This is a genomic window from Pseudomonas parafulva, assembly GCF_002021815.1.
GTDB classification, from domain to species: domain Bacteria; phylum Pseudomonadota; class Gammaproteobacteria; order Pseudomonadales; family Pseudomonadaceae; genus Aquipseudomonas; species Aquipseudomonas parafulva_B.
In genome coordinates this window covers 4618974-4675213 of sequence record NZ_CP019952.1, presented here as the reverse complement: position 1 = coordinate 4675213, position 56240 = coordinate 4618974, and the positions used below count along the sequence as shown (strand labels likewise).

Genomic DNA, 56240 nt, shown 5'->3' with positions numbered 1-56240 from the left:
ATCGCTGGCAACGACGGGCGCACGTCGTTGCGGGTAGGTATGGGCCTGTCTCAGATTGGCGAGTTTTCCTTCATCATTGCGGCCTTGGGGATGACCCTGCAGGTGACCAGCGACTTTCTCTACCCGGTGGCAGTCGCCGTCTCGGCCATCACCACGCTACTGACGCCCTATCTGATTCGCGCCGCTGATCCGCTGTCGATAAAACTGGGCAACGTAGTGCCTGGGCGGCTGGCTCGTGTGCTGTCCTTGTACGGGGAATGGCTGCGCAATATCCAACCCCAGGGCCAGAGTGCCATGGTAGCGGCGATGATACGGCGCATACTGTTGCAGGTAGGTGTAAACCTGGCATTGGTCATCGCCATATTCTTCAGCGGCGGTTACTTCGCAGGGCGGCTTGGCACTTGGCTCAGTCAGTGGGTGAGCGATGTGAGCCAGCAGAAGGCGGTGATCTGGGGGGCTGCGCTACTGCTCTCGCTACCATTTCTGATTGCGGCTTACCGCAAACTCAAGGCCCTATCGATGCTGCTGGCTGAGATGGGCGTCAAACCGGAAATGGCCGGGCGCCATACTCAGCGCGTACGGCGCGTGATTGCAGAAGTCATTCCGCTGATTTCGCTGCTGGTGATCTTTTTGCTGCTGTCGGCGTTGTCGGCGAGCATTCTTCCCACTAATGAACTGCTGCTGATCATTGCCATAGTGGCAGCGGTGGTGGTCGCCTTGCTGTGGCGTTGGTTCATCCGGGTGCATACACGCATGCAGATTGCGTTGCTGGAAACGCTGGAGAACAACCGGGACAACGGCCACTGACCCTGTGGCGAACGCTGCAGGCGGGCCGTGCTCACGGCCCGCAAGGTCCTTAGACCGAGGTGAGGGTGAGCCTGATCAGCTCTCTAGCCAGACGTCCCGTGCCCAATGCCAAACCGATTCCCAGCTGTCCTCACCGACAAGTTCCTCATCGGCATCCCACAGCACCACGGTGCCATCTTCCTCGACGCAATAGTAGTTGTCGCCGTCCTGGCACAGCGGAATCAGTTCCCGAGGCACCCCGGCGTCCCAGGCATTTGCTGCAACGTCCGGAAGGTAGGTGTGCGACTGCGGGTCAGTCACTGTGACAGGTTCCAGCGAGCCATAGACGACGTCGCTGACGTTCAGCAGAAATTCCTTGAACACGAACGGAATGTTGATGAACAGCTGCTCTTCGATTTCAACCAACTGATCCTCGTCTGGAAGCTCAAGGGGGACCGGTACTGGCTCGTTGGCTTCACGGAGTTGTTCGATCACTTCTTCCACGATTCACTTCCTCTGACCTAGATGACAACGCTGCGGGTTATACCCTAGTAGTGCGCTATGGCAAAAGCAAAAACCCCGGGGAGGCCCGGAACACTGTTCACTTGTAATCGTTGGGCCGCAGGGCAGCGCCAAGTGAGCAGCATCACGGGGCAAACCCGAGGTTTTTTTTGGACAGCAGGACAGGGTTAACTGTTTTGAAGAATACTTGCGGCGAGCCAGAATTGTTGGGGCCGCGAAGCGGCCCCACGTAACAACTGCTTTGAATAGCAGAGCTGGATTACCCGTTCTGACGGATACCCGCGACCAGCCAAGGCTGGTTCTCGCCCTTGGCGCGTACCATGTGCCAGCTCTCGCTGAACTGTTCACCTTGGTCGAAGCGCGAGTTCTTCGATACGCCACGGAAGGTGAGGGTAGCGTCAGTACGGTCGTCACGCTCATCCACGCCGTCCAGCTGTACATCAAGGTTGTCGATGTAAGTGGACTGGAAGCCATCACCCAGCTCGGCACGCTCGCGCTTAAGGAACTCGAGCATCTGCGGGGTAACGAACTCGGCGATCTTGTCCATTTCATTGGCGTCCCAGTGCTGCTGCAGCGACTGGAAGTGGTTACGGGCAGCTGCCAGGAAGCTTTGTTCGTTGAACCAGGCTGGCGCGTTGATGACAGGCGATGGCGCTGCCGCCGGTGCAGCCGAACCGCCGAAGATGTTTGGCTGTGCGGCCTGACCATGCACTTCACGTTGCATGGGGGCATTGCCAGGCATGGCCATGTGCGGCTGCTGCTGACGTCGCCGTGCGGCGATGAAGCGGAACACCAGGAAGGCGATGAGCGCGATGATCAGGAAGTCCATGATCTGGAAGCCTTCGAAGCCGTCACCCATGAACATGGATGCCAGCAGACCACCGGCGGCCAAGCCCGCCAGGGGGCCCAGCCAGCGCGAAGCACCACTGGCGGCGGCCGGTGCGCGGCCAGGAGCGGTCGGCGCGGCGGCAGGCGTGTTCGGCGTAGCTTGACGGGTCTGGTGAATAGGCGCGGAGCCAGCGCTCTTGCCGCCGCCAAATCGCTTGGCGTTGGCGTCCAGGCTCAGCGTCAGGCCGACGCAGAGCGCCAGTGCGATGCTAAGAAAACGTTGCATAAATGGGATATCCCCTGTTGTGGATTGCACGCGCGTCATGGTGCACATGTTCCAAGGCATATGACCAGCGACATAATGTTTCGAGCTTTTGCTTGATATGACTTATTTGAGCAGGCAACGACGCAGGCGTTCCTACTTGAGTTCGCCCCTGGACTGACGGCCTGTCCTCAGATTGCTTCAAGCTTGGCGTAGCCCACCATCAACCATTTGCTGCCTTCGGCAAAGTTGACCTGTACACGAGCCTGGGCCCCGGAGCCTTCGAAGTTCAGGATGACCCCTTCACCGAAAACGGAGTGCTGCACGCGCTGGCCGAGGTTGAATGCGGTTTCGGGGATATCCGCATTGGCAAACAGGTGGCTGTTGAGGGCTGTCTTCGGAGTGCCGAACGGGCGGCTGACACTGTTCGACAAACGTACTTCCTGCACCAGACCAGCCGGAATCTCGCGTACGAAGCGAGACACCTTGTTGTAGGTCTCACTACCGTAGAGCCGTCTTGTCTCGGCATACGTCATGACCAACTGACGCATGGCGCGGGTAATGCCCACGTAGGCCAGGCGGCGTTCTTCCTCAAGACGACCTGGCTCCTCCAGGCTCATCTTGTGCGGGAACAGTCCTTCCTCCATGCCCACCAGGAACACGTAGGGGAACTCCAGACCTTTGGCACTGTGCAAGGTCATCAGCTGCACACTGTCCTCGTGCTCGTCAGCTTGCGTGTCGCCGGCTTCGAGCGAGGCGTGACCAAGGAAGGCGGACAGTGGGGAGAGGTCGGCGTCCTCTTCGGTCGATTCGAAGTTGCGCGCTGCGCTAACCAGTTCCTCAAGGTTTTCCACCCGTGCCTGACCCTTTTCACCTTTTTCTTCCTGGTGATAGATGATCAGCCCGGACTGTTCGATGGTGGTCTGCGTCATGGTATGCAGCGGCATGTCTTCGACCTTGGCCGCAAGCCCGTCAATCAGCTCGATGAACGCACCCAGCGCGCTGGCAGCCCGGCCCTTGAGCGCTTTTGCGGCGATGAGCTGGCACATCGCCTGCCACATCGATACCTGGCTGTGACGTGCATGCTCGCGAATGGCCTCGACGGTTTTCTCGCCAATGCCGCGCGGCGGCACGTTGATCACGCGTTCCAGCGCCGCATCGTTGCCGCGACCTTCAATCAGGCGCAGGTAGGCCATTGCATTCTTGATCTCTGCACGCTCGAAGAAGCGCTGGCCACCATAGATACGGTAGGGAATCCGCTCGCGCAGCAAGGCTTCCTCGAGCACCCGTGACTGGGCGTTCGAGCGATACAGAATAGCGATTTCGTCACGCGCGTTGCCTTGCTTGATCAGGCTTTCAATGGTCTCGACCACATAGCGTGCTTCGTCGTGTTCGTTGTAGGCGGCGTACAGCGTAATGGGTTCACCTTCACCCATGTCAGTCCACAATTCCTTGCCCAGGCGCCCGCTGTTATTGGCAATCAGGGCGTTGGCAGCCTTGAGGATGCCCCCGGTGGAGCGGTAGTTCTGCTCCAGGCGGATCAACTCGGCATCTGGGAAGTCGGCCGTGTACTGGTGGATGTTCTCGATCTTGGCGCCGCGCCAGCCGTAAATCGACTGATCGTCGTCCCCCACCGCCATCAGGCTGTCGCCACCACGGGCCAGCAGACGCAGCCAGGCGTACTGCACGGCGTTGGTATCCTGGAACTCATCGACCAGCACGTGACGGAAGCGGCGTTGGTAGTGGGCCAACAGGCCTGGGTGATCGCGCCACAAATCCAGGGCGCGCAGCAGCAACTCGGAAAAATCGATGACACCGGCGCGCTCGCAGGCCTGCTCGTACGCGGTGTAGACATCGCGCATGGTGGTCAGGAACAGGTCGCCACCTGGCTGAATGTGCTGCGGGCGCAGGCCTTCGTCTTTCTGGCCGTTGATGAACCATTGGGCCTGGCGTGCCGGCCACTTCTGTTCGTCCAGCCCCAGCTCGCGCATCACCCGTTTAACCAGGCGCTGCTGATCGTCGCTGTCGAGAATCTGGAAGTTCTGCACTAGCCCCGCTTCCTGCCAGTGGGCACGCAACAGCCGATGCGCCAGACCGTGGAATGTCCCCACCCACATCCCTGCAGGGTTGATGCCCAACAATTGCTCGATCCGGTGGCGCATTTCAGCAGCAGCCTTGTTGGTGAAGGTCACCGACAGGATCGAGTGCGGGGATGCCTGCTCCACCTGGATTAGCCAGGCGATGCGATGCACCAGCACACGGGTTTTACCGGAACCGGCGCCAGCAAGCACCAGTTGACGCCCGACCGAAGCCGCTACAGCCTGGCGTTGGGCATCATTGAGGGAATTCAGCAGGAGGGAAAGGTCATCTGTGCTCATCTCGCCATTCTAGGGGGACGCTGAGCCAGGGGCAAACATCTACTGTATGAATATTCACCTTGGGCCCCTGCCGTTCATCGCGACAAGGGCGCCTGGGTCACACCAGGGCGCCATCTTTGGCGCACTGGCTGGCTACATCAGTCGAGCGCCTGGAGGTCTTCGATTGCGATGCGCAGGCTGCCATCTGCATGGATGATCTCCAGCATCTTGAAAACACACGGCCCTTCACGCAGGTATTCGACAGTCTTCTCGGTCAATACAGCATTGGCGATGACCCCAGTGTCCACCAGCTTGAGTTGCAGAACCTCCCAGCCGCCCCGGTGGCGAATTGCCGGCTCGACTAGTACCGGCTCGAACGCCGGACTTGGCACGGTGACGACACCGTGAACCCGGAAGGATTTCTGACCGCCTGCGGTCTGGTTGTAAGCAACGAAGTCTTTGAGTGTGCTCATGGGAGCCTCCTTGATGGTGAAAGTAGCGCATATGCGCATCGCTACTGTCTCCGTATCAAAGCTGGGCTACGATTGGGCAACGCTTCACCCGTGCCAGTTTCTGCCATGGCGGGCGAGCAGGCTGTTGGCCTGCTCAGGACCATTACTCCCGGCAGGGTACGAGCGCGGAGTCTGGAAATGCGCTTCCCAGCCCTTGATGATGGGATCCACCCACGCCCAGGCGGCTTCGACCTCATCGCGTCGCATGAACAGGGTCGAGTCGCCTTCCAGCACGTCCAGCAACAAACGTTCGTAGGCTTCCCAGCGACGTGTCTTGCTGAAGACCTGGGCCAGGTTCAGGTCCAGGTCGACCGGCTCCAGGCGCATGCCCTTGCCGGGGATCTTGGTCATCATGCGCAGGCTGATGCGCTCGTCTGGCTGTAACTGAATCAACAGCTGGTTGACCTGGCCACCCTCGAACAGCGCATGCGGTACAGGTTTGAACTGGATGACGATCTGCGAGGAGCGCCGGGCCATGCGCTTGCCCGTGCGCAAGTAGAAGGGCACGCCAGCCCAGCGCCAGTTGTCGATGTGCACTTCGATGGCGACGAAGGTTTCGGTATCACTGTCGTTATCGACGTCCTTTTCAAAGTAATACGCGCCTACCTCCTGACCGCCGATATATCCGGCCCCGTACTGGCCACGAACAGTTTTCTCCTGGACGTCTTGTCCGGTAATCGGCTGAAGCGCTCGGAGAATTCGCACTTTCTCATCACGCACGGCCTCGGCTTCGAACTGCGCAGGCGGCTCCATGGCCACCAGGCAGAGCAGCTGGAGCAGATGGTTCTGCAGCATGTCGCGCATGGCCCCTGCTCGGTCGTAGTAGCCACCACGGTTCTCCACGCCCAAGGTCTCACCGACACTGATCTGCACGTGATCGACCTGCCCATTGCGCCACACCGGCTCAAGGAGTGCGTTGGCAAAGCGCAAGGCCATAAGGTTCTGGACGGCTTCCTTGCCCAAGTAGTGATCGATACGGAACACCTGCCGCTCTTCGAACACCGCTCCGATCGCTTCATTGATGGCAGTGGCCGACAACAAGGAGTGCCCGATCGGTTTCTCGAGCACAATACGCGCTTCGCTGTCGGCCAGCCCTGCGGTATGCAAATGGCTGGCAATGGGCGCGAACAGCGAAGGCGCGGTGGCGAGATAGAACACGCGCATCAAGCCCCCGGGCTCGCCCAGGTAGCGTGCCAGCCGAACGAAATCAGCACTCTGGGTCGCATCCATCGCGAAGTAATCGACCCGGGCACAAAAGCGTCGCCAGATGTCTTCGTCAAAGTCGCGAAGAGCGATCTGTGCCCGGCAATGCCGCTCTGCAAGCTTGAGGTAGTCACTGCGCGGCAGAGGGCGCCGAGCCAGGGCGATTACCCGCACGGCAGGGTCGAGGCGATTGTCACGAAACAAGTGGTAGAGCGCGGGCAGCAACTTGTGCAGGGCCAGGTCGCCCGTGCCGCCAAAGACCAGAATGTCGCAAGGAATAGTCAAACCACCACGCTCCACGTTCGTTTAACTGGGCGGGTTGCCGTCCATGTAGTATAACTACAAGAAAGCTACAACCCGGCCAGCCGATCATAACCGAGTCCAGCCCGTGAATCTGTTGCAACACATCGCCCAATCGCGCCACCTGCTGCGCAAATCGGAACTGAAAGTGGCCGATCACGTGCTGCTGGACCCGGCCGCCGTCATGCACAGTTCGATGGCTGACCTGGCACATAGCGTCGGTATCAGTGAACCGACCATCGTTCGTTTCTGCAGGGCTATCGGGTGCTCGGGGTTTCAAGACCTGAAGTTGAAACTGGCGCAGAGCCTGGCCGCCGGGGCTAGTTTTGGTCAGTTTGCTATTCATGAAGACGACTCCGTCGCCGATTACAGCCTCAAGATCTTCGACACGACCCTGCATACCTTGATGGAGGTGCGCGAGCACCTTGACCCACAGGCGCTTCAGCAGGCCGTCAGCGCCATGGCGCAGGCGCAGCGTGTGGAGTTCTATGGTTTCGGCGCGTCCGGGGCCGTGGCAGCCGATGCCCAGCACAAGTTCTTCCGTTTGCTGCTCAGCGCGGCGGCGTACTCTGACCCGCACATGCAGGCGATGTCCGCCGTGACGCTCAAGCCTGGCGACGTAGCGGTGTGCATTTCGCAATCAGGCCGCTCGAAGGACTTGCTGATCACGGCCAACCTGGTCCGTGAAAGCGGCGCCAACCTGATCACGTTGTGCCCCAGCCAGACCCCGCTGGCCGAGCTGTCCACGGTCAACCTGGCCATCGACGTTCATGAAGACACCGAGATCTATACGCCTCTGACCTCGCGCATTGCTCACCTGGTGGTCATCGACGTGCTGGCCATGGGCGTTGCCATGGCGCGCGGTCCAAGCTTGGTCAATCACCTCAAGAGCGTCAAGCGCAGCCTGCGTAGCCTGCGACTGTCGCCCAAGTCGATCAAAGCCCATGACGACTGAAGCCTGCTTCGGTTCCACGGGACGGCGCCATCATCGTTCACGACGCTGTCATCATCGCGCCTTCAAACGGTAAAACCATCGGGTCATTCTGAGCCTTCCGCATCCTTCCCGGGAATCAGGCAATGGCTCGTGACCACGACGGCATCTACCAACCCAACGCCAAGGCTCGCAAACAGCAGGAAAAGGACCAGCGACGCATGGAGTACCGCCGCGCTATCGAAAGTTACTGTGACCAACGGCAACTCTTGCGTGATGTCGCTGATTATCCTGACTTCGAAGGGCTCACTGCCTGGCAGGCAGCAGCGACGACTGACCCGAAAAACGCTCGACCAATGCGCTGATCAATGACCGCTCGCTGCGTATGAAGGCCTGAAAGGCGAGTGCGACCGGCGATTGTCGCTTGGCCTTGGATTGAACCACGCACCAGCTGCGGTACAGCGGCAACTCCTCGACAGGCAGTTCTACCAGGTTTTCCGTGGCCAGCTCCATGTTCACGGCATGGCGGGTCAACAATGCGATACCCAACCCGGCTATCACGCATTCACGCTGGGCATCGGCCGAAGCCACTTCGAGGGTTTGGGTGAAATGCACGCGCTTTTCCTTGAAATACTCCTCGCAAGCCTTGCGGGTGCCTGAGCCTTGTTCGCGTATCAGCAGCGTATGGGGCTCGAGGTCTTGCAGGCGCAGCCGCGGCAGCCTACACAGGGCATGCTCAGGCGGCGCGACGGCGATGATCGGGTTATTCAGGAACGGCAGGAAGTCCAGCCCCATGTCCTGCGGCACCATGGACATGATGATCAGGTCATCACGGTTATCGGACAGTCGCCTGATGGCCTGTGCCCGGTTGACGACGGTCAAGGTCAGGTTGACTTCCGGGTGCCGCCGCTTGAATGCCGCGAACAGATGCGGCACGAAATACTTGGCGCTGGACTCGATCGCCAGCTTCAACTGCCCTTGCAACGACCCCTGCATGTCCGACAACTGCATATCCAGGCTCTCCAGCCGCCCGAAGATGTCGTGACTGGCACGTTGCAGCGCTTCGGCGGCTTCCGTGAGGTACAACTTCTTGCCCACGTATTCGAACAACGGCTGGCCAATCAGCTCTTCGAGTTGACGGATCTGTAGACTAACGGCGGGTTGCGTGAGCGCCATCTCTTCGGCCGCGCGGCTATATGAGCGAAGATCACACACCTCATTGAAGACCTGCAATTGACGCAATGTCATACGCATCAAGGACTTACGCATTTTATTCGACTCGTCGGCAATACCTTGTAACTTCACTATAAGCTTTTGCTAATACTGCCCCTAACAAATATTGATTTTTGTTTATCGACCTACAGCGCTAGGGTGAATCTGCGACTGGCTGAACAATAACGGGCCACGCGCCGACCGGTAGAACCGTGTCGACTGTTCATACGGCTTTGGGAAGAATCCAGTGATAAAAAAAATCCTGATCGCCAACCGAGGTGAAATTGCAGTTCGGATCGTGCGCGCTTGCGCCGAAATGGGCATCCGCTCGGTAGCGATCTTTTCCGACGCCGACCGGCACGCGCTGCATGTAAAGCGTGCAGACGAAGCCTACAGCATTGGCGCAGAGCCACTGGCCGGGTATTTGAATCCTCGCAAGTTGGTGAACCTGGCAGTGGAAACGGGCTGCGATGCCTTGCACCCGGGCTATGGCTTTCTCTCGGAAAATGCGGAGTTGGCCGAGATCTGCGCCGAGCGCGGGGTCAAGTTCATCGGGCCTGCTGCCGACGTCATTCGCCGCATGGGCGACAAGACCGAAGCGCGCCGCACCATGATCGCCGCGGGCGTTCCGGTCACCCCAGGCACAGAGGGCAACGTCGCCGACATTCACGAGGCGCTCAGTGAAGGCGATCGTATTGGTTACCCAGTAATGCTCAAGGCGACGTCGGGTGGTGGCGGCCGTGGTATTCGCCGCTGCAACAGTCGCGAAGAGTTGGAGCAGAACTTCCCGCGCGTGATTTCCGAGGCCACCAAGGCATTCGGTTCGGCAGAAGTGTTCCTGGAAAAGTGCATCGTCAACCCTAAGCACATCGAGGCGCAGATTCTCGGCGACAGCTTCGGCAATGTCGTGCACTTGTTCGAGCGCGACTGCTCCATCCAACGCCGTAACCAGAAGCTCATCGAAATTGCACCGAGCCCGCAACTTACCCCAGAGCAACGCGCGTACATCGGCGACTTGGCAGTACGTGCAGCCAAGGCGGTGGACTACGAGAACGCCGGTACCGTTGAGTTTCTGCTGGCCGATGGCGAAGTGTATTTCATGGAAATGAACACACGCGTGCAGGTCGAGCACACCATCACCGAGGAAATTACCGGTATCGATATCGTGCGTGAGCAGATCCGCATCGCATCGGGCCTGCCTTTGTCGGTGAAGCAGGAAGATATCCAGCACCGTGGTTACGCCCTGCAGTTTCGCATCAATGCCGAAGACCCGAAGAACAACTTCCTGCCCAGCTTTGGCAAGATCACTCGTTATTACGCGCCAGGTGGCCCCGGTGTGCGTACCGATACCGCCATTTACACCGGCTACACCATTCCACCGTTCTACGACTCGATGTGCCTGAAGCTGGTGGTGTGGGCATTGACGTGGGAAGAGGCCATGGATCGCGGCCTGCGGGCCTTGGATGACATGCGTGTACAAGGGGTCAAGACCACTGCGGCGTATTACCAGGAAATCCTGCGTAATCCGGAATTCCGTAGCGGTCAGTTCAATACCAGCTTCGTTGAGACCCACCCGGAACTGACCAACTATTCGATCAAGCGCAAACCCGAAGAGCTGGCCCTGGCCATCGCTGCCGCCATCGCCGCCCACGCAGGCATTTGAATACAGCAGCAAGCTGCCAAACCCAGATTGCCAGCCAGCGCCAACGCGTCTGTGCAGGCCGGCTGAGGCGTGAAGCTTGCCGCGACGAGGAGATAACAATGTCCAAGAAGATTCACGTAACCGATACGATCCTGCGCGACGCCCACCAGTCTCTGCTGGCCACCCGTATGCGCACCGAAGACATGCTGCCGATCTGCGAGAAACTCGACAAGGTCGGTTATTGGTCGCTGGAAGTCTGGGGGGGCGCCACCTTCGATGCCTGCGTGCGCTTTCTGAAGGAAGACCCGTGGGAGCGCCTGCGCAAACTGCGTGCAGCACTGCCCAACACGCGCCTGCAAATGCTGCTGCGCGGCCAGAACCTGCTGGGTTACCGTCACTACAGCGACGATGTGGTCAGGGCATTCGTCGCCAAGGCCGCCGTCAATGGCATCGACGTATTCCGCATCTTCGACGCCATGAACGATGTGCGTAACCTGCGTGTGGCCATCGAGGCGGTCAAAGCCTCGGGCAAGCACGCCCAGGGGACCATCGCCTACACCACCAGCCCGGTGCACACCATCGAGGCGTTCGTGAACCAGGCCAAGCAAATGGAGGCCATGGGTTGCGACTCGATCGCCATCAAGGACATGGCCGGCCTGTTGACCCCGTTTGCCACGGGCGAGTTGGTCAAGGCGCTCAAAGCCGAGCAATCGCTGCCTGTCTTCATTCACTCGCACGACACCGCCGGCCTGGCCGCCATGTGTCAGCTCAAGGCTGTGGAAAACGGCGCCGACCACATCGATACCGCCATCTCCAGCTTCGCCTGGGGCACCAGCCACCCGGGTACCGAGTCGATGGTTGCTGCGCTCAAGGGTAGCGAGTTCGACACCGGCCTGGACCTGGAACTGCTGCAGGAAATCGGCTTGTACTTCTACGCCGTGCGCAAGAAGTACCACCAGTTCGAAAGCGAGTTCACCGCCGTGGATACCCGCGTGCAGGTCAACCAGGTGCCGGGTGGCATGATTTCCAACCTGGCCAACCAGCTGAAAGAGCAGGGCGCGCTCAACCGCATGAACGAAGTGCTGGCAGAGATCCCGCGTGTGCGTGAAGACCTCGGCTTCCCGCCGCTGGTGACGCCGACCTCGCAAATCGTTGGCACCCAGGCGTTCTTCAATGTGCTGGCCGGCGAGCGCTACAAGACCATCACCAACGAAGTGAAGCTGTACCTGCAAGGCGGTTACGGTAAAGCCCCTGGCGTGGTCAACGAGCAGCTGCGCCGCCAGGCGATCGGCAGCGAAGAAGTGATCGACGTGCGCCCGGCCGACCTGCTCAAGCCAGAGATGACCAAGCTGCGTGCCGACATCGGTGCCTTGGCCCGTTGCGAAGAGGACGTGCTGACCTTTGCCATGTTCCCGGACATTGGTCGCAAGTTCCTCGAAGAACGCGAAGCCGGCACCCTTACCCCGGAAGCGTTGTTGCCAATTCCGGAGGCTGGCGCCGTTTCTGCGCCAGGCGGTGAAGGCGTCCCGACCGAGTTCGTCATCGACGTGCACGGTGAAACCTACCGCGTCGACATCACTGGCGTTGGTGTGAAAGCCGAAGGCAAGCGCCACTTCTACCTGTCGATCGACGGCATGCCGGAAGAAGTGGTGTTCGAACCCCTTAACGAGTTCGTTGGCGGCGGCGGCAGCAAGCGCAAGCAGGCTAGCGAGCCGGGTCACGTGAGTACCAACATGCCCGGCAACATTGTCGATGTGCTGGTCAAGGAGGGTGACATGGTCAAGGCCGGCCAGGCCGTACTGATCACCGAAGCCATGAAGATGGAGACAGAAGTGCAGGCGGCCATAGCCGGCAAGGTCGTGGCAATCCACGTGGCCAAGGGCGACCGTGTCACGCCGGGTGAGATCCTGATCGAGATCGAGGGCTGAGTAGACCCTAATCTATAAGCGGTTTACCTTGGGGGAGCGGATGCTCCCCTTTTTCTTTGCTGGATTCACCGGCATCTTCGCGGGTAACCCGCTCCCATAGGATCGCCGCAGGTTCCGACATCGAGTTAATCCTGTGGAAGCTGGCTTGCCGGCGATAGGGCCGGTGAAGCCAGCGCAAAAATCAGTCTTTGCGGCAAGCCTCGAGGGTTTCTACTTGGCCCTCTGGCTGTTGATTCTCATCACTCAACCACCGCTCAAACCCGGTAGCCACCTGCGGCCACTCATCATCGGTAATCGAATACCAGGCCGTATCGCGGTTGTGGTCCTTCACCACCAAGTGCTTGCGGAACACCCCTTCGAAGGTGAAACCAAAGCGCTCTGCCGCGCGCTTGGAGCGGGCGTTGGCGTTGTTGCACTTCCACTCCAGCCGGCGGTTGCCCAGTTCGAAGCTCAGCTTACCCAGCAGGTACACCGCCTCGGTGCCCTTAGGGGTGCGCTGCATGGCGGCGCCGAAGGCGATGTGGCCGATTTCGATCCGGCCGTGGTCGGGCACAATCGACATCAGGCTGAGAATGCCCTGAGCCTGGCCGGTGGTACGGTCGATGACGGTGTAGAACAGCGGGTCGCGGCCTGCGGCGTTGCCGTCCAGCCAGCGGTCGAAGGCGGCACGCTCGGTGAACGGGCCATAAGGCAGGTAGTCCCATAGCACCGGGTCGGCGGTTGGGCCCTGCAGCACTTCCCAGAGGTCGTCGCCATGGCGCGCAGGGTGGAGCTTTTCCAGGCGGATGAAGCGGCCCTCGATGGGCTCGGCCTGGGGCGTTGCGGCGGGTTTCCAGTTCAATGCGTCTGTCATGTTCAGCCTACAAGCCTTTGCGAAATTGGATAAAGCCCGAGCGCTCGGCAACCTGCTGATACAGGCTGACGGCGGTGGCGTTGGTTTCGTGGGTCAGCCAGTGCACCTTAATGCAGTTATCGCCCTTGGCTGTGGTGTAGACGTGCTCGATCAGCTGGCGACCAACGCCCAGACCACGCTGCGCGCTGTCGACGTACAGGTCCTGTAGGTAGCAGGAGTTCTCGATGCTCCAGTTGGAACGATGGTAGATGAAGTTGACCATCCCCACCGCCTTGCCATCCACCCAGGCCAGTGCCGAATGGGTCGGCTCACTCGGGTCGAGCAGGCGCTGCCAGGTGCTCAGGCTGACGTCATCTGCCAACTCGGTTTCGTAGAAGTGCAGGTAGGCTTGCCACAGGGCGTGCCAGGCGGCGTGATCTTGAGCGGTGACAGGGCGCAGGGTAACGCTGGGCATGGGCTATTCCTTCAAAGCTGGCGCATGTGCGCTGCGAGTTGGTTATCCAGTTGATCGGGGCTGGCGGTCAGGCCTTCGCGCACGCCGGCGATGTCTTGTTTGGAGCGGTTCTGGCTGAGCTTGCGCGCACCTTGCAGGCGGGCGATGGGCAGGCGGATACCGACGATGGCGCGGAGCATGCCGTCGAGGTAGTCAGCCGGGGCGTCGGTGACGCTCCATGGCTCGTTGCGGCCTTGTTCGTGGCGCTCGGTCAGGCGGCTGACGATAGTCAGCAACGCTGCTGGGTCTTGGATTATCTCGGCCGGACCATAAGCGTGTACTGCCAGGTAGTTCCAGGTCGGCACGACCTTGGGGTTATCGGCTTTGCTTGGGTAGTATCCGGGGCTGACATAGGCATCGGCGCCGGGGAAGACCAGCAGGGCTTCGCCACCTTGTGCCAGGTCCTCCCATTGGCGGTTGGCCCGTGCCAGGTGCGCATAGACGGTCCCTAGCTTGCCTTCGCCGGTATCGACCAGCACCGGCAGGTGTGTGGCCAACAAGCCTTGTTCTCCTTGGCTGACCAGCACGGCCAGGCGGGTATCGAGCATATGCTGATGCAGGCGGCCGAGGTCGTCTTCCTGGTGAGGTTTGCTGTTGTACATGCTCGGTTTCCTTGTGCAATGGTGCCATCCTAAGCAGGCTATTGGTTCTGGGTAAGAGCCATTACTGCCTGTTTTGATAGGTCCAATACCATGAGCGATAGCCCCCTCGTTTTGCCTTTCGACCCTTCCGGAATTGCCTTGGATCACCGCCGCGGGCTTAGCCAGCAGCTGTACCAAGCGCTGCGAGCGCGGGTGCTGGATGGGCGCCTGAGCAGCGGAACCCGGTTGCCGGCCACCCGTGAGTTGGCCACCATGCTGGGGTTATCACGCAACAGCGTGGTGCGGGCCTATGATCAGTTGTACGCCGAGGGCTACATCGAAAGCCGGGTGGGTGATGGCACTTACGTGAGTCGGCTACCAAAACTATCCACACAAGTATCCACAGGGTTACCCCATGGGTTATCAACAGACTTATCCACATTTCCTGTAAATGATACTGAGGATTTATCCAGCAACCGGCGTTTCAGTGACGCTTTGCAGCGACTGAAAACCAACTACTTGCCGCCGCCAAGAAGCGGTCAGCCCCGTGCTTTTCGCGTCGGTATTCCCGCATTCGACCTGTTCCCGTTTGGCGTCTGGGCCAAGCTGCAGGCGGGTTTCTGGCGTCATCCGAGCCCCGCTCAACTGGGTTATGGCGATCCGGCGGGCGAGCCGATGCTGCGCGAACTCATCGCTGCCTACTTGCGACGCTCGCGTGGGCTGAGTTGCATGGCTGAACAAATTGTGATCACCAGTGGTGCACAACAGGCCATCAGCCTTTGTGCACAGTTGCTGTTGCAGCCAGGCGACGGTGTGGCTGTGGAAAACCCGGGCTATCGGGCAGCCGGTCATGCCTTCGCACTGGCGGGTGGCCGGGTGCATGGTGTACCGGTGGATGAAGAGGGGATGGATTGCACTCGGCTAGCGCAATTGGAGGATTGCCGGCTGGCCTACGTGACGCCTGCTCATCAGTACCCGACCGGGGTGACCATGAGCCTGGCGCGTCGCCTGTCACTGCTGGCCTGGGCCGAGCGTAACGACGCGTGGATTATCGAGGACGACTATGACGGTGAGTACCGATACCGTGGCGCGCCCTTGGCCCCGCTTGCAGCGCTCGACCTTCACGGGCGGGTGCTGTATGTCGGCACCTTCGGCAAAATCGCCTTCCCGGCGCTGCGCCTGGGTTACCTGGTGCTACCGCCGCCGCTGGCCCAAGCGTTCAGCCAGGGCAAGGCGTTGGCGGTGCGGCATTCTGAGGTCAGCAGCCAATGCGTGATGGCCGAGTTCATGGCCCGTGGGCACTTTCAGCGGCATATCCGGCGCATGCGCAAGGCGGCGTTGAGCCGGCGCAATGTGCTCAAGGCCGGCTGGCCTATGGATATTCCCGGGTTGGGTGCCATGCCGGCAGTGGCGGCCGGGCTGCATGTGAAGGTAGATGTGGATAACTTTGCGCGTGAGCAGGAACTGGTAGCCAAGGCTGAAGCGGTGGGCGTAGAGGTGACGGCGCTGAGCAGTTTCTGGTTGGCGGACAGCGAGGTGCCTGTGGATAAGCGGGCAGGGCTGGTGCTGGGGTTTGCAGCGGTGCCGGAAGGGGAAATTGCCGATGCCTTGATGAAACTGCGCAAGGCTTGGCGGCCACTTCGCGGTTAAACCCGCTCCAACAGGATCTGCACAGCACTTAAGGTCAGCGCTGTACCTGTGGGAGCGGGTTTACCCGCGAAGCAGGCGACTCAGGTCCCGGACTTGATTCTGGTCCATGCGCGGGTCCGCGCACGCTCCGCATCTCGCGCCAATGGCTTGAGGGTGTACAGCTTGGTCATTGCCTCTGCCGTCGGGTACAGGTTGGGGTTGTTGCGAATCGCTGGGTTCACCTTGTCGGTCGCATCCTTGTTCGGGTTGGGGTACCCGACAAAGTCGCTGATCGGCGCAATCACCTCCGGCCGCAGGAGGTAATTGATGAACTTATAGGCGTCTTCCGGGTTGGCCGCGTTTTTCGGTATCGCCAGCATGTCGAACCAGATCGGTGCGCCTTCCTTGGGCAGGCGCATGTCCACCACGACACCGTTGTTGGCCTCGCGGGCACGGTTGGCAGCCTGCGAGAAGCTGCCGCTGTAGCCCACGGCGACGCAGATATCGCCATTGGCGATGTCTGCCATATACTTCGACGAGTGGAAGTAGGTGATATACGGGCGAATCTTCAGCATCAGCGCCTCGGCCTTCTTGTAGTCGGCCGGTTTGTCACTATTGGGTGGCAAGCCCAGGTGCTGCAGGGCCAGCGGCAGAATCTCCGACGGCGAGTCGAGCAGGGCGACGCCACATTGCTTGAGCTTGGCAATGTTCTCTTCCTTGAAGATCAGGTCCCAGCTGTCCACCGGCGCATTGTCGCCGAGCGCAGCCTTGACCTTGGCCGGGTTGAAGCCGATCAGTATGGTGCCGTACATGTACGGCACGGCAAACTTGTTACCTGGGTCGTTGGCCTCGATCAGCTTCATCAGGGCCGGGTCCAGGTGTTGCCAGTTCGGCAGCCTGCTGCGATCGAGCGACTGGAACACGCCGGCCTCGATCTGCTTGGCCAGAAACACGTTGGATGGCACCACCACATCGTAACCAGAGTTGCCGGTCAGCAACTTGGCTTCCAGCGCTTCATTGGTATCGAAGATGTCATACACCAGCTTCACACCGCTGTCCTTTTGGAAGTCAGTCAGCGTCTGCGGGGTGATGTAATCGAACCAGTTGTACACGCGCAGCGTGCGCTGTTCGGCCTGGGCGTGCAGGGTACCTGCGCACAGTACTGCAGCAACGAGAGGGGCGAGTAGCTGTTTGAGGGTGGCCATTATCGAGCTCCGGGTTGTGCGCGTTGGAAGCCTTCGAGCACGTTGACGGCGTTGATGCCGATTTCTTCCACGGCATAGCCACCTTCCATCACGAACAGGGTGGGCTTGCCGAGCTGCGCGATGCGCTTGCCCATCTCCAGGTAATCAGGACTGTCGAGCTTGAACTGGGAGATCGGATCGTCCTTGAATGTGTCCACCCCCAGCGATACCACCACTACCTCCGGCTCATACGCGGCGATGCGTTCGCAAGCGTCTTCCAGAGCTGCTCGCCAGGTCGACCAGTCACTGCCTGCCGGTAGCGGATAATTCACGTTGCAGCCCTCGCCGGCACCGGCTCCGGTTTCGTCGGCATAGCCCAGGAAGAAGGGGAACTCATCCTGAGGATCACCATGAATGGAGGCGAAGAAAACATCGGCGCGGCTATAGAAAATGTCCTGGGTACCATTGCCGTGGTGGTAGTCCACGTCGAGGATGGCCACCTTTGCTCGCCCTTGGTCGAGGAAGGCCTGGGCAGCGATGGCTGCATTGTTCAGGTAGCAGTAGCCCCCCATGACGTCGCCTGCCGCGTGGTGCCCCGGTGGACGACACAATGCGAACGCGGCGTGGGCACCCTGCTCGATGGCCGCTTGCGCCGTGAGCGCGACCTGGGCTGCGCTGTAGGCGGCCTGCCAGGTGCCTGCCGTGATGGGCGCCCCTGCATCGAAACTGTAGTAACCCAGCTCACCGTGCAACCCGGTGGGCTTGACCGCCCGCAACGTGCGAGCAGGCCAGGTATAGGGAAGCAGATCGCCCTCCTGGCCCATGGCTGCCCAGCGCGCCCAGGCACCTTCGAAGAAGTCGAGGTAGTCGGCACTGTGTACGCGCAGCAACGGCGCACGGCCAAAATCGTCAGGGCCTCTGACCTCACCCAGCTCGCGTTTGCGTACCTGGGCCAGGACGTGATCGGCACGCGAGGGCATTTCGAAGCAAGGCATGAGCTTGCCGTCGATCAGCTCGCAGCGGCCATGGTGCAGACGGTGATCATCGGAATAGATCGTCAGCATTGTTGTTCTCCGGTGGGTACTGGCGTGCATCCATTGTCACGAACGGGGCCGCTTAGCGAGAACGTCCGAATCGGCCAAAAGAGGATAGATATGGCCAACGTCGACCACCTTCATCTTCGCGGCAGTTTCCCTGGGCTTAGCAGCAGGGTCAGCCACGAAACCGAGTCGGCGCCACGCCACTCCAGCGCACAAAGGCATGACGGAAACTGGCCGTCTCGCTGTACCCAAGCGTTTCGGCAATGCGGTGGATCGGCATGTGCCCGTCGGCGAGCAGTTCCTTGGCCCGTTCGAACTTCAACTCATCGAGCAATTGCTGATAGCTGCTGCCCAGCGCCTGCAAATGACGGCGAAGCGTACGGGACGAGCAGTTCATCTGCCGTGCCAGGCCCTCCAGGCCCGGCGCCGCTTCCAGTTGATTGACAAGCAGTTGGCGGACGCGCCCCAGCCATGCCTGCCGGCCGGTGAACTCGAGGTTCAGGCGTCGGCATCGCTCTTTCATGGCCTTGTGGGTGATCGGGTCGGCCAGGGGAAGTGGCGCGTCTAGCCAGTGCCGCTCGAAGGCAAAGGCATTGTCATGGGAGGCGAAGGTGGTCGGGCACTGGAACATGCGCCTGTAGCACGCGTGGTAATCCGGGCGCAGGTGCTCGAAGCGAGCCCCGAGCAGCGGCAGATCGAGGCCTAGCAAGTCGTCGCAGATGACCTTCAACGACACCATGCAGAATTCGGCGTTGAAAGCGCTGAGCGCAGGGCTGTCCCGATAATCGCTGGCGCTGAGCCAGACACTGTGGCCGTCGTCGACCAGACGCAAGGTAAAAACTGTTCCCAGCAGTGCCGGATACTCCAATGCCAGGCTCAGGGCGTCACCCAAAGTGGCACTGGACAGCAGCGCGTACCCCAGCATGCCGTAGGAAGACACGCGCATGCGCTGGCCCAACTCCAGGCCAATATCCTCCCGACGTGCCACGGCATTGGCACAGACCTGCAGTTCCTGCTGGGTCGTGATGCGTGCATCGGCATGGCCAAGGTCCGCTGGGCCTATGCCGCTCCCGGCCAGCAGCTCCGAGGCTTCGCAGCCTTGAGCCTGGAAGACGTTGAGAATCAGCGAAACCGCGTTGAGGGTGGTCAGGTGGCTGTGCAGCATGCTGGGTGGTCCCGTAGGTCTGGGACGCATTACCGAGCAAGTTGTATGCCGAGTGCCGTCAATGCCTGCCAACCGGCACCGGGCGGGCAAAAAAAAGCCCGAAGCATGCGCCCGGGCTTAGGAAAGGTTGAGAGGTGTCTAGTCCCTCGACCTGGTGAGACGGTTACAACGTGCTGGTCAGGCCTTGAGCGGAACCAGACGCGGGGCAATCATGTTTTCCGGGCGCAGGATGTCGTCGAGCATCGCGTCGTCCAGCAGCTTCTCTTCGCGCACCAGTTCAAGCACGCCGCGGCCGGTTTCCAGGGCAACGCGAGCGATACGGGTGGCGTTTTCGTAGCCGATATAAGGGTTCAGGGCAGTGACCAGGCCAATCGAATGCTCGACCAGTTCACGGCAGCGCTGTTCGTTGGCGGTGATGCCGACGATGCAATGCTCGCGCAGCATGTCCATGGCGCGTTGCAGCAGGCGAATCGAGTCGAAGATCTTGTAGGCGATCAACGGCTCCATCACGTTCAACTGAAGCTGGCCACCTTCGGCCGCGACGGTCAGGGCCAGGTCGTTGCCCATGATGGCGAAGGCCACTTGGTTCACGGCTTCAGGAATCACCGGGTTTACCTTGCCTGGCATGATCGAGCTGCCTGGCTGACGAGCCGGCAGGTTGATCTCGTTGATGCCGGTACGCGGGCCGCTGGACAGCAGGCGCAGGTCGTTGCAGATCTTCGACAACTTGACCGCGGTGCGCTTGAGCATGCCGGAGAACAGTACGAAGGCGCCCATGTCGGAGGTGGCTTCGATCAGGTCGGCAGCCGGTACCAGTGGCTGGCCACTGATGGTTGCCAGACGCTGTACGGCCAGAGCTTGGTAGCCCGGGTCGGCGTTGATGCCGGTGCCAATCGCGGTGCCACCCAGGTTGATCTCGGTGAGCAGCTCAGGTGCCAGCGAGCGCAGACGGTTGAGGTCTTCGGTCATGGTGGTGGCAAAGGCGCGGAATTCCTGGCCCAGAGTCATCGGCACGGCGTCCTGCAGCTGGGTACGACCCATCTTTAGTACGTGGTCGAACTCTTTACCTTTGGCAGCAAAGGCCTGGATCAGGCTGTCGAGGCTGGCCAGCAGGGCGTCGTGGCCCAGCAGCAAGCCCAGGCGAATAGCGGTGGGGTAGGCGTCGTTGGTCGACTGCGCCATGTTCACATCGTTGTTGGGGTGCAGGTACTGGTATTCACCCTTCTGGTGACCCATGGCCTCCAACGCAACGTTGGCGATGACTTCGTTGGCGTTCATATTGGTGGAGGTACCGGCACCCCCTTGAATCATGTCGACCACGAACTGCTCGTGGTAGTCGCCCTTGATCAGACGGGCGCAGGCTGCACTGATGGCAGCGTGCTTTGCATCGCTCAGGTGGCCCAGCTCACGGTTGGCATCGGCAGCCGCCTGCTTGACCATGGCCAAGGCCACGACCAGCTTGGGGTAGTGCGATAGGGGGACGCCAGAGAGGTGGAAGTTGTTGGCAGCGCGCAGGGTCTGGATGCCGTAGTAGGCATCGGCAGGAACTTCAAGGGTGCCCAACAGATCTTTTTCGACGCGGAACGATGCAGCAGCGGACATGATAAATATCATCTCGAGTTTGACCCGGCACATGCCGGAATGGCGCCAATCCTAGGCCCTAAGGTGTTTTTGCGGCCAATGCTGTTGCACGCTAACCTATGCACAAACGGCATAATGATAGATGTGACGCCGATTGATTTTCGAGCGTGTTCCATTTTGGTGCACGGCAGGGGAGCGGCCCAATGAACCTTGAAAGCAAATGGCTGGAGGACTTTAGTGCCCTGGCCTCAACCCGCAGTTTTTCCCAGGCGGCGGAGCGGCGCTTCGTGACGCAGCCGGCCTTCAGCCGCCGGATTCGTAGCCTGGAGGCAGCCTTGGGGCTTACCCTGGTCAACCGTTCCCGCACCCCTATCGAGCTGACAGAGGCGGGCCAGCTGTTTTTGGTAACAGCCCGTACGGTTGTCGACCAACTGAGCGAAATTCTTCGCCATTTGCATCATCTCGAGGGTGGCCAGGGCGAAGTGATTCAAGTGGCGGCCGCGCACTCGCTCGCGTCGGGCTTCTTCCCGCGCTGGGTGGCCCAGCTGCGCAACGATGGGCTGAACATCGCCACCCGGCTTGTTGCCACCAACGTCGGCGATGCAGTGCATGCCTTGAGGGAAGGCGGCTGCGACCTGATGCTAGCGTTCTACGACCCTGATGCAGCCTTGCAGATGGACGCCGAAATCTTTCCCTCGCTGCACATGGGCACCACCGAGATGTTGCCCGTTTGTGCCGTGGATGCCGCAGGCAAACCGTTGTTCACCCTAGAGGGTGAAACCAGCGTGCCATTGTTGGCCTACAGCGCCGGCGCCTTCCTTGGCCGTTCGGTGAACCTGCTGCTGCGCCAGCGCAATCTGCGCTACACCACCGTCTATGAAACCGCCATGGCTGACAGCCTCAAGAGCATGGCCCTGGAGGGGATGGGGGTGGCATGGGTACCGCGACTGTCCATGCGCGGTGAACTGGAGCGTGGGGAACTTGCGATCTGCGGTGGCAGCCAGTGGCACGTGCCGCTGGAAATTCGCCTGTATCGCTGCGCCTTGGTCCGCAAGGCCAACGTGCGCTTGCTGTGGCGCAAACTGGAGTCGACCAGCGTCCAAGGCGAGGCATCATTTTGAATTGTATTTCAGATAATCCGCGATGGTTGCGCGGTTCTTGTCGCTGTAGCGATAGCAGTTCGAGCGAGCGGTTACCCGTGGGTGAGTGTAGGTTTCGCATACCCAGCCGTTGAACTTAAGTTCGGCATCTTCGTGGGTAGCGCCCAGCATGTGGCCGATTTCATGGGCGGGAGCGCCATACGCGGCGATTGATGAGATAGCCGTGTTCTGCTTCGTGTAGGCAAGTCCAGCGTTGTAGTTCCAACCGCTTCGATCGTAACTGTCGCGGGTTAGCAGCAGGTGTTTGTCCACGAATGAAAAAGGGCTATGCCGCGTTTTTTCATGGATGCCGTCGGTAAACACTTCCAGTATTTGCGACGACGGCATGCCTGCATACGCAATATCGGTGATAAGAGGTACGTTTCGCTGAAAGATCACTTCAATGGGGTGATCGGTAAAACGGCGCATTTCCTTAAGCCAATGCTCAAAGTAGTCGTTGTGCAGTTGAGCGTCCTGCATGTCGGCCAAGTCGTCATGAATATAGACGTTGACGGTCAGTGAACGGGCTGCCGAAGCGTTCAATGCCTGCACACTGAACAGAAGGGCAAGCGAGATCGTTGAGAGGCGTGGAATAGTCATGTGCACCTGCCTGGGTCATTGATTGAAGGCCCTAGCATTCAGCGTGCAGCGCCCAGGCAGCAGCGGGAAAAACTTGTCCCGCGAGACAGCTTGCCCTTTGATCCGGCATGTGCTTATGGGGGTGGGCGCTCCCTTCATGAATACGCTACAATCCTGCGCCTTCGGCCGACCTGGTCGATTCATAATCCGTATGACAAGCCACGCCGGTCCACCTGCGTGGCTTGTTGCTTTTAGCGCGCCAGAAGGCGCTTGCAGGAGAGGCTCGACGATGAGTGCACTGGTTGGCGTGATCATGGGCTCCAAGTCCGATTGGTCCACCCTTAGCCACACCGCCGATATGCTGGAAAGACTCGGCATTCCCTACGAGGTGAAGGTGGTTTCCGCCCACCGTACGCCGGATCTGCTGTTCCAGTACGCCGAAGAAGCTGACGGCCGGGGCATCGAGGTGATCATCGCCGGTGCCGGTGGTGCGGCCCACTTGCCTGGCATGTGCGCGGCCAAGACCCACCTGCCGGTGCTGGGCGTGCCCGTGCAGTCGTCGATGCTTTCAGGTGTTGATTCGCTGCTGTCGATCGTGCAGATGCCGGCCGGCGTGCCGGTTGCCACGCTGGCCATCGGCCGCGCGGGCGCGATCAATGCCGCGCTGTTGTCGGCCAGCATCCTCGGCGCCAAGCACCCTCAGTACCACGCGGCGTTGAAGCAGTTCCGCACGGAACAGACCGACACCGTGCTGGATAACCCAGATCCGCGTCAGGCTTGAGGTTCAACCCATGAAAATCGGTGTAATCGGAGGCGGCCAGCTGGGTCGCATGCTAGCACTGGCGGGTACTCCGCTGGGCATGAACTTCGCCTTCCTCGACCCGGCGCCTGATGCCTGTGCCGCCTCTCTGGGCGAGCACCTGCGCGCAGGCTATAGCGACCAGGAGCAGCTGCGCCAGCTGGCCGACCAGGTTGACCTGGTTACCTTCGAGTTCGAGAGCGTTCCGGCCGAGACCGTGGCTTTTCTTTCGCAGTTCGTGCCGGTGTACCCAAGTGCCGAGGCCCTGCGCATCGCCCGCGACCGTTTGTTCGAGAAAAGCATGTTCCGTGACCTGGGGATCCCCACCCCTGCGTTCGCCGACATCCTGTCGCAGGCAGACCTAGACGCCGCAGTGGCGAGCATCGGTCTGCCAGCGGTGCTCAAGACCCGGACGTTGGGCTACGACGGCAAGGGCCAGAAAGTCCTGCGCACCGCGCAGGACGTGGTAGGCACCTTTGCCGAACTGGGCAACGTGCCGTGCCTGCTCGAAGGCTTCGTACCCTTTACCGGTGAAGTATCGCTGGTCGCTGTCCGGGCCCGCGATGGCGAAACACGGTTCTACCCGCTGGTGCACAACACGCACAATAGCGGCATCCTGCACCTGTCGGTCGCCAGTCAGGCGCACCCGCTGCAAGCGCTGGCTGAAGACTACGTCGGTCGCGTGTTGCAACAACTCGATTATGTCGGGGTCATGGCGTTCGAATTCTTCGAGGTCGACGGCGGGCTCAAGGCCAATGAAATTGCACCGCGCGTGCACAACTCCGGGCACTGGACCATCGAAGGCGCCGAGTGCAGCCAGTTCGAAAACCACGTGCGTGCCATCGCCGGTTTGCCATTGGGTTCCACGGCCAAGGTCGGCGAGAGCGCCATGCTCAACTTCATCGGTGAAGTTCCCCCAGTGGAGCAGGTCGTGGCCATCGACGACTGCCACCTGCACCACTATGGCAAGGCGTTCAAGGCCGGGCGCAAGGTCGGACATGCCACATTGCGGTGCCAGGACATGACCACGCTCGAGCACAAGATTGCGCAAGTGCAGGCGCTGATCGGCAACTGATCGAGCGTCAATTCGAACTTCTGCATCCGGCGGGCCCTCTGAAGTGGCAACACGCCAAAGCGCAGCCTAGGCTTTGGCGTGTTCCATCTTTACTGCAAGGGGATTGCCATGGGTATCATCGGAACCATTTTCATCGGCCTCATCGTCGGCTTGCTGGCTCGTTTCATCAAACCGGGCGACGACAGCATGGGCTGGATCATGACCATCCTGCTCGGTATCGCTGGCTCGCTGTTGGCCACCTATGGCGGTCAGGCGCTTGGTATCTATCAGGCAGGTCAGGCAGCCGGCTTCTTTGGTGCACTGGTAGGCGCCATCATCCTCCTGGTGATCTACGGATTCATCAAGAAACGCTGAATACTGGTTAGAATGCCGGCAATTCATCCCGAGTTGCCGAGCATTCCATGCGTGCCTTCTTCATTGCCCTCCTGTTGTCGGCCAGTTCCCTGGCCCATGCCGAACTGCCCGAGACCGACTGGCTGGAATTGATGCCCAAGTCGGACCAAAAGGCACTCGAGCAGATGCCTGAAATCGACCACAACTCCCCTGAAGCCATGGGTACCTTCACCGCCAAAGGCGGCTTGAAGCAGAGCAAGGGGTTGCCTGCGGTCATGTACTCGACCAAAACCGTGCCTGCCCTCAACGGCAAGGACATTCGCCTGGGCGGCTACCCTGTGCCGCTTGAAAGCGATGCAAAGGGCAACAGCACCCTGTTCTTTCTGGTGCCTTACCCTGGTGCGTGCATCCACGTCCCGCCACCACCACCTAACCAGCTGGTGTTGGTGCGCTACCCAAAAGGGCTGAAGATCGATGACATCTACACACCGGTGTGGGTCAGCGGCACGCTGAAGGTGGAAAAGGTCAGCAACGACCTGGCCGACGCGGCCTATGCCTTGGACGCCGCGAAGGTGCGGGTAGTGGTGGACGCCGATCTTTGAGGCGTGTGTGGGACTAGGCCTTTGAGATCACTTCACAATCGATCCTGACCCCCAGCGAGCTGCTGGCCCCGGGCTGCAACTGCACCACGTCATCCCATACGTTCGCCGTCTCGATGCACAGCATGCGCTGCCAGCCGTCATCGGCCATGTCCGGTAATTCCTTGGCCCGTGCGGTCCAGGGGTTCCAGATCACCGCTGAACGGGATCGGCTGCTGGTCAGGATGATCCGCCTGCCCCAGGACGGGTCGACGATGCTCAACGTTTGCGGCGTATTCAGATAGATCCGGTCCGTCTCGCCGCTAAACACCAGCGCGCCCTCCTGATGGCGCTGTTGCCAGTCGGACAGGGTTTCGATGTAAGACAAACCTTCGACACCGTGGACCTCGGCCTGGCGCACATCACTGACTGCAAAGTAACTGTGCAAGGCCTGGCTGAGGGTGACCGGGCTATGGCCAAGGTTGCGGCTGGTCAGTTGCAGCGTCAACGCCGCGTCCAGCACGACCACCAGCTTGAGCTCCACAGTGTGCGGCCACCCGGGCAACCCACCTTGCGCTTCGGCCATTTCGAACTCGATCCGCAGGCTTTCGCCCACTTCCTCAACGCCCAGCAATTGCCAGTCACGCGTCCGGACAAGCCCATGGGCTGGCGCGTGTTCAGCGTGGTACATGGACTGCACGGTTTCGGGGTTGCGCTGCAGGTTGCCGAACCAGGGCCAGCACACAGGCGCCCCTGCCCGAACCGACTTCCCCTGGCGGAAAATGGCCTCGTCGCTCAACCAGAGCAATGGCGGCTCGCCAGTGCGCTGATAGCTGAGGACCTGCGCACCCTGGCGGGCGATCAGTAGTTCGGCGAAGCTGCTGCGGATACGCCAGCAGTGAAGCTCGCCATGTTGCTCGGTCGATACCTGGAAGGTGGCCATTGCGTCATCTCATTAGTTGCCAGTGGGCCTTGGACCCGGTCGCAGGCAATGAGTTTACCGCCGGCAGGCCTCAGCGACGAGGGACGGAACGGGTACGGCCGCTGCCATCGATGGCGACGAAGACGAAGACGGCTTCGGTCACCTTGCGCCATTCGCTGGACAGTGGATCGTCGCTCCATACTTCGACCATCATCTGGATGGAGCTGCGTCCGATCTCCAGCGTCTGCGTATAGAAAGACAACTGTGCGCCCACGGCCACCGGTACCAGAAACGCCATGCGATCTATCGCCACGGTGGCAACGCGGCCACCGGCAACACGGCTGGCCATGGCGGTACCTGCCAGGTCCATCTGGGCGACCAGCCAGCCGCCGAAGATATCGCCAAAGCCGTTTGTTTCCCGTGGCAGTGCGGTGATCTGCAGAGCAAGGTCGCCCTGCGGAATTGGATCTTCTTGTTCGAGCTCAATCATGCGGTGGGGGCCTCTGACCCGTGACGCTTTTCTTGGATGCGGCGCTTAGGCCGGTAAACGATTCAGCTGACAACATACTACGCCGATTCGTATGACGGGACGGCCGTGGGAAATGCTTCGAAACCGTCTGAGTATAGTGACCGGTGTTTTCGCACAATATCCCACGCTAGCAGGACACATTTCGTACGAAACGCCAGTATATAGAGCATCTACGCGAGCGACGACCATGCGTTCTTGCAGGTCGGTAAGGATTGCGTGTCGCTTTCAGCCGTGTCCGGCAATTTGCTATCTTCGCCTTCGCCTTGAACAAGCCGCATCCCGTGTGGCCTTGCCCTATAAAGAGAATAACCGTGATGACTTCCGCGCCGAGCAGTATCGAGCAGGCCCCGCGGCCGCTGACCCGCAGTGACTACAAGACCCTTTCACTATCTGCACTGGGCGGTGCGCTGGAGTTCTACGACTTCATCATTTTTGTGTTCTTCGCCACCGTGGTTGGCAAGCTGTTCTTTCCGGCCGACATGCCCGAGTGGCTGCGGTTGATGCAGACGTTCGGCATTTTCGCCGCAGGCTATCTGGCACGGCCCCTGGGCGGCATCATCATGGCGCATTTTGGCGACCTGCTGGGCCGCAAGAAGATGTTCACCCTGAGCATCTTCATGATGGCCCTGCCCACCTTGATCATGGGCCTGTTGCCGACCTACGCGCAGATTGGCCTGTGGGCGCCGATCCTGTTGCTGTTGATGCGGGTGATCCAGGGGGCGGCCATCGGCGGGGAAGTGCCAGGCGCCTGGGTATTCGTCTCGGAGCATGTGCCGGCGCGCAATACCGGTTATGCCTGCGGCACGCTCACTGCCGGTTTGACTGCCGGTATTTTGCTGGGCTCGCTGGTCGCGACCTTGATCAACAGCGTCTACAGCGCTGAAGAAGTGGCCAGCTATGCCTGGCGAATCCCGTTCCTGCTGGGCGGCGTGTTCGGTCTGTTTTCGGTTTACCTGCGCCGTTGGCTGCATGAAACCCCGGTATTCGCAGAAATGCAGCAACGCAAGGCCCTGGCCGAAGGGCTGCCGCTTCGGGCCGTGCTGCGCGATCATCGCGGGCCCATCGTGCTGTCCATGTTGCTGACCTGGGTGTTGTCGGCAGGCATCGTGGTGGTGATCCTCATGACACCAGCCTTGCTGCAGAGCATCTATCACATCAGTCCTACCGACTCGCTCAAGGCCAACAGCCTGGCGATCGTGCTGTTGAGCCTGGGTTGCATTGGCGCCGGTAGCCTGGCCGATCGCTTCGGTGCAGGCCGTGTGTTCGTCATCGGTAGCCTGATGTTGCTGGTCAGTTCCTGGGCGTTCTACCACAGCTTGCCAACGCGGCCGGAGCTGTTGTTCCCGTTGTATGCGGTGACCGGCTTGTGCGTGGGTGTGATCGGCGCAGTGCCCTATGTGATGGTAAAGGCATTCCCGGCTGCGGTGCGCTTCAGCGGCTTGTCGTTTTCCTACAACGTCGCCTATGCCATCTTCGGCGGCCTGACGCCGATGGCGGTAACCGGGCTTCTGAAAGTCAGCCCCATGGCGCCTGCTTACTATGTGGCTGTACTGTGCGTGGTCGGCTTTTCGGTAGGTCTGTACTTGCTCGCCAAAAAGCGTTGAATCGCCTTGCCCACTGACACTTGCTCCCTGCAGGCAGCGCTTCGACACGATGATGGCATTTCATCCAATTGTCACAATCAAGTCATATCGTGTTCATGCGCGCTGCAGATACTGGCCCCCGTTCCCTCTCAGCACCCCCATTCCAGCTAGGAGCAAGGTATGAAATTGAAGCGTTTGATGGCGGCCCTTACCTTTGCCGCCGCTGGCGTTGCAACCGCCAACGCAGTGGCCGCTGTCGATCCTGCTATCCCGACCTACACCAAGACCACGGGTGTTTCGGGCAACCTCTCCAGCGTCGGCTCCGATACCCTCGCGAACCTGATGACCCTGTGGGCCGAGGCTTACAAAAAGGAATACCCGAACGTCAACATCCAGATTCAGGCAGCGGGCTCTTCCACGGCGCCACCGGCGCTGACCGAAGGCACCGCCAACCTCGGCCCCATGAGCCGCAAGATGAAGGACGTCGAATTGCAGGCGTTCGAGCAGAAGTACGGCTATAAACCGACCGCCATCCCGGTTGCGGTCGACGCCCTGGCGGTGTTCGTGCACAAGGACAACCCGATCAAGGGCCTGACCATGGCCCAGGTCGATGCCATCTTCTCCTCGACTCGTTTGTGTGGTGGCAAGGCCGAGATCAAGACTTGGGGCGATGCCGGAGTAACCGGCGACCTCGCCAACAAGCCGATCCAGCTGTTCGGCCGCAACTCGGTGTCCGGCACTTATGGGTACTTCAAGGAAGAAGCCCTGTGCAAAGGGGACTTCAAGCCCAACGTCAATGAGCAACCCGGTTCCGCCTCCGTGGTGCAGTCCATCAGCTCGTCGCTCAATGGCATTGGCTACTCGGGCATCGGCTACAAGACGGCCAGCGTCAGGACCGTGCCGCTGGCCAAGAAAGACGGCGGCGAGTTCGTCGAGGACAACGAGACCAACGCCCTGAACGGCAGCTACCCGCTTTCGCGCTTCCTGTACGTTTACGTCAACAAGGCACCGAACAAGCCGCTGGCCCCGCTGGAGGCCGAATTCGTGAAGCTGGTACTGTCGCAGGCCGGCCAGCAGGTGGTCGTCAAGGATGGCTACATCCCGCTGCCTGCCAAAGTCGTCGACAAGACCCTGGCCGACCTGGGCCTGTCCCACGCCGGCAACGTCGCCAAGCAGTAATCGAACCCTGCAGGGGCAAGCCGTTGAGCTAGCCTCTTCAGCACTCCCAGCCCGGGGCCAGCCTTACTGTGCTTCGGGCTTTCGTGCGTCACTGCATTGTCATGTTTTTGTCATACGGGACCGCTAGGGTGTGCCCCATGAATGATCTGGCCAACTCCACAATGACCCAAGATTCCCAGCCTGCACGCATCGATTTCAATACCCCGCAGTTGCAGCGCAAGCGCCGCCTGCGTGCGCTCAAGGACCGCCTGACGCGCTGGTACGTGCTGGTAGGCGGGCTGGCAGTGCTGGCTGCGATCACCTTGATCTTCTTTTACCTGGCGTACGTGGTACTGCCGTTGTTCCAGGGCGCCGAGCTGACCAGCAGGCAGGCATTGCAGCCTGCCTGGCTCAAAGAGGAGGCGGGCAAGCCGTTGATGATCGCCCTCGAGGAGCAGAACCTGGTTGGCATGCGGGTTTCGGACAAGGGCCAGGTGCTGTTCTTCGATACCAAGACCGGCGCAGCGCTCGAACGCGTCGACTTGCCCATCCCTGCCGGCGTACAGGTGTCTTCGATCGGTACCGATCAGCCAGGCAGCCCGATGGTGATGCTGGGGTTGTCCAATGGCCAGGCGTTGGTGTTCACCCATACCTACAAGATCACCTACCCCGGCAACAAGAAAACCATTACGCCGGCCATCGACTACCCCTATGGCGAACAGCCTTTCGTGCTGGATGAGCAGGCGCGGGCGCTGGAGCACGTCAGCGCCAGTGTCAATGGCGACACGTTGTTGCTGGCAGGCTCTACGGGCGCGCACCTGCAGGTCCTCGCGTTGACGCGCAGCGAAAACATGCTGACCGCCGAAGTCACCACCGAGCAGACCCGTATCGAGTTGCCGCAAATGACCGAAACGGTGAAGAACATCTTCATCGATCCGCGCCAGCAGTGGCTGTACGTGATCAACGGTCGCGCCACTGCCGACGTGTTCAGCCTGCGCGACAAGAGCCTCAACGGGCGCTATTCCCTGGCGCAGAGCGCCGATACCGAAGTGACGGCCACTGCCCAGCTGGTAGGCGGCATTTCACTGATCATCGGTGACTCGCACGGTGGGCTGGCCCAGTGGTTCATGGCCCGTGACCCGGACGGGGAGTCTCGTTTCAAGCAGATTCGTACCTTCCAGTTGGGCACGTCGCCCACCGTGCAGATCGACGCCGAGGAGCGTCGCAAGGGCTTCATCGCCCTGGACGCAGAAGGCAAGCTGGGTGTTTTCCACAGCACGGCGCACCGTACCCTCCTGGTCGAGTCCGTGGCCCAGGGCCCGGGTATCCTTGCCCTGTCACCGCGCGCCAACCGCATCATGATCGAAGAGCCCGGCAGGTTGTTGCCATTGAAGCTGCACAACCCCCATCCGGAAGTGTCCTTCAGCGCGCTGTGGGGCAAGGTGTGGTACGAGAATTATGACGCGCCCAAGTACGTGTGGCAGTCGACCGCGTCCAATACCGATTTCGAGCCCAAGCTGAGCCTTTCGCCCCTCACGTTCGGTACCCTCAAGGCGGCCTTCTACGCCATGATCCTGGCCGCGCCGCTGGCCATTGCCGCCGCGATCTATACGGCCTACTTCATGGCCCCTGGCATGCGCCGCAAGGTCAAGCCAGTAATCGAACTGATGGAGGCGATGCCCACGGTCATTCTGGGGTTCTTCGCGGGGCTGTTCCTGGCGCCGTACCTGGAAGGCCATCTGCCAGGGGTCTTCAGCCTTTTCCTGCTCATGCCGGTCGGCATCCTGCTGGCAGGGTTCACCTGGAGCCGGCTGCCTGAATCCATTCGTCTGCGGGTACCGGATGGCTGGGAGGCGGCGATCCTGATCCCGGTCATTCTGCTCACCGGCTGGCTTGCCCTTGGCATGAGCCCACACCTTGAAAGCTGGTTCTTTGGCGGCGACATGCGCCTGTGGATCACCAATGACCTGGGTATCACCTATGACCAGCGCAATGCACTGGTGGTCGGGATCGCGATGGGCTTTGCCGTCATTCCCAACATCTACTCGATAGCCGAGGACGCCGTCTTCAGCGTGCCGCGCAGCCTGACGCTGGGTTCCCTGGCGCTGGGGGCAACACCTTGGCAGACCCTCACCCGGGTGGTGATCCTGACCGCCAGCCCCGGCATCTTCTCGGCGCTGATGATCGGCATGGGCCGGGCCGTCGGTGAAACCATGATCGTGCTGATGGCCACCGGCAACACACCGGTGATGGAGATGAACCTGTTCGAAGGCATGCGCACGCTGGCTGCCAACGTGGCGGTGGAAATGCCGGAATCCGAAGTTGGGGGCAGCCACTACCGGGTGCTGTTCCTCGCCGCGTTGGTGCTGCTGATGTTCACCTTCGTCATGAACACCTTGGCCGAGCTGATTCGCCAGCGTCTGCGCAAGAAATACTCGTCGCTTTGATAGAAAGGTAGCGATCCGTGAAAAAGGATTCCCTCAAAGGCTGGTTCAAGAGCGGTGCCCCCGGTGTCTGGATGAGCGGCGGCGCCGTGGCCATGGCGGTGATCATGACCGTTGGTCTACTGGCTGTGATCGCAGTACGCGGCCTGGGGCATTTCTGGCCGGCCGATTTGATTCAGGCCAGCTACGCCGTGCCGGGCCAGGCCCAGCAGACGGTCATCGGCGAAGTGGTACAGCAGGAAGAAGTGCCGCGTGCGCGCCTCAAGGGCGCCGGTTTGCCAGTGCCCGACCAGGGCCCGGAGTTCATGACACGCGAATTGATCAAGGTCGGAAACCGGGACCTCAATGGCAGCGACTTCACCTGGGTCGTGGGCGACTGGCTCGTCGATCAGCAGCGCCCCGAGCAGCTGATGGCCCTGGAACGGCGCGAGTGGGGCAACTTCTATGGCTACCTGGTGAGCGTCAAGGAACAAGGCCGGGTGGTGGCAGAAGGAGCAGCGGCCTGGGGTGAGCTGCAAGCGCGGCTGGCCCGGGCCAGCGAGCTCAACAAGACGCTGCAGGCGCTGGAGAAGAAAGACATCGGTGCCATCAACCATGGCCTGGAGCGGTTGCGCCTGCAGGCGCGCAAGCTCGAGCTCGAAGGCAAGCTGGACGCTGCGGCCCAGGCTGATATCGAGGCTGACCGTGCCGAGCTCAACAGCCGCTACACGGCCATCGAAGATCGCCTGTCCACGCTTCACCGGGATTTTGCCCGCGACACGCTGGTCGCGCGCGATGGCAATGGCCGTGAAGTCGAGATCAACCTCAGCAAGGTGGTCCATGCCTTCCAGCCCAACGGCATGTCGACCCTGGCCAAGCTGGGGGCTTACTTTGCCAAGGTGTGGGAGTTTCTCAGCGACGACCCGCGTGAGGCCAACACAGAGGGCGGTATATTCCCGGCTATCTTCGGCACTGTGATGATGACCCTGATCATGGCCGTGATCGTCACGCCCTTTGGCGTGCTGGCAGCGGTCTATTTGCGCGAGTATGCCCGGCAGGGGCCGGTGACGCGCCTGATTCGCATCGCGGTCAACAACCTTGCCGGTGTACCGGCCATCGTCTACGGCGTTTTCGGCTTGGGCTTCTTCGTGTACGTGCTGGGCGGCTCGATCGACCGCCTGTTCTTTGCCGAAGCCTTGCCGGCGCCCACCCTGGGCACGCCGGGCCTGTTGTGGGCGTCACTGACCCTGGCATTGTTGGCGGTGCCGGTAGTGATCGTGGCCACCGAGGAGGGGTTGGCGCGCATTCCGCGCACCCTGCGCGAAGGCTCGCTGGCATTGGGTGCCACCAAGGCCGAAACGCTGTGGAAGATTGTTCTGCCCATGGCCAGCCCGGCCATGATGACCGGCATGATCCTGGCCGTGGCCCGGGCTGCGGGTGAAGTCGCACCGCTGATGCTGGTGGGGGTGGTCAAGCTCGCGCCATCGCTGCCGGTGGATGGCAATTACCCCTACCTGCACCTGGATCAGAAGATCATGCACCTGGGCTTTCACATCTACGACGTAGGCTTCCAGAGCCCGAACGTGGAGGCGGCACGGCCACTGGTGTACGCCACTGCATTGCTGCTGGTGATGGTCATCGCGACACTGAACCTGTCGGCCGTGTGGATCCGTAACCACCTTCGTGAGAAATACAAGGCGCTCGACAGCTGAGCCAGGTGTCGAACGTTCAAGCGGCGTCGCCGACGCGAAGCGGCCGCTTCGTCCCAACGTGCCACTGGCGGCCATACGCCGGCAGCACCCAATGGAGTGAGACCATGCAGCAACAACCGCCTACCCACGGCATCGACATGTCCGCGCTGGGCCGCAGCAAACAGGGCCTGCGCCTGGCCGAGGAAACGGTCGCCATCGAAGTGCCTGGGCTGAGCCTGTTCTACGGCGACAAGCAGGCCCTGTTCGATGTCAGCATGAATATTCCCAAGCAGCGCGTGACGGCGTTCATTGGCCCCTCCGGGTGCGGCAAGTCCACCTTGCTGCGGACCTTCAACCGCATGAACGACCTGGTCGACGGCTGTCGTGTGCAAGGCGCCGTCAACCTGTACGGGCATGACATCTACCGCAAGGGCGAGGACGTGGCCGAGCTGCGCCGCCGCGTGGGCATGGTGTTCCAGAAACCCAACCCTTTCCCCAAGACCATCTACGAGAACGTGGTCTATGGCCTGCGGATTCAGGGCATCAACAAAAAACGTGTCCTGGACGAGGCCGTCGAGTGGGCCCTCAAGGGCGCGGCGCTGTGGGACGAGGTCAAGGACCGTCTGCACGAGTCGGCGCTGGGCCTGTCCGGTGGGCAGCAGCAGCGCCTGGTCATCGCCCGCACCATTGCGGTCGAGCCCGAGGTACTGTTGCTGGACGAGCCTTGCTCGGCGCTGGACCCGATTTCCACGCTCAAGGTCGAAGAGCTCATCTACGAATTGAAAACCAAGTTCACCATCGTCATCGTGACCCACAACATGCAGCAGGCGGCCCGCGTATCGGACTACACCGCCTTCATGTACATGGGCAAACTGGTGGAATTCGGTGACACCGATACCCTGTTCACCAACCCCGCCAAGAAGCAGACAGAAGACTACATCACTGGCCGGTACGGCTGAAGAAACACCGCGCACTGCTGCTCGCCGCGTGAAGGCACTCGGCGCAGCGCAGGGGCACGCCTCGAACGACTTGAAGCTCGCAGCCAGCAGCTTCGCGGAGCCACAGCATGATCAACAAAGAAAGCCTGACGCATCATATTTCCCAGCAGTTCAACGCCGAGCTCGAAGAGGTACGCAGCCACCTGCTGGCCATGGGCGGGCTGGTCGAGAAACAGGTCAACGATGCGGTCACTGCGCTGATCGAGGCCGATTCCGGCCTGGCTCAGCAGGTGCGCGAGGTCGACGAGCAGATCAACCAGATGGAGCGCAACATCGACGAGGAATGCCTGCGTATTCTGGCGCGTCGCCAGCCGGCAGCATCGGACCTGCGGCTGATCATCAGTATTTCCAAGTCGGTGATTGACCTCGAGCGTATCGGCGACGAGTCGACCAAGATCGCCCGGCGGGCCATCCAGCTCTGCGAGGAGGGTGAATCGCCGCGGGGCTATGTGGAGGTGCGGCACATCGGCGATCAGGTGCGCAACATGGTGCGCGATGCACTCGACGCCTTCGCCCGCTTCGATGCCGACCTGGCCTTGTCAGTGGCTCAATACGACAAGACTATCGACCGTGAGTACAAGACAGCCTTGCGTGAACTGGTGACCTACATGATGGAAGATCCCCGTTCGATCTCTCGTGTGCTAAGTGTGATTTGGGTCCTGCGTTCGCTGGAGCGGATCGGCGACCATGCACGCAACATCTCCGAACTGGTGATCTACCTGGTGCGCGGCACCGATGTACGCCACATGGGCCTCAAGCGCATGACAGCGGAGGTGCAGGGTCGCGCCAATGCCGAGGGTGAAATACCTAATGTTCCAGCCGAAGCGGGCGATAAATAAAGTTCTCTCCGAGCATCGACGCCCGGCTTGTGCCGGGCGTTTTCGTTAGTACGCCTGGAGGTGCCAGAGACCATCGACCGGCTGTAGACGACCCGGCGTGACACAGGTGGTGGCAAGTGGCCAGCAAATGGCAGTAGGCTAGTCGGGTTCAGAAGGAGTATCGATGAGTAAAGTGAATGTGCTGGTGGTGGATGACGCGCCATTTATCCGTGACCTGATCCGTAAGTGCCTGCGCAACGCGTTCCCGGGCATGACCGTGGATGACGCCGTAAACGGTCGCAAGGCCATGACCCTGTTGGGCAAAGAGGCGTTCGACCTGGTGCTGTGCGACTGGGAAATGCCAGAAATGTCGGGCTTGGAGCTGCTCACCTGGTGCCGTCAGCAACCTGAGCTCAAGGGCCTTCAGTTCATCATGGTGACCAGCCGTGGCGACAAGGAAAATGTCATCCAGGCGATTCAGGCCGGCGTGTCGGACTTCGTCGGCAAGCCGTTCACCAACGAGCAGTTGCTGACCAAGGTCAAGAAGGCCCTGGCCAAGATCGGCAAGCTCGACAGCTTGATGAGCCCAGGGCCTGCGCGGGCTAATGCCGCGTTCGCCAACGACTCGCTCAACGCCCTGACCGCTGGACGGCCAGAAGCCGTCAAGGTAGCTGCGCCAGCACCTGTGCCTGCCAAGGCGGCCGCCACCCCTGCCAAGTCCAGCGCAGCGACACCCGCACCCAGCGGTCGCGGCCAGGGCCAGCTGCGTTTGGCGAGCGGCATGCAAGCCTGCGTGATCAAGGCCTTGAGCTTGAAGGAAGCCCTGCTGGTCGTACGGCGCAGTGAGACACTGCCGCAAGTGCTCGAAGGCGCCGTGCTGAACCTGGAGCAGGGCGAGAACGCGGAAATCGCGCGTTTGAATGGTTACTTGCACGCGGTGGCGGCCTTCGAGCCCAAGCCTGACAGCGACTGGCTGCAATTGACGTTCAAGTTCGTCGATCAAGACGCCCAGAAGCTGGACTACCTGTCCCGCCTGATCGCCCGCGGCACTGCCCAGAAGCATTTCACGCCAGGGGCCTGACGGGCCGCCGCAACAGCGAGCTGGCCAGCAGCATCCGACCAACTGTCATGGTGACCAGGGTGTCTGCTGCTAGGCTTGGACAGGTCCTTCACTGTCAAAAAGCCACCATCATGCATTCACGCCTGCTGCTATGTGCGTTAACCCTGGTCAGCGCCTCTAGCCTGGGCGTGACGCTGCACCCAGTCACCGATGAAACGGGAAGGGTGTCCTATGCGCAGCGACCCGGCCCGGGCATCAAGCCCACGGTCGTGGATGAGTCCACCGTGGAGATCAACGAACACGATGTGCGTCTCAACGCGATCGTGTTCCAGGGCGGCGTGAGCTTCTCGGCCCGCAACGAACTGCCGGTCGCCGTGCAGGTGGAACTGCGCCTGGATAACCTGGTTAACGCGCAGGGTGGCGACGCGCCGCGGACCGTGCGGCGTCTGTTGCCGCCGCGTTCGACCCAAGTGCTCAGCATCGTCCGGGGCCAGCCAGGCAAGCTGCTCAACTACCGCTCCACACTGCTGCAGGCCATGGGCGACCCCGGCAAGCGCCCACAAGGTTATCGCTATGCGTTTCCATGGGTAGGTGGGCCGTTTCGTGTGAGCCAAGGGCCCAATGGCAGGTTCAGCCACTTCGGGCCCAAGGGGCGCTATGCAATGGATATCGCCATGCCCGAGGGCACCACTATCGTGGCGGCACGCGAAGGGGTAGTGGTGAGCACGCGCAGCGAGCAGAGCGGGCGAGGGGACAATCCCTCGGGCAACTTTGTCCGCATTCTGCACCCTGACGGCACCATGGGGGTGTACCTGCACTTGATGCGCGGGTCGATCGTGGTCGCGTCCGGGCAGCGTGTGCGCCAAGGGCAGGTGTTGGCCAAGTCGGGCAACACCGGCAACAGCACCGGGCCCCATCTGCACTTCGTGGTTCAGCGCAATGTGGGGCTGGCGCTTGAGTCGATTCCCTATCGGTTCGACCGGCCGATCAGTGGGTTGCCCGACTACACCGCAGGCAACCCCTGATCAGGGCTTGATCGGGGCAGGGCGTCGATGTGCTCAGTCCAGCTTGAGCACTTTGGCCAGCACGATCTTGGGGCCTTTCATTTTCTTGACGATGATGCGCAGCCCTTCGACCTCGAGCACCTCTTCTTCTTCGGGTACGCGCTTGAGCGTTTCGTAGACCAGGCCGGCCAGTGTCTCTGCCTCGATATGGTCCAGGTCCACGCCCAGCAAGCGCTCGACCTTGAACAGCGGAGTATCGCCGCGCACCAGCAGCTTTCCTGGCTGATAGGCCAGGATGCCGCGCTCGGTCTTGCGGTGTTCGTCCTGGATGTCGCCCACCAGCACTTCCAGCACATCTTCCATGGTCAGGTAACCGATGACCTTGCCATCGGCCTCCTCGACCAGCACGAAGTGCGCACCGCCCTTGCGGAACTGCTCGAGCAATTGGGACAGCGGCATGTGCCTGGAAACGCGCTCCAGTGGGCGAGCCAGGTCTTCCAGGTCAATGGTTTCAGGCAGGTGTTCGAGTTCGGCGAGTTCGAGTAGCAGGTCCTTGATGTGCAGCAGGCCCGTGAACTCCTCGCGCTCGGTGTCGTACACCGGGTAGCGGCTGAACTTGTGACGGCGGATCAGGGCCAGTATCTGCTTGAGCGGGGCATGGGCGTCGATGATGACCATGTCTTCGCGAGAGTTGGCCCAGTCCACCACTTCCAGCTCACCCATTTCCACCGCGGACGCCAGCACGCGCATGCCTTGATCGCTTGGGTCCTGGCCGCGGCTGGAGTGCAGGATCAGCTTGAGCTCCTCCCGGCTGTAGTGGTGCTCGTGGTGCGGGCCGGGTTCGCCTTGGCCGGCAATGCGCAGGATTGTGTTGGCGCTGGCATTGAGCAGGTAGATGGCCGGGTACATCAGCCAGTAGAACAGGTACAGCGGTACTGCGGTCCACAGCGACAACAGTTCCGGCTTGCGAATGGCCCACGATTTGGGCGCCAGCTCACCCACCACGATGTGCAGGTAGGAGATCACGAAGAAGGCGACGAAGAACGAGACGGCCTTGATCAGCTCAGGGGTATCGACGCCAAAGTAGGCCAGCAGCGGTTCGAGCAAGTGCGCGAAGGCCGGCTCGCCCACCCAGCCCAGCCCCAGCGAGGCCAAGGTGATGCCGAGCTGGCAGGCAGAGAGGTAGGCATCAAGCTGGTTGTGAACCTTGCGCAGGATGCTGCCGCGCCAGCCGTGCTGCTCGGCGATGGCGTCCACGCGGGTTGCGCGCAGCTTGACCATGGCGAACTCGGCGGCAACGAAGAAGCCGTTGAGCAGCACCAGAACCAAAGCAAAAATGATCATGCCGAAATCGGCGAACAGGGAGGTGAGGCTGATACCAGGGGAAGGGTCCATGATGGAGTTTTTACGGGATCCGTCTTGAAGATGAGAAAAGTGCCGGCTCCAGCCGGCGCAAGGGATCAAATGTAGCGGCTAGGGCCGCAAAAGCAAAGGGCGACCACTTGATCGATGCTGCAAAGTGGCCCGAACGGCCTCAAACCTTACCTGTGACCTGTTGCGCCACTGCAAAATGGCAGGTGAAGGTGCTGCCATGGCCTGGCACGCTGCTGATCTCCAGGCGCCCGCGGTGGCGCATCAGCACATGCTTGACGATTGCCAGCCCAAGGCCCGTGCCACCGGTATGAGATGCACGGCTCGAATCCACCCGATAGAACCGCTCCGTCAGCCGTGGCAGGTGCTTGGCATCGATGCCGGGCCCTGAGTCCTGCACCGACAGATGGGCGCCTTGGGCATCGGCCCACCAGCGAATGCGAATGCTGCCCTCGTCCTGGGTGTACTTGACGGCATTGAACACCAGGTTGGAGAACGCGCTGCGCAATTCCGACTCGCTGCCCTTGAGCCAGATGCCTGGCTCGGCCTCCAGGGTAATGCGCTGGTTGCGCGGCCCGGACAACGCTTGCGCGTCTTGCTTGATCGCACTGAGCAGGGTGTCCACGGCCACTGGCTGGTTGTCGGACGGGTAGTCGGTGGCCTCCAGCTTGGCCAGCAGCAGCAGGTCGTTGAGCAGCGTTTGCATGCGCGAGCCCTGTTGGCTCATCTGCTGCAACGCTCGGCGCCAGCGGGGGTTCACGTCCTCGACGTTATCCAGCAGGGTTTCCAGGTAGCCGGCAATCACGGTCAGCGGCGTTCGCAGTTCGTGGGACACGTTGGCCACGAAGTCCTTGCGCATCTGTTCGAGCTGGTGGATGCGGGTGACGTCCCGAACCAGCATCAGGTGTTCGTTGTTACCGTAGCGTGTGATGTGCAGTTGCACCCGCATGCGATCGTTGATGGGGGATGGAATCTCCAGTGGCTCGACATAGTTTTCGGTTTCGAAGTATTCCTTGAAGCGCGGGTGCCGCACCAGGTTGGTCACCTGCTGGCCGCCGTCCTGGGGTGTCTTGAAGCCCAGGAGCGTCTCGGCTGCGCGGTTCCACCACTCCAGGTTGCCGTGGCTGTCGAGCATGATCACGGCGTCGCGCAGCGCTGCGGTGGATTCCTGCACCCTGTCGATCACCGCTTGAAGCCTGCCACGCACACGCTGGTCGCGGCGTTGCAGATGGTAGATGCTGTCGAACACCTCGCCCCATAGGCCGTAGCCGTCAGGCGGTGCTTCGTCCGGTTGGTGATTGCGCAGCCAGGCATGCAGGCGCAGCAGTTGCTTGAGCGTCCAGCCCAGGTAGAGAGCCAGGCCAATGGCCAGGCTCCAGCCATAGTAGCCACTGACCAGGCCACCGATCAGGCAAAGGGTGATCAACAGCAGCAGGTGGCGAATCAAGGTCGCATGCCAGTTCTGGTTCAATTGGGGATCCTTCGAATCCAGCGATCAACAGCAAGCACGAACCTGCATGCAGAAGCGGATCGGTAGCGCGTTCACGTCCATTCAACGGCTTTGAGCCGAGTGCTGCGTTTCAGGTCAGACCTTGGTCGAAAAGCGGTAGCCTGTGCCGCGAACCGTTTGTACCAGGTTTTCATACGCCTCACCCAGCGCCTTGCGCAAGCGGCGAATGTGGACATCGACCGTGCGTTCCTCGACATAGACATTGCCCCCCCATACCTGGTCCAGCAACTGGCCGCGGGTATAGGCGCGTTCCTGATGGGTCATGAAGAATTGCAGCAGGCGGTACTCGGTGGGCCCCATCTCGGCCGGCTTGCCATCGATGGTGACGCGATGACTGATAGGGTCCAGCAGCAGCCCGCCCACTTCGATCGGCGTCTCGCCATCACTGGGGCCGGTACGTCGCAGCACGGCCTTGAGGCGGGCTACCAGCTCACGCGGCGAAAACGGCTTGGTGATGTAGTCGTCCGCCCCCACTTCCAGGCCTTGGATCTTGTTGTCTTCCTCGCCCTTGGCGGTGAGCATGATGATCGGAATGTCCCCGGTCAGCTCGTCGCGCTTGAGCCGCCGGGCCAGTTCGATGCCCGAGGTGCCGGGGAGCATCCAGTCCAGCAGAATCAGGTCCGGCTTACGGTCGACGATGATGGCATGGGCCTGTTGGGAGCTTTCTGCTTCCAGGCACTCATAACCTGCCATCTCCAGGGCCACGGCAATCATCTCGCGGATGGGCGCCTCGTCGTCGACGATCAGAATATTCCTGCCAGCCATGCTCAAAACCTCTCCTGGATTCGCTGTCTTGGCCCCGCATTAGATAACGGAATTATTGCAGCTGTGTGACAGGGTGTTGGCGGTTCTCGCGACATTCAATGACTGGGCCAGGCTTGACCGGGGCGGCGGTTGCACCTGTAACCGACGCTTTACCCCCTCGATACGGTGAATCCTCATGCGGTGTGCACCAGGTGGACCTTGCTGAGGTGGTGCCGCGCCTCAACCCACCGCTCAACGTAGCGCGTAATCCAGTACCACGCCCATGAACACCATCAGCCCGGCCCAGTGGTTGTGCAGGAACGCCTTGAAGCATGCGTCTCGATCCAGGCGGCGGGTGGACCAGAATTCCCAGGCGAAACAGCACGCGGCGCCCAGCAGGCCCAGGTAGAACCAGCCGCCGAGGGCGAAGCTGCTGCCGGCCAGCATCAGGCAGCCCAGCGAAAGGCCCTGCAAGCTCAGGATGATCACCCGGTCAGCCTCGCCGAACAGGATGGCCGTGGACTTCACACCGATCTTCAGGTCATCGTCGCGATCGACCATGGCGTAGTAGGTGTCGTAAGCCACCGTCCACAGCAGGTTGGCGATGTACAGCAGCCAGGCAGCGGCCGGCAGCTCGCCGCCAGCAGCGGTGAAGGCCATGGGGATACCCCACGAATAGGCGGCGCCCAGCACCACCTGTGGGTAGTAGGTGTAGCGCTTCATGAAGGGGTAGCAAAATGCGAGCGCGACGGCCGCGAACGAAAGCCAGACGGTTTGACTGTTGGTGCACAGCACCAGCAGGAAGCTCACGCTTACCAAAACGGCAAACAGCGTCAGCGCTTCGCGGGGGCGTACACGCCCGCTGGCCAAGGGTCGATCGGCGGTGCGCTTGACGTATCCATCCACCTTGCGGTCGGCAAAATCATTGATGCAGCACCCGGCCGCGCGCATGAGCACCACGCCCAACCCGAAGATCAGCACATTGGCCAACGAGGGTGAACCCTGACCTGCAATCCACACCGCCGACAGGGTTGGCCAGAGCAGCAGATAAATGCCGATGGGCCTGTCCATGCGACTTAGCTGGACAAAGTCCCAGGCGCGCGGATGAAGACGGTTCAGCGATTTGAGCAGTTGCAGGTACATCAGCGGGTATCCTCGCGTGCCACCTGCCACAACGCCGGCAGGAACACTTCGGCGACAAGCAGGTCGAGTTCATCTCGGGAGAAGCGTGAACGACGTCCCCACAAGCCTGGGCTTGCAACTTCAGCAGGGAGCCAGGCTTCGGGGTAGTGGCATACCTGCAGGGGATGGCGGGTGAACGCTCGATCGCAGAACAGCAGCTCGCCCAGCGAGCGACTGCCGAGCGATTCAAGGTCCAGGCCGCCACGTTCGAGCGCCGCACGGCTGGCTACGCTGCGGGCGAATACCCACGGCTGGCCATGCCCGCGCAGGAACACTTCCCTGACCCAACCCTGGGCACCGAGCGCGATGCCAAGGGCTTGGCATTCATCCTCGCGCAGCGACTGCCAGCCTTCGAACAGGGGCGTTACGCAGAAATCGTCGCCGGACAGTCGGGTCAGCCGACGTGTGAGCGAGCCCTCATCGAACAACCAGTCCAGCATGGAGGGGGCGAGGCTGGCCTGCACCTGTGGATACGCTAGCCACGCGACAGCGGCTGCGTGCGGGGTTGGGTACGACACGTCGGTCTGCTTGTTACAACCAAAGAGGCCGCGAGCTTAGCATGAATGCCCCGACTGCTTGCATACTGCCGGCAGGGCCGCTACAAAGCCTTTCGATTGCACCTTGGCCCGTGAAGAGGCCGCACGTCCAAACCCAAGCCGAGCCTGAACCGAGGAAACCCGTTCCGATGAAAAAGTGGCAATGTATTGTCTGCGGTCTGATCTATGACGAAGCCGATGGCTGGCCGGATGATGGAATCGCGCCCGGCACGCGTTGGGAAGACGTACCTGAAGACTGGCTCTGCCCAGACTGCGGGGTTGGTAAGAGCGACTTTGAAATGATCGCCATCGGTTGATCGAGGAAACCCCATGACGCCTCCTGTAGTCATCATTGGCACCGGGCTTGCGGGCTACAACCTCGCCCGGGAATTACGCAAGTTCGATGCACTCACCCCCGTGCTGATGATCACTGCCGATGATGGGCGGTCCTACTCCAAGCCCATGCTCTCGACCGGCTTCGCCAAGCAGAAGGACGCCGAGGGGCTGTGCATGGCCGAGCCCGGCGCCATGGCCGAGCAATTGAACGTCGAGGTGCGCACCCATACGCGCATAACGGGTATCGACCCAGGCCACAAGCGCCTATGGATTGGCGAGGAGGCAGTGCCCTATCGCGATCTCGTCCTGGCGCTGGGTGCACAGACCATCAGCGTGCCTGTGGAAGGTGACGCCAGCGACCTGATCTTCCCGATCAACGACCTTGAAGACTACGCGCGCCTGCGCGCCGCGGCTGACGGCAAGCAGCGGGTATTGATCCTGGGCGCCGGTCTTATCGGCTGTGAGTTTGCGAACGACATGCGTCTTGGTGGTTTCGAGGTTGATGTGGTCGCGCCCTGCGAGCAGATCATGCCCACCCTGTTGCACCCGGCAGCGGCCCAGGCGGTACAGAGCGGGCTACAGGGTATCGGCATTCGCTTTCATCTCGGGCCCGTGCTGACGCGCTTGCAGCGCCAGGGGCATGGCGTGCGTGCACAGCTGTCCGACGGCCAGGTCATCGCGTGCGACCTGGTCGTGTCGGCCGTAGGCCTGCGCCCACGAACGGACCTAGCTGCCGCAGCGGGCCTGCAGACTGGGCGGGGTATCTGTGTGGACCGATTCCTGCGTACCTCCCATGCCAATATCCACGCCTTGGGCGATTGTGCCGAGGTTGACGGCATCAACCTGCTCTACGTGATGCCGTTGATGAGTGGCGTTCGAGCGCTGGCGCAGACACTGACAGGCACCCCCACTGCCGTCAGCTATGGGCCAATGCCCATCACCGTCAAGACGCCTGCCTGTCCCGTGGTGGTGTCGCCACCGCCGAATGGGCAGATTGGTACGTGGCAGGCAGAGGGTGAGGGCAATGACGTCAAAGCGCTCTGCCACGCCGCCGATGGCCAGCTGATCGGGTACGCCCTTACCGGCAGTACCGTGATGGAAAGACTGATGCTCAACCGCCAGCTTCCACCCGTCATGGCGTAAATAGCGCACGAACTGTCGGGTATGCCTTTTTTGCTTGTGCATTCTGGCCGTACCGATACTGGCGCGGTACTCAAGCGCGTGCCATTCTCACACTCGTCTGCCGCGGCTTAGAGCCCGTGGCGCCTTGAACGCTGCCCTTGAGGCGGCACGGCATAACAACAAGAATTCCGTCAAAGAGGCTTCATCATCATGCGCAAACCAGAACTCGCCGCTGTCATCGCCGAGAAGACCGACCTGACCAAAGACCAGGCCAACGAGGTGCTGAACGCGATTCTCGAAAGCATTACCCAGGCTGTGAACAACGATACAGTGACGCTGGTGGGGTTCGGCACGTTCGAGAAGCGTCATCGTGGGGCGCGAACCGGTAAAAACCCGCAGACGGGTGAGCCCGTCAAGATCAAGGCAAGCAACACGGTAGCCTTCAAGCCAGGCAAGAACTTGCGCGACAGTATCAACGTGCCCGCCAAGCCTGCTAAAAAGACTAAATGACCTAGGCCTGTCAGCGGCATGACGATCAATCGGGCGCCCACAGCGCCCGTTGTCTTCGCATACGAAAAAGATTCTTCGATTCCCTGAAAAGCACATAAAGCGGATAAACTGGCGCTCACAGTCACTTCTTAGACGAGAAGCTCAAATGAAGTTCCGCTTACTTCTCTGGGTCCTGGGCCTGCTGATGGCCAGGGCAAGCCGAAACAATCCGGCTTTCCAGCAGCAGCTCAAGGGCAAGGATCTGGTGTTCCAGATGCAAACCCTCGACGGCAAGATCGCTCGGCACTTCATCGTCGCCAACGAACGCATCCGTAGCAAAGGGGGCGCGTTCGCGCAGCCTGCCTTCGCCATCGCCTTCAAGGATGCTGCCTATGGCTTCACTACCCTGCAGGCGCGCAACAAGCAGCTGGCATTCATGCAGGGCATCCAGGACAAGGCGATCCAGATCAAGGGCAACCCGGCCTTGGTGATGTGGTTCCAGGGCCTGATGAAGTACCTGAAACCTAAAAAGAAGCATTGACCGCGCAGGGGCCGAGCGACGGCCCCAGTCAATCAGTGTGGCGCAGCGAACTGGGACGCAAGCTCGCGCAGCAAGGTCTCAGCCTCGAGTACCTTGTTCACGACATCATTGGCCTTGTCGCGGGAAAGCCCAAGACGCTCAAGCAATGCATCGGGAATCTCCTCTTTCGGGCCCGAGCCGATACCCCGTGAGCGAAGCAATCGAGTCGCGAGGAAGACCAGGTTGGGAAAGGCTGCATAGTCGCCCTCGTAGTTGGGGTCATGCTGGAAGCGCAGCGCCGTGGACAACTCCTCGGGCATGTCCCACAGCTTCATCAGCCAGGCACCAATCTGCTCGCGGCTGATCCCTAGAAGGTGGCGCTCCACATAGGTGTGGCACAGATGGGGGTTGACCTCCAGATGCCGACAGATCAGCGAAAAATGCGGTGGAAACACATGTGCCAGCAGCAAGTACCCGAAATTGTGCAGAAGACCGGCAAGGTAGGTGAGGCCTGCCTCAGGTCGTTCGGCACGGGGCATTGCACGGGTAAGGCCCTCGATGACAGCAGCTGTGTAGATGGAGTGCTGCCAGTAAGGCGTCGCTTGCTGAGGCTGGTCCTTGGGTAGGCTGAGCGTCTTGCCCATGGCCAGGCCCAAAGCCAGGTTGATCACCAGATCGAAACCCAGCACCCTGACAATCGCATCTTCGACCGAACGTACCTTGCCGGGCGAGGCGTAATAGGGCGATGCCGCCCAGCTCACGACCTGCGCAGCCAGCGCCGGGTCGGTTTCCACCACCCCGGTGATATCGTCGATGCTGGCATTCGGGTCGACACGCAGCTTCATGATCTTCTGCGCGGTATCGGCCAGGGGCGGGATTTCGATGGTTTCTTCGAGCCGCTTTTGAATGCGTCGTGCAGTGAAGGCCTGAACTGCCTGGCTGATCTCGCGGGTGTCATCGTCCGGACGGTCCAGGTTCAGGGCAATGGCCTGCACCTCCTGCCCGAATGCGCTGGCGCTGGCTTTGCTCAGCAGGCGTTTGAACGGGTCACGGTCGATGGCCAGCAGCAGGTCTTCCTGGCCTGACTGAATGAACACGGTCGCGGGTTCGAGCAGGCTTTTTTCGTACTGGCAAGGTGAGCTGGTCAGCGCCGGTATGCCCGGGAGAACCTTGAGATGGTGTTTTTCCAGCATTTGGCGCAAGCGGGGCACCGGCACAGCGGTGAGTGTCCGGCCAGTCAGCTCGGTGAGCCGGCTCAGGTCCAGCAGTTGGCTTTGCGGCAGCAGCACCATCAGTGCGCCCACCTCGTCGTCCAGCAGCACCGCCTGTACACAGGCTTGAGCCGGCGGGGGGGGATGCGCCAACACTTCACGGTAGGCAACGCCTAGCTTGTCGAGCAGCAACCGGATAACCGACGGTGTTTGTGGGGTTGCGGTGTCCAAGGCAGCTTGAGTCATGGTCCGTGTCCACTGGTTCCTAAAAGCGAAGTATAACCAGCCTCGCCGGGAGGCTGGATCCATTGACCACTTGGGTCAGACTTGGCCGTACTGTTGCCCGTGACGCAGCCAGCGTTCAAGCAAGGGGCTGACATGTTCCGGCCAGCGGGCCACCAATGCCTGGGCTGCATCACGAACGGCCGGGAGCAGATCGGCATCGCGCATCAGGTCAGCGACCTTGAACTGCAGCAGACCCGTCTGGCGCGTGCCGAGCATCTCGCCCGGGCCGCGCAGCTCCAGGTCCTTTTCCGCGATGATGAAGCCATCGTTGGTTTCGCGCATGATGCCCAGGCGCTCGCGGCCCACCTGTGACAAGGGCGGGTGATACAGCAGAACGCAGTGGCTGGCAGCGCTGCCACGGCCCACCCGCCCACGCAACTGGTGCAGCTGGGCCAACCCCAGGCGCTCCGGGTTTTCGATGATCATCAGGCTGGCGTTGGGCACATCGACGCCAACTTCGATCACGGTCGTGGCAACCAGCAGCTGCAGATCACCGGCTTTGAATTGCGCCATGATCTCGGCTTTTTCTGCCGGTTTCATACGCCCGTGAATCAGCCCGACCCGCAATTCGCCCAGGGCGCTGCCAAGTTCCTCGTAGGTGCTCTCGGCGGCCTGGCAGGTCAGCTCTTCAGACTCCTCGATAAGGGTACAGACCCAGTAGGCCTGACGCCCTTCAGCACAGGCGGCGCGTACCCGCTCGACCACTTCGAAGCGACGGCTGTCGGCCACCAGCACCGTGTTGACCGGTGTACGCCCGGGAGGCAATTCGTCCAGCACGGAAGTATCCAGGTCAGCATAGGCGCTCATGGCCAACGTACGCGGAATGGGCGTCGCCGTCATGATCAGCTGATGAGGACACAACTCGCCATTCACACCCTTTTTGCGCAACGCCAGACGCTGCTGGACGCCAAAACGGTGCTGCTCGTCGATGATGGCCAGGGCGAGGTGCTTGAACTTGACCTCTTCCTGGAACAGGGCGTGGGTACCCACCACCATTGGCGCACCGGCGGCGATCTGCTCCAGTGCACTGACCCGGGCCTTGCCCTTGAGCTTGCCGGCCAGCCAGGCGACTTCGATGCCCAGTGGCTCCAGCCAGCGCTTGAAGGTGATGTAGTGCTGCTCGGCAAGAATCTCGGTAGGTGCCATCAGCGCCACCTGGTAACCCGCCTCCAACGCCTGCAGGGCTGCCAGTGCCGCGACCACGGTCTTGCCGGCGCCCACATCACCTTGCACCAGGCGCAGCATGGGTTCGTGCTGGCTGAGGTCGTAGGCAATTTCATTGGCGACCCGCTGCTGCGCCCCCGTAGGCTTGAAGCCGAGATTGGCCAGGTACTCGTCCTGCAGGCGTGAAGGCTTGGGCAGCACCGGTGCGCGCAGGCTGCGCAGGCTTTCGCGCAATCGCTGCTGCGACAGCTGGTGGGTCAGCAGTTCTTCGAATGCCAGGCGGTGCTGGGCCCAGTGGTGGCCTTCGGCAAGCTCATCGAGGTCGGCGTCAGCCGGCGGGTTGTGCAAGTACCGTATGGCATCGTCCAACGGGGCCAGCTGATAATCGCGCGCAAGCTCCTCGGGCAGCCAGTCCGGCAGGCTGCGCGGCCCGAGCAAGGCCAGGCTCTGTTGGCAGAGCAGGCGTAGCCGTTGCTGGGTGAGCCCCTCGGTAGACGGGTAAATCGGGGTAAGCGTCTGTTCGACCGGCGGCGGGGGTTCGTCGCCGTTCAGTGCACGGTATTCAGGATGATAGATCTCCAGGCCCGATGCGCCCGGCCGGGCTTCGCCATAGCAACGCAGGTGAGTGCCGCGCTTGAGCCCTTCCTTCTGTGCGTTGCTGAAATGGTAGAAGCGCAGGCTCAGCACGCCGCTCCCGTCGCCCAGACGAACGACGAGGCTACGTCGCTTGCCCATGGTCACGTCCGCGCCGCTGACCACGCCCTCGATCACCGCGTCCTGCCCTGGCCGCAGTTGCCCGATCGGCACCACGCGGGTGCGGTCCTGGTAACGCAAGGGCAGGTGAAACAACACGTCCTGCAGGTTTTCCAGGCCCACCTTGGCAAGCTTCTGCGCCATGGCGTCACCGACACCCTTGAGCACAGTGACCGGTACCTTCGACAACTCACTCATGGCTCAGGCAGTTTGCTCGGTGGGCGTTTTGGCGACCGAGCACAGGCGGATCGAGTCGGCAAGAATCTCGATGGCCTTGGGCCGCGGGAAACTGGCGCGCCACGCGATCGCCACGGTACGAAATGGCGCTGGTGCTGTCAGCGGACGCACTTCGATCACGCCCGGTGCGTAGTGATGACTGTGCACGGCAGACAGCGGCAGGATGGAGACACCCAGCCCAGAGGCCACCATGTGGCGGATGGTTTCCAGCGAGCTGGATTCGACCGTGGTGTGGCGTGCGCCTTCACCGCCCTTGTTCAGGGTAGGGCACGCCTCCAGCACCTGGTCACGGAAGCAGTGACCTTCGCCCAGCAGCAACAGGCTCTTGTCGTTGAGCGATGCCGCATCGATGGTTTTCTTCGCCGTCCACGGGTGGTCGGCTGGCATCAGTGCGCAGAAAGGCTCGTCGTAGAGCGGCAGGGTCAGCACGTCGGCTTCGTTGAAGGGCAAGGCGACGATCACCGCATCCAGTTCACCGTTACGCAGCTTCTCACGCAGCACATGGGTGAAATTTTCCTCGATGTACAACGGCATCTGCGGGGCCACACGGTGCAGCTGTGGGATCAGGTGAGGAAAGAGGTAGGGGCCGACGGTGTAGATCGCGCCTACCTTGAGCGGGGCGGTCAATTGGTTCTTGCCGGCCTGGGCCAGTTCGCGGATGCCCTGAGCCTGTTCGAGCACTTTCTGGGCCTGGGCCACGATGCCTTCGCCAACCGGCGTGAGGCGCACCGCGCTCTTGCTGCGCTCGAAGATCAGTACGCCGAGCTCATCCTCGAGCTTCTTCACACCCACCGAAAGGGTAGGCTGGCTCACATGGCAGCGCTCGGCTGCATGGCCGAAGTGCTGTTCCTGGGCGAGTGTGACGATGTAACGGAGTTCTGTGAGGGTCATAACGTGCGTCCATGAAGTTGCGAGCCCAGCATAGCGGCTGCAATCGATAGACGCACGTTATCAGACTTGCCGACTTGTGACAGAAACAAAACGTCAGCGGCGGTCCAGTGAGTACACGAACGGCGCGACGACTTCGATCGTCCCGTTGTTCAGCAGCTCAGCCGGCGGTTTGGGTACCTTGCCCGCTCGCCGAATCATTTCCATGGTTGCCCGGTCCAGGGACGCACTACCCGACCCACCGGCCAGTGAATACGACACGACCTTGCCCTCGGCATCGACTACGAAACGCAGGCGATTGATGCCCTGCAAGCCTCTGCGCCGCGCGTCTTCCGGGTACCGCTTGTACTTCGCCAGGTGGCGCAACAGGTCACTCTGCCAGGTCGGCAGTGCGGTGCTGTTGGAGGCGACGCTCGGTGCGGGCGCTGCGGACTTCTGCGGCGGCGTATTGCTCGGTGGTGCGTCTACCGTTTCCTTGGTGGGCGGCGCTTCCTTCGGCGGCTCAGGCTTTTTCTCAGGCTTGGGCGGCTGTGGCTTGGCCTTCGGCTTGGGCGGCTTGGGAATGGCAATCTTGGGTTTAGGGGCTTCCACGACCTTCGGCAGCGGGGGCTCTTCGACCGGCGCCGGTGGTTGGGGAACTGCTTTGGGAGGGGGTGGTGGCGCAGGCTCCGGCAGCGGTGCCAGCTCGACCATCATGGCTGCCGGGGGCAGCTCGATGGCCTGGGGCACCGACCAGTTGAGCATGAGCAGCACAGCGACGGCATGGACACCCAGCACAAGCGCCAGGCTGCCGCTGTAACGCGCCAGATTGTGCCGCGTCTTCGTCATTTCTTGGCTGCCGTCTCAAGACCTACCAGACCGACTTTGAGGTAGCCGGCCGCGCGCATGTTGTTCATCACTTCCATCAGGTCACCGTAGTCCACGCCTTTGTCGGCCTGGAAGAAGATGGTGGTGTCCTTGTCACCCTTGGTCTTGGCGTCCAGCATCGGGCCGAGACGCTCGGGCGTTGGGACCGGGTCATCGCCGACATAGAGCTTCTGGTCGGCCTTGACGCTGACGAAGACAGGCTTCTCGGGCCTGGGCGCCGGCTTGGCCGTCGAAGCAGGCAAGTCGACCTTGATGTCGACCGTGGCAAGGGGCGCTGCGACCATGAAGATGATCAGCAGCACCAACATCACGTCGATAAACGGCGTCACGTTGATTTCGTGGTTTTCGGCGAGGTCGTCGCCACCTTCGTTCAGATGCAGGCCCATGGCTTACCCCACTTTCACCATGTGCGGGGCGGCGCGATCGCTGCCCTGATGGTCCAGGTCACGGCTGACCAGCAGCAGCACCTGGGCCGAAGCGTCGGACACCTGTGCCTTGTAGCCGGCGATGGAGCGGGCGAAGACGTTGTAGATGACCACGGCCGGGATGGCGGCAACCAGGCCCAGTGCGGTGGCCAGCAGCGCTTCGGCAATACCCGGGGCGACCACGGCGAGGTTGGTGGTCTGAGTCTTGGCGATGCCGATGAAGCTGTTCATGATGCCCCACACGGTGCCGAACAGGCCCACGAATGGCGCAGTGGAACCAATGGTGGCCAGCACGCCCGTGCCGCTGCTCATATTTCGCCCGCTGGCGTGTACCAGTCGTTCCAGGCGGAAGCTCACGCGCTCCTTGATGCCTTCCTTTTCACGGGCATTGGCCGACAGGCGCATTTCCTCGAGCGCATCGTGAACCAGGGTATGGGCCAGGGTGCCTTGCTTGTCGGAGACTTCGCTGGCTTCCTTGAGGCTGGTCGATTTCTTCAGGCGGGCGATTTCTCCGCGCAGGCGGCGCTTGGCCCCCATCAACTCGAAGCCTTTGGCGATCCAGATGGTCCAAGTGATGATCGAGGCGATGGCCAGGCCGATCATGACGGCCTTGACCACGACATCGGCGTTCTTGTACATGCCCCAAGGCGACAGGTCATGGGCCATGCCGAGCGAGGTATCTTCCACCAGGGCTTGGGCGTCCGGGTCTGCAGCAACCGGAGCCTGTGCAACGGTACCCGGTGCCGCTTCGCCGGCCGGAGCGCTAGCTGGTGCAGCAGCGCTGGCCGCCGGGGCCGTCACTGGGGCAGCGGCATTGGGCTCATCGGCCATGGCGACCGGGGCCAGCGCCAGGCTGAGAATCAGCGCAGCGGTGGCACGCCAGGCGCGCGATGGGGTTGGCGAAGCGGAAGGTTGGGTACGTGTCATGCTGGCCGGACCTGATGAAGATGATGGGTGAGCGTTCTTCAAGGCCTCGAGGCAGGCCGAGAACAATTTGGTCGCCATTATTGCAAGTAATTCTTGTTAACAAAAGTAATATTGTTGCTTTTTCTCCTGCAGAGGGGCTGAGCAATCGGCCCTAGAGGGCTTCAGATGTCTGACTTGAGTGTGTTGATCGTAGGATGTGGGGACGTCGGCAGTCGCCTGGCTCGGCAAATGCTGACGCGTGGTTGGCAAGTCAGCGGCCTGCGCCGTTCGGTGGCGCAGTTGCCTGATGGCGTAGCGCCGATTGCAGCTGATCTGTCGAACCCGAACATCCCAGCTGCCTGGCCTGAGCGGGCACCTGACTACGTGGTGTATTGCGTGGCTGCCAGCCAGCATGACGAGGCAGGGTATCAGGCGGCGTATGTCCAGGGGTTGCGTCACGTGCAGCGCTGGCTGGCCGAGCGTGGGCAGCAACCCCGACGCCTTTTGTTCGTGTCCAGCAGCAGCGTGTTTGGGCACAAGGGTGGGGAGTGGGTTGATGAGCAATCGGCCACCGAACCTGAGGGGTACTCGGGGCGCATCATGCTCGAGGCTGAAAGGCTGGCGCTGTCCGGTGCTGCGCCAGCCAGCGTGGTTCGCCTGACCGGCATCTACGGGCCAGGTCGAGAGTGGCTGTTGCGTCAGGTGCGTCAGGGTTATCGCGTCGCCGAGCAACCGCCGTTGTATGGCAACCGTATTCACGTGGACGATGCTGCCAGCCTGCTGGCATTTCTGCTGCAATGCGACAGCCAAGGCAAGGCGCTGGACGATTGCTACATCGGCGTGGACGACAGCCCGGCACCGCTGGCCGAAGTCGTGGCCTGGCTGCGTGAACAGTTGGGGGTTACGCAGTGGTCCGATGAGGAGCGTGTGCGTCGCACGGGCAGCAAGCGCTGCAGCAACGCCCGCGCACGGGGGCTAGGCTGGTCCCCGCAGTACCCCAGTTACAAGGAAGGCTACGCAGCGATCCTCGGGCAATGATCCCCTGGCCGGCGCGCAGGTAGCTTGCGTTACCTGCGCGCCGGCTGGGGTATCGTCAGTTGTGTTGCAGCAGCCACTGGCGCTTGCCGGCTGCGAGCATCGGCATTTCATCCGGCTGGGCGCGGTTCACCGCCTGGAAGATTTCCAGCTGATTGCCATTGCGCTTGATGATGAACGGGGCCCCGCGCTGGTTGCGCTCCAGCCACAGGCTGTCATTGCTGCCGCCCATCGTTGCGCAATCACCGGCCAGGCACAGGGCGAAACGATCCGGACCGGGCAGGCCGGTGACGTTGCCGCTGTCGCTGAACGTTACGTTGGCGCCCTTGCCTGGGCCCTCCATGATTGTCCAGGCGCCGCCGAGATAAGCCTGGTACAGCGCCTGCTCGAAGCTGCTGCCCAGTGGCGCATTGTTGCCACTGGGCGTCTTGGCACGCTCGAAGCGCTGTTTCGCGCCTCGCTGGTCGACTGTTTGCAGTTCGTCGCCGTCCAGCGACAGTTGCTCGGTGGCACCGCCTTCGAAGGTGGCCAGCCACTGCTTGTCATTGGCGCTGAGCTGACCATCCGAGGCCTCGAACCCGTTGCTGTAGCTGGCGCGCTGGGTAGCAACATCGAGCTTCCACTCGAAGACCGGGCCATGCTCATTCAGGGCCTGGCGAAGGTTGCCTTGCTTGACGGCCGCAGTGATGGCGTCCTGGTTGATCCAGGTGCCGTTGAAGTCTTCAGGTTTGTGGCTGGCGCAGCCGCCCAGGACCAGGGCTGCCAGCGTAAGAGGCAATGCTATGCGCATGTCGGGAACCTTCCAGGAGAGGGAAAGGCGGCGAGTGCAATGCCCGCCGCCTGGGGCATCACTCGATGACGAGGATGGCGTCCATCTCGACCTGCGCGCCTTTTGGCAGCGCGGCCACGCCGATGGCGGCGCGAGCGGGGTAGGGCTGCTCGAAGTAGCGACCCATCACCTCGTTGACCTTGGCGAAATTGCTCAGGTCGGTCAGGAAGATGTTCAGCTTGACGATGTCCTTGAACGAACCGCCTGCTTCTTCCGCCACAGCCTTGAGGTTCTCGAACACCTGGACGGTCTGGGCCTCGAAGCCTTCGACCAGTTCCATGGTCTTGGGGTCCAGTGGGATCTGGCCAGACATGTACACGGTGTTACCGGCCTTGATCGCCTGCGAATAGGTGCCGATGGCGGCAGGGGCCTTGTCGCTGTTGATGACGGTCTTGCTCATGATGACTCCTTGCGGTTGGCGGACTACGTACGCATGCGGGTGATGCGAACCACACCGGTCAGGGTACGCAGCTTCTTGATCACACGCGCCAGGTGCACGCGGTCGTGCACGCTGACCACCAGTTGGACCACGCTGATACGGCCGTCGCGTTCGTCCATGCTGATCTTCTCGATGTTGCCATCGGCCGCGTTGACGCTGCTGGCCAGCAAGGCAATCAGGCCGCGCTGGTGCTCCAGCTCTACGCGCAACTCGACGTTGAATTCGCCAGTGATGTCCTTGGCCCAGGAAAGCTGGACGCATTTCTCGGGGTTGTGGCGAATTTCACTGATGTTTCGGCAGTTCTCAAGGTGCACGACCATGCCCTTGCCCGCCGAAAGGTGACCCACGATCGGGTCGCCCGGAATCGGCGTGCAGCACTTGGCATAGCTGAGCACCAGGCCTTCGGTACCGCGAATCGCCAGCGGACCTTCGGGGGCCGGCAGTTGCTCGCCTTCTGCAGACAGCAGACGGCGCGCGACCACGTAGGCCATGCGGTTGCCCAGCCCGATGTCTTCAAGCAGGTCTTCGATCAATTCCAGGCGGTATTCGCTGAGGATTGCCTGCACGCGCTCGCGGGGAATCTGATCCAGCGCGCTGTCGAAACCAGTCAGTACCTTGTTGAGCAGCCGCTCGCCCAGGCTGATGGATTCGGAGCGGCGCTGCTGCTTGAGCGCATGGCGAATATGTGTGCGCGCCTTGCCGGTGACCACGAAATTGAGCCACGCCGGATTGGGTCGAGCCCCCGGTGCGCTGACGATCTCTACCGTCGAGCCACTCTGCAACGGCTCGGAGAGCGGTGCCAGGCGCCGGTTGATACGGCATGCGATGCAGCTGTTGCCAACGTCGGTGTGCACTGCGTAGGCGAAGTCCACGGCAGTGGAACCCTTGGGCAGCTCCATGATGCGGCCTTTGGGCGTGAAGACGTACACCTCGTCCGGGAACAGGTCGATCTTGACGCTCTCGATGAACTCCAGCGAGTTGCCTGCACGTTGCTGCAATTCAAGGATGCCTTTGACCCACTGCCTGGCACGGGCATGGTTGCCCTTGGGCTGCTCATCCCCATTGGCCTTGTACAGCCAGTGCGCAGCGATACCGTTATTGGCCATCTCTTCCATTTCGCGCGTACGGATCTGGATTTCGATGGGCACGCCGTGCATGCCGAACAAGGTGGTGTGCAACGACTGATAGCCGTTGGCCTTGGGAATGGCGATATAGTCCTTGAACCGCCCTGGCAGCGGTTTGTACAGGTTGTGCACGGCACCGAGGACGCGGTAGCAGGTATCGACCTTGTCGACGATGATGCGGAAGGCATACACGTCCATGATCTCGTTGAAGGCGCGACGCTTGCCGCGCATCTTCTTGTAGATGCCATAGAGGTGTTTTTGCCGGCCACTGATCTCGCCTTCGATACCGTCGGCAGCCAGGCAGTTGGCCAGTGACTGCTCGATCTTGGCGACGATTTCCTTGCGGTTGCCCCGTGCACTTTTGACGGCGCGATGAATCAGCGACGAGCGCATCGGGTGCATGGCCTTGAAGCCAAGGTCTTCGAACTCGACGCGTACCGTGTGCATCCCCAGGCGGTTGGCGATGGGGGCGTAGATCTCGAGGGTTTCCTTGGCAATCCGGCGTCGTTTCTCGCCGGACAGCACTTCCAGGGTGCGCATGTTATGCAGGCGGTCGGCCAGCTTGACCA

At 61.3% G+C, this 56240-nt stretch carries 54 protein-coding genes (2 of these 54 cut by a window edge); 24 read left to right on the top strand and 30 right to left on the bottom strand.

Annotation, left to right across the window (positions count from 1 at the left end):
• Positions 1–807, top strand: the 3' portion of a protein-coding gene (locus B2J77_RS21165; protein WP_058638786.1) for a cation:proton antiporter. It extends 954 nt beyond the left edge of the window; only the last 807 of its 1761 coding nucleotides appear in the window; its start codon lies beyond the left edge, outside the window; its stop codon occupies positions 805–807.
• Positions 808–882: 75 nt separating this feature from the next.
• Here the strand turns inward: B2J77_RS21165 and B2J77_RS21160 are convergent, their stop codons facing one another.
• The 5 genes from B2J77_RS21160 to zwf form a co-directional block, all read right to left on the bottom strand.
• On the bottom strand, positions 883–1290 hold the full coding sequence (locus tag B2J77_RS21160; RefSeq protein WP_023532298.1) for an SMI1/KNR4 family protein: 408 nt from the start codon (positions 1288–1290) through the stop codon (positions 883–885).
• Positions 1291–1567: 277 nt separating this feature from the next.
• On the bottom strand, positions 1568–2422 hold the full coding sequence (locus tag B2J77_RS21155; RefSeq protein ID WP_058602732.1) for a Tim44 domain-containing protein: 855 nt from the start codon (positions 2420–2422) through the stop codon (positions 1568–1570).
• Between the two features lie 167 nt (positions 2423–2589).
• Positions 2590–4776 (bottom strand): DNA helicase II, encoded by a 2187-nt coding sequence (gene uvrD / locus B2J77_RS21150; RefSeq protein WP_058638787.1) that lies wholly within the window; start codon positions 4774–4776, stop codon positions 2590–2592.
• Positions 4777–4913: 137 nt separating this feature from the next.
• On the bottom strand, positions 4914–5228 hold the full coding sequence (locus B2J77_RS21145; RefSeq protein ID WP_058638788.1) for a hypothetical protein: 315 nt from the start codon (positions 5226–5228) through the stop codon (positions 4914–4916).
• Between the two features lie 84 nt (positions 5229–5312).
• Entirely contained in the window at positions 5313–6755 is a 1443-nt protein-coding gene (gene zwf, locus B2J77_RS21140; protein ID WP_078479367.1) for a glucose-6-phosphate dehydrogenase, read from the bottom strand.
• A 103-nt stretch (positions 6756–6858) separates the two neighbouring features.
• On the opposite strand from zwf, the gene hexR reads away from it, so the two are divergent.
• Positions 6859–7725, top strand: a complete 867-nt coding sequence (gene hexR, locus B2J77_RS21135; RefSeq protein ID WP_023532857.1) for a transcriptional regulator HexR — start codon at positions 6859–6861, stop codon at positions 7723–7725.
• Positions 7726–7847: 122 nt separating this feature from the next.
• Positions 7848–8066 (top strand): PA3496 family putative envelope integrity protein, encoded by a 219-nt coding sequence (locus B2J77_RS21700; protein WP_078479366.1) that lies wholly within the window; start codon positions 7848–7850, stop codon positions 8064–8066.
• On the opposite strand, the gene B2J77_RS21125 is transcribed toward B2J77_RS21700, so the two are convergent.
• Entirely contained in the window at positions 8008–8970 is a 963-nt protein-coding gene (locus B2J77_RS21125) for a LysR family transcriptional regulator (protein WP_078479365.1), read from the bottom strand. The two genes, B2J77_RS21700 and B2J77_RS21125, sit on opposite strands and share 59 nt — an antisense overlap.
• A 190-nt stretch (positions 8971–9160) precedes the next feature.
• Here B2J77_RS21125 and B2J77_RS21120 point away from each other — a divergent pair, with 190 nt between their 5' ends.
• Positions 9161–10576 carry an acetyl-CoA carboxylase biotin carboxylase subunit gene (locus B2J77_RS21120; protein WP_058602736.1) on the top strand — a complete coding sequence of 472 codons (1416 nt, stop codon included), beginning with the start codon at positions 9161–9163 and terminating at the stop codon, positions 10574–10576.
• A gap of 98 nt (positions 10577–10674) precedes the next feature.
• On the top strand, positions 10675–12483 hold the full coding sequence (oadA, locus tag B2J77_RS21115; RefSeq protein WP_058638790.1) for a sodium-extruding oxaloacetate decarboxylase subunit alpha: 1809 nt from the start codon (positions 10675–10677) through the stop codon (positions 12481–12483).
• A 181-nt stretch (positions 12484–12664) separates the two neighbouring features.
• Here the strand turns inward: oadA and B2J77_RS21110 are convergent, their stop codons facing one another.
• Genes B2J77_RS21110 through B2J77_RS21100 form a run of 3 tightly spaced genes read right to left on the bottom strand, consistent with a single transcriptional unit; the run spans position 12665 to position 14431 of the window.
• A complete protein-coding gene (locus B2J77_RS21110; protein WP_058638791.1) occupies positions 12665–13336 on the bottom strand; it encodes a GNAT family N-acetyltransferase in 672 nt (223 codons plus the stop codon).
• Positions 13337–13343: 7 nt separating this feature from the next.
• A complete protein-coding gene (locus tag B2J77_RS21105) occupies positions 13344–13790 on the bottom strand; it encodes a GNAT family N-acetyltransferase (RefSeq protein ID WP_058638792.1) in 447 nt (148 codons plus the stop codon).
• Positions 13791–13801: 11 nt separating this feature from the next.
• Positions 13802–14431, bottom strand: coding sequence for an FMN-binding negative transcriptional regulator (locus tag B2J77_RS21100; RefSeq protein ID WP_078479364.1), 630 nt, complete (start codon positions 14429–14431; stop codon positions 13802–13804).
• A gap of 90 nt (positions 14432–14521) precedes the next feature.
• Here B2J77_RS21100 and B2J77_RS21095 point away from each other — a divergent pair, with 90 nt between their 5' ends.
• Complete coding sequence (locus tag B2J77_RS21095; RefSeq protein ID WP_078479363.1) at positions 14522–16060, top strand: PLP-dependent aminotransferase family protein; 1539 nt, start codon at positions 14522–14524, stop codon at positions 16058–16060.
• Positions 16061–16140: 80 nt separating this feature from the next.
• Here the strand turns inward: B2J77_RS21095 and B2J77_RS21090 are convergent, their stop codons facing one another.
• The 4 genes from B2J77_RS21090 to aspA all read right to left on the bottom strand — a co-directional run bounded on the left by B2J77_RS21090 (position 16141) and on the right by aspA (position 21030).
• Entirely contained in the window at positions 16141–17244 is a 1104-nt protein-coding gene (locus B2J77_RS21090) for a polyamine ABC transporter substrate-binding protein (RefSeq protein WP_058638801.1), read from the bottom strand.
• Positions 17244–18287: a histone deacetylase family protein gene (locus tag B2J77_RS21085; RefSeq protein ID WP_058602743.1), complete on the bottom strand. Its 1044-nt coding sequence runs from the start codon at positions 18285–18287 to the stop codon at positions 17244–17246. The genes B2J77_RS21090 and B2J77_RS21085 overlap by 1 nt, the downstream gene beginning before the upstream one ends.
• 148 nt (positions 18288–18435) lie before the next feature.
• Entirely contained in the window at positions 18436–19428 is a 993-nt protein-coding gene (locus tag B2J77_RS21080; protein WP_058638803.1) for an AraC family transcriptional regulator, read from the bottom strand.
• A 177-nt stretch (positions 19429–19605) separates the two neighbouring features.
• Complete coding sequence (gene aspA, locus B2J77_RS21075; protein WP_058602745.1) at positions 19606–21030, bottom strand: aspartate ammonia-lyase; 1425 nt, start codon at positions 21028–21030, stop codon at positions 19606–19608.
• 182 nt (positions 21031–21212) lie between these two features.
• Here aspA and B2J77_RS21070 point away from each other — a divergent pair, with 182 nt between their 5' ends.
• Positions 21213–22130, top strand: a complete 918-nt coding sequence (locus B2J77_RS21070) for a LysR substrate-binding domain-containing protein (RefSeq protein WP_058638804.1) — start codon at positions 21213–21215, stop codon at positions 22128–22130.
• On the opposite strand, the gene B2J77_RS21065 is transcribed toward B2J77_RS21070, so the two are convergent.
• A complete protein-coding gene (locus tag B2J77_RS21065; protein WP_058638805.1) occupies positions 22122–22748 on the bottom strand; it encodes a hypothetical protein in 627 nt (208 codons plus the stop codon). The two genes, B2J77_RS21070 and B2J77_RS21065, sit on opposite strands and share 9 nt — an antisense overlap.
• A 268-nt stretch (positions 22749–23016) precedes the next feature.
• Between B2J77_RS21065 and purE the strand changes: the two genes are divergently transcribed.
• From purE to B2J77_RS21045, 4 genes are all read left to right on the top strand, one after another.
• Positions 23017–23508, top strand: a complete 492-nt coding sequence (gene purE / locus B2J77_RS21060) for a 5-(carboxyamino)imidazole ribonucleotide mutase (protein ID WP_058638806.1) — start codon at positions 23017–23019, stop codon at positions 23506–23508.
• 10 nt (positions 23509–23518) lie between these two features.
• Positions 23519–24601 (top strand): 5-(carboxyamino)imidazole ribonucleotide synthase, encoded by a 1083-nt coding sequence (locus B2J77_RS21055; protein ID WP_078479362.1) that lies wholly within the window; start codon positions 23519–23521, stop codon positions 24599–24601.
• A gap of 108 nt (positions 24602–24709) precedes the next feature.
• Positions 24710–24955: a GlsB/YeaQ/YmgE family stress response membrane protein gene (locus B2J77_RS21050; protein ID WP_058602748.1), complete on the top strand. Its 246-nt coding sequence runs from the start codon at positions 24710–24712 to the stop codon at positions 24953–24955.
• Positions 24956–25002: 47 nt separating this feature from the next.
• Positions 25003–25536, top strand: a complete 534-nt coding sequence (locus tag B2J77_RS21045; protein WP_058638808.1) for a DUF3299 domain-containing protein — start codon at positions 25003–25005, stop codon at positions 25534–25536.
• A gap of 13 nt (positions 25537–25549) precedes the next feature.
• Here B2J77_RS21045 and B2J77_RS21040 read toward each other — a convergent pair whose 3' ends face one another.
• Both B2J77_RS21040 and B2J77_RS21035 read right to left on the bottom strand, forming a co-directional pair.
• Entirely contained in the window at positions 25550–26455 is a 906-nt protein-coding gene (locus B2J77_RS21040; RefSeq protein ID WP_078479361.1) for a D-hexose-6-phosphate mutarotase, read from the bottom strand.
• 70 nt (positions 26456–26525) lie between these two features.
• Positions 26526–26924, bottom strand: a complete 399-nt coding sequence (locus B2J77_RS21035; RefSeq protein WP_003253317.1) for an acyl-CoA thioesterase — start codon at positions 26922–26924, stop codon at positions 26526–26528.
• A 353-nt stretch (positions 26925–27277) separates the two neighbouring features.
• Between B2J77_RS21035 and B2J77_RS21030 the strand changes: the two genes are divergently transcribed.
• The 8 genes from B2J77_RS21030 (at position 27278) to B2J77_RS20995 (ending at position 37719) form a co-directional block, all read left to right on the top strand.
• Entirely contained in the window at positions 27278–28567 is a 1290-nt protein-coding gene (locus tag B2J77_RS21030) for an MFS transporter (RefSeq protein ID WP_058638810.1), read from the top strand.
• Positions 28568–28726: 159 nt separating this feature from the next.
• The gene (locus B2J77_RS21025; protein ID WP_023532412.1) at positions 28727–29725 is read left to right on the top strand and encodes a phosphate ABC transporter substrate-binding protein PstS; all 999 of its coding nucleotides are present in this window, start codon (positions 28727–28729) and stop codon (positions 29723–29725) included.
• Positions 29726–29862: 137 nt separating this feature from the next.
• A complete protein-coding gene (locus B2J77_RS21020) occupies positions 29863–32151 on the top strand; it encodes an ABC transporter permease subunit (protein ID WP_078479360.1) in 2289 nt (762 codons plus the stop codon).
• A 71-nt stretch (positions 32152–32222) separates the two neighbouring features.
• Complete coding sequence (pstA, locus tag B2J77_RS21015) at positions 32223–33839, top strand: phosphate ABC transporter permease PstA (protein WP_178091247.1); 1617 nt, start codon at positions 32223–32225, stop codon at positions 33837–33839.
• 104 nt (positions 33840–33943) lie between these two features.
• Complete coding sequence (gene pstB, locus B2J77_RS21010) at positions 33944–34777, top strand: phosphate ABC transporter ATP-binding protein PstB (RefSeq protein WP_058638813.1); 834 nt, start codon at positions 33944–33946, stop codon at positions 34775–34777.
• A gap of 107 nt (positions 34778–34884) precedes the next feature.
• Complete coding sequence (phoU, locus tag B2J77_RS21005) at positions 34885–35655, top strand: phosphate signaling complex protein PhoU (RefSeq protein ID WP_058638814.1); 771 nt, start codon at positions 34885–34887, stop codon at positions 35653–35655.
• Positions 35656–35818: 163 nt separating this feature from the next.
• Positions 35819–36715: a response regulator gene (locus B2J77_RS21000; RefSeq protein WP_058638815.1), complete on the top strand. Its 897-nt coding sequence runs from the start codon at positions 35819–35821 to the stop codon at positions 36713–36715.
• A 110-nt stretch (positions 36716–36825) separates the two neighbouring features.
• Positions 36826–37719, top strand: coding sequence for a M23 family metallopeptidase (locus B2J77_RS20995; protein ID WP_058638816.1), 894 nt, complete (start codon positions 36826–36828; stop codon positions 37717–37719).
• A 33-nt stretch (positions 37720–37752) separates the two neighbouring features.
• On the opposite strand, the gene B2J77_RS20990 is transcribed toward B2J77_RS20995, so the two are convergent.
• The 5 genes from B2J77_RS20990 to B2J77_RS20970 all read right to left on the bottom strand — a co-directional run bounded on the left by B2J77_RS20990 (position 37753) and on the right by B2J77_RS20970 (position 43023).
• Positions 37753–39093 (bottom strand): hemolysin family protein, encoded by a 1341-nt coding sequence (locus B2J77_RS20990; protein ID WP_058602758.1) that lies wholly within the window; start codon positions 39091–39093, stop codon positions 37753–37755.
• A 139-nt stretch (positions 39094–39232) separates the two neighbouring features.
• Positions 39233–40540: a phosphate regulon sensor histidine kinase PhoR gene (phoR, locus tag B2J77_RS20985; protein ID WP_058602759.1), complete on the bottom strand. Its 1308-nt coding sequence runs from the start codon at positions 40538–40540 to the stop codon at positions 39233–39235.
• A gap of 114 nt (positions 40541–40654) precedes the next feature.
• Positions 40655–41344, bottom strand: a complete 690-nt coding sequence (gene phoB, locus B2J77_RS20980; protein ID WP_023532543.1) for a phosphate regulon transcriptional regulator PhoB — start codon at positions 41342–41344, stop codon at positions 40655–40657.
• 231 nt (positions 41345–41575) lie between these two features.
• Positions 41576–42466: a 4-hydroxybenzoate octaprenyltransferase gene (gene ubiA / locus B2J77_RS20975; protein ID WP_058638819.1), complete on the bottom strand. Its 891-nt coding sequence runs from the start codon at positions 42464–42466 to the stop codon at positions 41576–41578.
• A complete protein-coding gene (locus B2J77_RS20970; protein ID WP_078479358.1) occupies positions 42466–43023 on the bottom strand; it encodes a chorismate--pyruvate lyase family protein in 558 nt (185 codons plus the stop codon). The genes ubiA and B2J77_RS20970 overlap by 1 nt, the downstream gene beginning before the upstream one ends.
• A gap of 167 nt (positions 43024–43190) precedes the next feature.
• Here B2J77_RS20970 and B2J77_RS20965 point away from each other — a divergent pair, with 167 nt between their 5' ends.
• The 4 genes from B2J77_RS20965 (at position 43191) to B2J77_RS20950 (ending at position 45529) form a co-directional block, all read left to right on the top strand.
• A complete protein-coding gene (locus B2J77_RS20965) occupies positions 43191–43358 on the top strand; it encodes a rubredoxin (protein WP_023532601.1) in 168 nt (55 codons plus the stop codon).
• Positions 43359–43371: 13 nt separating this feature from the next.
• The gene (locus B2J77_RS20960; protein WP_078479357.1) at positions 43372–44520 is read left to right on the top strand and encodes an NAD(P)/FAD-dependent oxidoreductase; all 1149 of its coding nucleotides are present in this window, start codon (positions 43372–43374) and stop codon (positions 44518–44520) included.
• A 189-nt stretch (positions 44521–44709) separates the two neighbouring features.
• Positions 44710–45009 carry an HU family DNA-binding protein gene (locus B2J77_RS20955; protein ID WP_058602763.1) on the top strand — a complete coding sequence of 100 codons (300 nt, stop codon included), beginning with the start codon at positions 44710–44712 and terminating at the stop codon, positions 45007–45009.
• 145 nt (positions 45010–45154) lie between these two features.
• The gene (locus B2J77_RS20950; RefSeq protein WP_078479356.1) at positions 45155–45529 is read left to right on the top strand and encodes a helicase; all 375 of its coding nucleotides are present in this window, start codon (positions 45155–45157) and stop codon (positions 45527–45529) included.
• 32 nt (positions 45530–45561) lie between these two features.
• Here the strand turns inward: B2J77_RS20950 and B2J77_RS20945 are convergent, their stop codons facing one another.
• The 6 genes from B2J77_RS20945 to exbB all read right to left on the bottom strand — a co-directional run bounded on the left by B2J77_RS20945 (position 45562) and on the right by exbB (position 52265).
• Positions 45562–46965: an aminoacyl-tRNA deacylase and HDOD domain-containing protein gene (locus tag B2J77_RS20945; RefSeq protein ID WP_078479355.1), complete on the bottom strand. Its 1404-nt coding sequence runs from the start codon at positions 46963–46965 to the stop codon at positions 45562–45564.
• A 75-nt stretch (positions 46966–47040) separates the two neighbouring features.
• Positions 47041–49119, bottom strand: coding sequence for an ATP-dependent DNA helicase RecG (recG, locus tag B2J77_RS20940; protein ID WP_023532570.1), 2079 nt, complete (start codon positions 49117–49119; stop codon positions 47041–47043).
• Positions 49120–49122: 3 nt separating this feature from the next.
• Positions 49123–50049, bottom strand: a complete 927-nt coding sequence (locus B2J77_RS20935; protein WP_023532770.1) for a hydrogen peroxide-inducible genes activator — start codon at positions 50047–50049, stop codon at positions 49123–49125.
• Positions 50050–50142: 93 nt separating this feature from the next.
• Entirely contained in the window at positions 50143–50874 is a 732-nt protein-coding gene (locus B2J77_RS20930) for an energy transducer TonB (RefSeq protein ID WP_027913359.1), read from the bottom strand.
• Positions 50871–51299 (bottom strand): TonB system transport protein ExbD, encoded by a 429-nt coding sequence (gene exbD / locus B2J77_RS20925; RefSeq protein ID WP_058602766.1) that lies wholly within the window; start codon positions 51297–51299, stop codon positions 50871–50873. The genes B2J77_RS20930 and exbD overlap by 4 nt, the downstream gene beginning before the upstream one ends.
• Positions 51300–51302: 3 nt before the next feature.
• Positions 51303–52265, bottom strand: a complete 963-nt coding sequence (exbB, locus tag B2J77_RS20920; protein WP_058638825.1) for a tonB-system energizer ExbB — start codon at positions 52263–52265, stop codon at positions 51303–51305.
• Positions 52266–52430: 165 nt separating this feature from the next.
• Between exbB and B2J77_RS20915 the strand changes: the two genes are divergently transcribed.
• Complete coding sequence (locus B2J77_RS20915) at positions 52431–53282, top strand: SDR family oxidoreductase (RefSeq protein ID WP_078479354.1); 852 nt, start codon at positions 52431–52433, stop codon at positions 53280–53282.
• A gap of 55 nt (positions 53283–53337) precedes the next feature.
• Here B2J77_RS20915 and B2J77_RS20910 read toward each other — a convergent pair whose 3' ends face one another.
• The 3 genes in view from B2J77_RS20910 to spoT are tightly spaced (at most 58 nt apart) and all read right to left on the bottom strand, a layout consistent with a single transcriptional unit that may run on beyond the window.
• Entirely contained in the window at positions 53338–54069 is a 732-nt protein-coding gene (locus tag B2J77_RS20910) for a hypothetical protein (protein WP_078479353.1), read from the bottom strand.
• A gap of 58 nt (positions 54070–54127) precedes the next feature.
• On the bottom strand, positions 54128–54508 hold the full coding sequence (locus tag B2J77_RS20905) for a RidA family protein (RefSeq protein ID WP_078479352.1): 381 nt from the start codon (positions 54506–54508) through the stop codon (positions 54128–54130).
• Between the two features lie 23 nt (positions 54509–54531).
• Positions 54532–56240 carry the 3' portion of a bifunctional GTP diphosphokinase/guanosine-3',5'-bis pyrophosphate 3'-pyrophosphohydrolase gene (spoT, locus tag B2J77_RS20900; RefSeq protein WP_058638829.1) on the bottom strand. 400 nt of this gene lie beyond the right edge of the window, so the window shows 1709 of its 2109 coding nt (coding positions 401–2109); its start codon lies off the right edge, out of view — the gene reads right to left on this strand; the stop codon is at positions 54532–54534.

Bases quoted from the DNA above. Each gene is read 5' to 3' on its own strand.
- B2J77_RS21155 (WP_058602732.1), bottom strand. From the start codon at position 2,422: ATGCAACGTTTTCTTAGCATCGCACTGGCGCTCTGCGTCGGCCTGACG.
- uvrD (WP_058638787.1), bottom strand. From the start codon at position 4,776: ATGAGCACAGATGACCTTTCCCTCCTGCTGAATTCCCTCAATGATGCC.
- B2J77_RS21145 (WP_058638788.1), bottom strand. From the start codon at position 5,228: ATGAGCACACTCAAAGACTTCGTTGCTTACAACCAGACCGCAGGCGGT.
- B2J77_RS21700 (WP_078479366.1), top strand. From the start codon at position 7,848: ATGGCTCGTGACCACGACGGCATCTACCAACCCAACGCCAAGGCTCGC.
- B2J77_RS21125 (WP_078479365.1), bottom strand. From the start codon at position 8,970: ATGCGTAAGTCCTTGATGCGTATGACATTGCGTCAATTGCAGGTCTTC.
- oadA (WP_058638790.1), top strand. From the start codon at position 10,675: ATGTCCAAGAAGATTCACGTAACCGATACGATCCTGCGCGACGCCCAC.
- B2J77_RS21110 (WP_058638791.1), bottom strand. From the start codon at position 13,336: ATGACAGACGCATTGAACTGGAAACCCGCCGCAACGCCCCAGGCCGAG.
- B2J77_RS21105 (WP_058638792.1), bottom strand. From the start codon at position 13,790: ATGCCCAGCGTTACCCTGCGCCCTGTCACCGCTCAAGATCACGCCGCC.
- B2J77_RS21100 (WP_078479364.1), bottom strand. From the start codon at position 14,431: ATGTACAACAGCAAACCTCACCAGGAAGACGACCTCGGCCGCCTGCAT.
- B2J77_RS21095 (WP_078479363.1), top strand. From the start codon at position 14,522: ATGAGCGATAGCCCCCTCGTTTTGCCTTTCGACCCTTCCGGAATTGCC.
- B2J77_RS21090 (WP_058638801.1), bottom strand. From the start codon at position 17,244: ATGGCCACCCTCAAACAGCTACTCGCCCCTCTCGTTGCTGCAGTACTG.
- B2J77_RS21085 (WP_058602743.1), bottom strand. From the start codon at position 18,287: ATGCTGACGATCTATTCCGATGATCACCGTCTGCACCATGGCCGCTGC.
- B2J77_RS21080 (WP_058638803.1), bottom strand. From the start codon at position 19,428: ATGCTGCACAGCCACCTGACCACCCTCAACGCGGTTTCGCTGATTCTC.
- aspA (WP_058602745.1), bottom strand. From the start codon at position 21,030: ATGTCCGCTGCTGCATCGTTCCGCGTCGAAAAAGATCTGTTGGGCACC.
- B2J77_RS21070 (WP_058638804.1), top strand. From the start codon at position 21,213: ATGAACCTTGAAAGCAAATGGCTGGAGGACTTTAGTGCCCTGGCCTCA.
- B2J77_RS21065 (WP_058638805.1), bottom strand. From the start codon at position 22,748: ATGACTATTCCACGCCTCTCAACGATCTCGCTTGCCCTTCTGTTCAGT.
- purE (WP_058638806.1), top strand. From the start codon at position 23,017: ATGAGTGCACTGGTTGGCGTGATCATGGGCTCCAAGTCCGATTGGTCC.
- B2J77_RS21055 (WP_078479362.1), top strand. From the start codon at position 23,519: ATGAAAATCGGTGTAATCGGAGGCGGCCAGCTGGGTCGCATGCTAGCA.
- B2J77_RS21050 (WP_058602748.1), top strand. From the start codon at position 24,710: ATGGGTATCATCGGAACCATTTTCATCGGCCTCATCGTCGGCTTGCTG.
- B2J77_RS21045 (WP_058638808.1), top strand. From the start codon at position 25,003: ATGCGTGCCTTCTTCATTGCCCTCCTGTTGTCGGCCAGTTCCCTGGCC.
- B2J77_RS21040 (WP_078479361.1), bottom strand. From the start codon at position 26,455: ATGGCCACCTTCCAGGTATCGACCGAGCAACATGGCGAGCTTCACTGC.
- B2J77_RS21035 (WP_003253317.1), bottom strand. From the start codon at position 26,924: ATGATTGAGCTCGAACAAGAAGATCCAATTCCGCAGGGCGACCTTGCT.
- B2J77_RS21030 (WP_058638810.1), top strand. From the start codon at position 27,278: ATGACTTCCGCGCCGAGCAGTATCGAGCAGGCCCCGCGGCCGCTGACC.
- B2J77_RS21025 (WP_023532412.1), top strand. From the start codon at position 28,727: ATGAAATTGAAGCGTTTGATGGCGGCCCTTACCTTTGCCGCCGCTGGC.
- B2J77_RS21020 (WP_078479360.1), top strand. From the start codon at position 29,863: ATGAATGATCTGGCCAACTCCACAATGACCCAAGATTCCCAGCCTGCA.
- pstA (WP_178091247.1), top strand. From the start codon at position 32,223: ATGAGCGGCGGCGCCGTGGCCATGGCGGTGATCATGACCGTTGGTCTA.
- pstB (WP_058638813.1), top strand. From the start codon at position 33,944: ATGCAGCAACAACCGCCTACCCACGGCATCGACATGTCCGCGCTGGGC.
- phoU (WP_058638814.1), top strand. From the start codon at position 34,885: ATGATCAACAAAGAAAGCCTGACGCATCATATTTCCCAGCAGTTCAAC.
- B2J77_RS21000 (WP_058638815.1), top strand. From the start codon at position 35,819: ATGAGTAAAGTGAATGTGCTGGTGGTGGATGACGCGCCATTTATCCGT.
- B2J77_RS20995 (WP_058638816.1), top strand. From the start codon at position 36,826: ATGCATTCACGCCTGCTGCTATGTGCGTTAACCCTGGTCAGCGCCTCT.
- B2J77_RS20990 (WP_058602758.1), bottom strand. From the start codon at position 39,093: ATGGACCCTTCCCCTGGTATCAGCCTCACCTCCCTGTTCGCCGATTTC.
- phoB (WP_023532543.1), bottom strand. From the start codon at position 41,344: ATGGCTGGCAGGAATATTCTGATCGTCGACGACGAGGCGCCCATCCGC.
- ubiA (WP_058638819.1), bottom strand. From the start codon at position 42,466: ATGTACCTGCAACTGCTCAAATCGCTGAACCGTCTTCATCCGCGCGCC.
- B2J77_RS20965 (WP_023532601.1), top strand. From the start codon at position 43,191: ATGAAAAAGTGGCAATGTATTGTCTGCGGTCTGATCTATGACGAAGCC.
- B2J77_RS20960 (WP_078479357.1), top strand. From the start codon at position 43,372: ATGACGCCTCCTGTAGTCATCATTGGCACCGGGCTTGCGGGCTACAAC.
- B2J77_RS20955 (WP_058602763.1), top strand. From the start codon at position 44,710: ATGCGCAAACCAGAACTCGCCGCTGTCATCGCCGAGAAGACCGACCTG.
- B2J77_RS20950 (WP_078479356.1), top strand. From the start codon at position 45,155: ATGAAGTTCCGCTTACTTCTCTGGGTCCTGGGCCTGCTGATGGCCAGG.
- B2J77_RS20945 (WP_078479355.1), bottom strand. From the start codon at position 46,965: ATGACTCAAGCTGCCTTGGACACCGCAACCCCACAAACACCGTCGGTT.
- recG (WP_023532570.1), bottom strand. From the start codon at position 49,119: ATGAGTGAGTTGTCGAAGGTACCGGTCACTGTGCTCAAGGGTGTCGGT.
- B2J77_RS20935 (WP_023532770.1), bottom strand. From the start codon at position 50,049: ATGACCCTCACAGAACTCCGTTACATCGTCACACTCGCCCAGGAACAG.
- B2J77_RS20930 (WP_027913359.1), bottom strand. From the start codon at position 50,874: ATGACGAAGACGCGGCACAATCTGGCGCGTTACAGCGGCAGCCTGGCG.
- exbD (WP_058602766.1), bottom strand. From the start codon at position 51,299: ATGGGCCTGCATCTGAACGAAGGTGGCGACGACCTCGCCGAAAACCAC.
- exbB (WP_058638825.1), bottom strand. From the start codon at position 52,265: ATGACACGTACCCAACCTTCCGCTTCGCCAACCCCATCGCGCGCCTGG.
- B2J77_RS20915 (WP_078479354.1), top strand. From the start codon at position 52,431: ATGTCTGACTTGAGTGTGTTGATCGTAGGATGTGGGGACGTCGGCAGT.
- B2J77_RS20910 (WP_078479353.1), bottom strand. From the start codon at position 54,069: ATGCGCATAGCATTGCCTCTTACGCTGGCAGCCCTGGTCCTGGGCGGC.
- B2J77_RS20905 (WP_078479352.1), bottom strand. From the start codon at position 54,508: ATGAGCAAGACCGTCATCAACAGCGACAAGGCCCCTGCCGCCATCGGC.